This window comes from Streptomyces sp. NPDC001093 (genome assembly GCF_040298985.1).
Taxonomy (GTDB): Bacteria; Actinomycetota; Actinomycetes; order Streptomycetales; family Streptomycetaceae; genus Streptomyces.
Genome location: NZ_JBEPBF010000068.1, coordinates 1 through 52,869 on the forward strand (window position 1 = coordinate 1; position 52,869 = coordinate 52,869).

Here is a 52,869-nt window from a genome sequence, read left to right on the forward strand (position 1 = left end):
GTGGCGCTGATGTGCGCGGGCCGGGCCGCGCACCGGCACCCGGCGGTGCGCAGCGTGCTGCTCGCCACCGCCTCCGGCATAGCGTTCGGCATGTCGTCGGTGTTCACCAAGACCGTCGCCGTCGACTGGACGCACGGCATCGACCTGGAGGACCTGCCGGCCCTCGCGGTGATCGCCCTGTTCGCCGTCGCCGGTGTCCTGCTGTCCCAGGCCTCCTACCGGGGCGCCGGCCTCGCCGCGCCGCTGGCCACGCTCACCGTGGTCAATCCGGTGCTGGCGGCCGCCGTCGGCATCCTGATGTTCGGCGAGACGTTCCGCTACGGCGGCGCGGGCGCCGCGCTCGCCGTGAGCTGCGGGGTGGTCGCGGCGGGCGGTCTGGTCATGCTGACGACCGAGCGGATCGAGCGCGCCGAGCCGCCCGCCCTGCCGGACGCCGGCCCGGAACCGGTCTCCGCCGCGGAAACGTTCCCGGGCATGCCCCAGCAGCGAGGGGCGGCGGCACAGGCCGCGCCGGAGCGGGGCGGGCTTCCCGGGGCCGACGGCACGTCCGACGCGCCGCTGCTGCGGGAGGTGCTCGTGCAGGGACCGGGCGGCGGCCTGGTTCCGGGCCCGGGCGGCGGCCTGGTTCCGGGCGGCTGCGGGGAGAGCGCCGACCGCGGCGGACCGCCGGACCTGCGCTCGCTCCCCGCGTCGTACCTCGCGCTGCCCGCGTGCGTCGGGGCTCCGCTGCCGGTCCTGGACGCGCACGGTACGTGCCTCAGATCCTGACGCCGCCCGCCCGCAGATAGGCGAGCGGGTCGATGTCCGTACCGAAGCCTGGTCCGGTCCGCACCTCGAAGTGCAGGTGCGGGCCGGTGACGTTCCCGGTGGCTCCGGAACGGCCGATGCGCTGGCCCGTGCCGACGTTCTGCCCGATCCGCACCGAGATGGCCGACAGGTGGCCGTACTGGGTGTAGCGGCCGTCGGCGTGCCGGATCACCACCTGGTAGCCGTAGGCGCCGCCCCACCCCGCGGCCACCACCTGCCCGGCCTCCGCGGCCTTCACGGAGGTGCCGGTCGGCACGAGGAAGTCGACTCCGGTGTGGTAGCCCTTCGACCAGTGCGAGCCGGCCACGCGGTAGCCGGTGCCGATGGGCGCGTCGACCGGGGGGACGAGCGTACGGCCGGTGCTCTTGGTCCGGTGCGGTGCGGTCCTGTGCTCCGAAGGGTGCTTCTTCTCCGGGGACTTGGTGCCGGGGGCGGCCGTACCGCGCAGGCTGAGCCGCTGGCCCGGCAGGATCAGGTCGGGATCGGCGCCGATCGTCGTGCGGTTGCGGGCGTACAGCCCGCGCCAGCCGCCGCGGACGTGGTGCTCGTCGGCGATGCCCGAGAGGGTGTCGCCGTGCACCACCGTGTACATCTCGGCCCGGCCCGCGCGGGACTGCGGGGTGGTGTGCGCCTGCACGTCCTCCAGTGCGGCGCGCTGCGCCGGGCGCACGGTGGCGCTGTCGGTGTGCACGCCGGCGTCCGCGCCCCCGCGGGTCAGCCCGGCCCGCACCGAGCAGACCGGCCAGGCGCCGGGCCCCTGCCCGTCGAGGACCTTCTCGGCGACGGCGATCTGCTGGTCCCTGGTCGCGAGGTCGGCGCGCGGGGCGTACCGGGTGCCGCCGTACGCCTCCCAGGTGGACTGGGTGAACTGCAGCCCGCCGTAGTAGCCGTTGCCCGTGTTGATGCTCCAGTTTCCGCTGGACTCGCAGGCGGCGACCTTGTTCCAGGTGGAGGCGTCGGCCGCGTCGGCCGTGCCGGCGGCGACCAGCGGGATCGCGAGGCCGGCCCCGCCCGCCGTGACCGTGAGTGAGGCGCGGTTGATCCTGTTCGGCTGGTACCGGCGATGCCGGCCGCGTACGGCCATGTCCGAATTCCCCTCGGCATGCGTCAGGAGGGGGCAAAAGTAAGCGCCACGAACAGGCCATGACAAGACGGAAAACCGGCCTCCCGCACCGCCCAAGTGGCCGGGAACGGCCCCCGCTTGGCCCGGATCGCCGGAGACTGAGGCCGAGGGCGGCGTGCGTGCGTACAAAGGCATGGCGGGTCGGATGTGCGCTCGCCGTGGCGGCACGTCAGGATGGGCGAGGACCCGTACTGACGGAGCCGTAGTCACGAGGCAGCTAGGGAGCAGGCGGTATGAGCACTTCAGCGCAGATCGGTGTCACGGGCCTCGCGGTCATGGGCCGCAACCTCGCCCGTAACTTCGCCCGCAACGGCTACACGGTCGCCGTGCACAACCGTACGGCGTCGCGGATGAAGGCGCTGGTGGAGGAGTTCGGGCACGAGGGCGACTTCGTCGGGGCCGAGACCGCCGAGGAGTTCGTGGCGGCGCTGGAGCGCCCGCGCCGCCTGGTGATCATGGTGAAGGCGGGCGAGCCGACGGACGCGGTGATCCAGGAGTTCGCACCGCTCCTGGAGCCCGGTGACATGATCATCGACGGCGGCAACGCGCACTTCGCGGACACCCGGCGCCGGGAGCGGGAGCTGCGCGAACGCGGCATCCACTTCGTCGGCACGGGCATCTCCGGCGGCGAGGAGGGCGCGCTGCACGGGCCGAGCATCATGCCGGGCGGTTCGGTGGAGTCGTACGCGTCGCTGGGCCCGATGCTGGAGAAGATCTCCGCGAAGGCGAAGGACGGCGCGCCCTGCGTGACGCACTGCGGCCCCGACGGCGCCGGGCACTTCGTGAAGATGGTCCACAACGGCATCGAGTACGCCGACATGCAGCTGATCGGCGAGGCGTACCAGCTCCTGCGCGACGTCGCCGGGTACTCCCCCGCCGAGATCGCGGAGATCTTCCGTACGTGGAACACCGGCCGTCTCGACTCGTACCTGATCGAGATCACGGCGGAGGTCCTGTCGCACGTGGACGCGGCGACGGGCAAGCCGTTCGTGGACGTGGTGGTCGACCAGGCCGAGCAGAAGGGCACCGGCCGCTGGACCGTCCAGATCGCGCTGGACCTGGGCGTTCCGGTGTCCGGTATCGCCGAGGCCGTCTTCGCGCGCTCGCTGTCCGGTCACGCGAAGCTCCGCGAGGCCTCGCAGGGGCTGGCGGGCCCACGGGCGGCAGCGCTGAGCAAGGACGAGGCGGCCGCCTTCGCGGACCGGGTGGAGCAGGCGCTGTACGCGTCCAAGATCGTGTCGTACACGCAGGGCTTCCACGAGATCGCCGCGGGCAGCGAGGAGTACGGCTGGGACATCGACCTGGGTGCGGTGTCCTCGATCTGGCGGGGCGGCTGCATCATCCGCGCCGCCTTCCTGGACCGGATCCGCGCCGCGTACGACGCCCGCGCCGATCTGCCGAGCCTGCTGTCCGACGAGACCTTCGCGCGCGAGATCGCCGAGGCGCAGGACGACTGGCGTGAGGTGCTGATCGCAGCGACGCGGCAGGGCGTGCCGACGCCGGGCTTCGCGGCGGCGCTGGCGTACTACGACGCGCTGCGGGCGCGGCGGCTGCCGGCGGCCTTGACGCAGGGGCAGCGGGACTTCTTCGGGGCGCACACGTACCGGAGGGTGGACCGGGAGGGGTCGTTCCACACGCTGTGGGGTGGGGACCGGTCGGAGGTGTCTGCCTGAGGTGTCCGCCCAGGGGGCGGGGGGACGCGCGGCCGACGTGTCCGGGTGCGTCGTGGCTGGTCGCGCCCACGCGGCGGAGCCGCATAACGACAGGTCCCCGCGCCCCTTCGGGGAGGATGTGTGCCCGGCGTCGTCAGGTGAGGGGTGGGCCTGGCTCGGGGTTGGGTACGGGTTCCGGCCCCGGTGGGATCGGGGACGGTGACGGCTCCGGTGGGCCGGGGGCCGGAGGTGCCGGGGGTGGGGTCGGGTCGGGACCCGGCGGGGGTGGGGTCGGCTGGGGGCCCGGCTCGGGCGGGGGGACGGGGCTCGGGTAGGGGTCCGGTGTGGTGGGACCCGGACCCGGCGTCGGCCCCTGGGGGAGCGGGTCGAGGTGCGGGTTCGTCATGGCGTCCTCCGGGCAGTCGCTGAACGTCGCCTCTGGACTACTCCCCCGCCTACCCGACCCCCGCGCGGCCACTCACCCGACAGGCCGAGCCACCACCCGCCCGGAGCGCCTCGGTCAGGCCCGGACGGCCTGCGGGCTGCGCTGCTGGTCCGAGCCGGGCACCGGCTCGGACGGGTCGGCACCGAGGGAGACGATCCGGTTGCCGGCGTCGACATGCACGACGCGGGGCTTCAGCGCCCGTGCCTCGGCGTCGGTGACCTGGGCGTAGCTGATGATGATCACCAGGTCTCCGGGGTGCACGAGATGGGCGGCCGCCCCGTTGATCCCGATCACCCCGGACCCGCGCTCACCCTCGATGACGTAGGTCTCCAGCCGGGCACCGTTGGTGATGTCGACGATGTGCACCAGCTCGCCGGGCAGCAGATCGGCGGCGTCGAGCAGGTCGGCGTCGATGGTCACCGATCCCACGTAGTGCAGGTCGGCCTGGGTGACGGTGGCGCGGTGGATCTTGGACTTGAACATGGTACGAAGCACGGAGAATCTCCCGGTTTGTCTGCTCCCTGCCTGCTTTTTGCAGGTCAAGGGCGGTCTTCGGAGACTACAACGATTCGCATGTGTGGTCAGCTGTCGCCGGGTGTTCGAGGACACACACTGATCCGTTGCCGGCTTTTCTGAGGTGGATTCAGGTGGGGACATCCCGCAAACGCTTCTGTCGAGCTTGCCGCTCTTCGTCGACGGCTTGGCCGGCTACCAGGTGCGTGCTGCCATCCGCCGGATCGGCCGGTCTGGGCGTCGTCGGCGCAGAGTCCCGGCGGTCACCGGCGGGGGCATGGACGTCTTCGGCACCGACGACCGTCTCGCCGGCTGCGGGGCCGTCGCCCTCATGCCCCGCGACTCGGGCAAGGTCAGCGGCAGCGTGCGGTACCCGCAGATCCACCTGCCTGACATCCACGTCCAGCGGATCGTGGCGCTCACCCTCGAAGAGACCGACGACAAGCAGATCAAGATGAGGACGGTCCGTGAGTGGAAGCGCGAACGCCCCCAGAGGCCCCCAGCCATCTCTCACCGCAAAATGGAAATGAGCCGCTCCCGCTCCCAGCGGAGACGACACCGGCGATGCGGAGGCACAGGCGATGTCCACCAGCCCGAGCCGATGGATGACGATCGGCGACTTCCTGCTCCGGCGTCTGAAGGAGGCCGGCGTCGGCCACCTCTTCGGCGTCCCTGGTGACTTCAACCTCGAACTGCTGCAGCAGCTCCAGGACGCGGGCACGCTGCAATGGGTCGGCAACTGCAGTGAGCTGAACGCGTCCTACGCAGCCGACGGCTATGCCCGGCTGAACGGCATGGGCGCACTGCTCGTGACGAACGCCGTAGGCGCCCTGAGCGCGATCAACGGGGTCGCCGGCTCCTACAGCGAGCACGTGCCGGTGGTCTGTATCTGCGGGTCGATACCGCTGAAGTCCATCGATCGCGGCCTGGGGATGCACCACACGATGGCCGACGGCACATGGGACCGCTTCCTCGGCGCCTACGCGCAGGTGACCGCCGCGCAGGCGCGACTGACCCCGCACAACGCGGTCACCGAGATCGACAGACTGATCCTCACCGCGTGGCGCGAAAAGCTCCCGGTGTACATGGAGTTGCCCTCCGACATCGCCTATCTCGACATCGAGGTTCCCGAGGCCCCGCTGGTACTCGCACAACCGCCCAGCGACCCGGAACGGCTGCGGTCGTGCATCACCGCGATCGCGGGCCACCTGTCCGCCGCCGAGTCACCGGCGGTCCTGGTGGATCTGGACGCGGACCGGTTCGGCGTGGCAGCCGACCTCATGGGGCTGGCCGAGAAGATGCAGCTCCCCGTGGCAGTGATCAGCACAGCCAAAGCGGTCATCGACGAGACGTTCCCCTACTACGTCGGCATCTACAACGGCCAGGCAAGCGAGCCGCACACGCGCGCGGCGATCGAGTCCAGCGACTGCCTGCTCTCCATCGGCTACCGGCCGATCGAGGTGACCACGGGCGACTTCACCGCTTCGCTGCCCGCCGACACGATCCGCGCCCGCAGCCACTCGGTGGACATCGGCGATGACAACTACCAGGCAGTGACACTCCAGGAAGTCATCCGCGGCGTACGGGACGCCGTCCCGCACGTCACGAGCCGTGCTGCACCACAGCGGGGGGCTACAGCGGCGAAGACCCACGCAGTCGGCTCCACCAACCTGACCCAGGCCGCGTACTGGCAGGCGATCCAGGGCTATCTCCGGGCCGGGGACGTGCTCCTCCTCGACAACGGCACGTCGTACGCCCTCCTCGGCCTGCAGCTGCCACCGGACTGCACCTTCGTCGGATCGATCAACTGGGGCTCGATCGGCTACTCGGTCGCGGCCCTGCTCGGCACCCTGACCGCAGCACCGGACCGTCGCCACCTGCTGTTCCTGGGCGACGGCTCGTTCCAGCTGACCGCGCAGGAGCTGTCGACCATCCTGCGGCACGACCACAAGCCGGTGATCTTCCTGATCAACAACGGCGGATACACCATCGAACGCGGATACCTCGGCAGAACCGAGCAGTACAACGACATCGCGACCTGGGCCTACGCGGATCTGCCGAGAGTGCTCCGTCCGGACACCACGGCGCGCTCGTTCGTCGTCAGGACTCCCGCGGACCTGGCGGAGGCCCTCAGCGCGCCCAACGACACGCTGATCCTCATCGAAGCGGTCATGGATCCCTACGACGCTCCGGCCGCGGTCATGGCCAGCAGCAACACCGGCGCGGACATCGACTACGGGCCTCGCGGCCCGCAGCACCGCGCCAACGCCCAGCTCAGGCCGGCCACCTGACTCCCCCGCCGACGCGCAACGGCCGCCGATCCGGGTCCCGTCCTCCTCTACGGGCCCGGTTTGACGGTCTTCATCGTGAAGTGCGAGGTGACGTTCTTGATCCTGGGGATGGTCATGACCCGCTGACTGAGGAACGTCTCGTAGGCGGAGAGATCGGCGACGGCCACGCGGACGAAACAGTCCGGGCTCCCGAACAGCCTCCGCAGCTCCAGCACCTCTTCGGCCTGCGCCAGGGTCTCCTCGAACCGCTCGACCGTGGAGTGGCCGATGCAGAGCACCTTGCCCTGCCGCACCAGGGCGTCGAGCGCGGCCAGGGGTCTCCTCGACCGGCGTGGCCGGGTGCAAACGCGAGATCCTCCGCTCTCTCGCGGAACTCGCCCCGGCATCGCAGGAACCCGACCCGGATAAGGCTGCGGCGACTGTGCTGACGCTCGACGACGGAGCCGCCTGCGCCCGGGTGAGCCTCGGCGATCCCACCGCCGCCGGTCTCGCGCGGGAGGCGGCGTCGCGCCTGCGCTGGCACACGGCTGGCCCCGGACCGGATCAGTCCTCGGCGTACTGGATGTCGAGGACGCAGGCGGCAGCCTGCGGACCGCGGCCCGGTGCCCGGTGACGGCGGTCGCCTGCGTGGCGGCGAGACCCTGCGCGGCCACGCCGAGGGTGGCACCGCCCAGGGTGGCTGGGACGGACCTGCGGGTCGCACCTGCGGGAGCCCCCTACGACTCGAGGTCGCGCTGCGGTTCCGCAGTGTTGTGGTGGGGGATGTCAGCCTTGATGCGGGCATGACGCCGGTGACGACCCACGGGACGGGCCCGAGCACGCTGGTGCGAAGATCAGCGGTGGCGTGTCATCCGTCCGCTCTGGGTGCCCAGCCGGGCGGCCCGAACAGATACCCGACACGGTCGCGCCAACGCCGCGCCGCGCGGACGTCGCGCCAGGCGGCCGCGAACTCGTGGAAGGCCACCCGCACCGGGTTGTAGGTGTCGATGTTCTTCGTCAGGCCGTACACCACCCGCACGCCTTCCGGCTCGAACGTACCGAAGAGCCGGTCCCAGACGATGAGGATGCCGCCGTAGTTACGGTCCAGGTAGACCCTGTTGGAACCGTGGTGCACGCGGTGGTGGGAGGGCGTGTTGAAGAACCACTCCACCGGCCGCCACAGCTTGTCCACCCGCTCGGTGTGCAGGAAGAACTGGTAGACGAGGCTGAAGGCCTGCTGGAGCAGGATCATCCACGGCGGAATGCCGAACAGTGCCAGCGGCAGCCAGAAGGGCAGCCCCGTCATCGGCGTCCAGCTCTGACGCAGGGCGGTCGAGAGGTTGAAACGGACGCTGGAGTGGTGGACCACGTGGCTCGCCCACAGCACCCGCACCCGGTGGTGGGCGCGGTGGAACGCGTAGTACGCGAGGTCGTCGCCGAAGAACAGCAGCACCCACGTCCACGCGGAGGACGGCGACAGGTGCCAGGGGGCGACGGCGAAGACAGCCGCGTACAGCACGATCGTCACTGCCTTCCACGGCATCGCGACGACCTGGCTGCCGGCGCCCATGGACATGCTGGTGACAGTGTCCCGCAGCTCGTAGCCGCGTTCGTCGTCGTCCGGGAGGAAGCGGTAGGACAGTGCCTCGACGACGACCAGCAGCACGAACGCCGGTATCGCGTAGACCACGGCCGGGATCATGTCAGCGCACCGCCTTCCGCGCCGTCGCGGGCACACTGCGGGACAGCAGTTCGCGCGCCAGCCGTTCCGCCGCCTCGGCCTCGCGTGCCGCGATGTGTGCCGCCAGCCGCTGATGTGCTTCGACGTCGAGGAGTTCCGCGGTCCGCAGGTCGTCCGGCACGTCGGCCACCGGGAGTGTGCCGCCCACCAGGCTGTTGAAGGCCAGCAGGTAGGCGACGTTCCCGGAACCCTCCACGATCAGCCGCCACCAGGCGACGTCCGCATCACCGAGCTCGGTCAGATCGGGCCCGGTGCGCGCGTACCGGCCCGCGGCCTCGACGATCTGCCGGGCGGTGTCCTCGGAGCACCGGATCGCACACAGCCGGGCCGCGTCGGCGCCGATGCACGCCCGCATCTCCAGGGCGTCGCGGGCGAGGTCCTCCACCGAGGGCCCGGCGTCGGCGGCCGCGATGCCCATGGCGAGGTCGAGGCCGGCGGTGTGCCGCCAGTCCAGGACGAGCGTGCGGCCGCCGTGGCTGACCTCGACCAGCCGTGCCTGCTGAAGCCGCTTGACGGCCTCTCGGACGGCATGCCGGTTCACCCCGAACTCGGCTGCCAAATCCCGTTCGGCGGTGAGCGCGGAACCGGCCGGCAGTTCCCCACCGAGGATCCTGTCGCGCAACAGGGCGAAGAGCTGGTCGGAGACCGCCTCGCGCCGGATGAGTCCCTGATTCATGGCGATCAGGGTGAACGCGACCAAGTCTCTGGTCAACTGGTTGGACCAGTATTTCTGCGATGATTCCGCGCGCACCGGTCGCCACTCGCGGACCGGCCCATGGCCCCCGGGGGACGGTCACCAACTGGCTGTGCCACATGTTCGCCGGTGGCGGCCACGCCGCACTGACGCGTCTGGCGAGGGAGCCGGGACCGGGCGCGGGCGAGCGTACGACTACGATCCGCGCCTGCCCACCGCCCAACGACGCGGCCTCGCACAGCGACGGCGTCCGGCCGACCCCGACCATCCCTGCTCGGCACCCTGGTCGTATCCCAGCACACCCGCACGACTCCGACGACAGAAGGCGGGTCCGCTCCAGGAACCTGTTGAGCGACGTGTCGGCGGCGCTGCCCGGCGAGACGACCTCGGGACGAGTCCCGAGGACGCACGGATTCATGTCCAGCGGGCGTCCAACGCGTCGTCCGACAGATGACGATCAAGATGGACGACTGTTCACTCAGGCCGTTGGGCGTGTCACCCCTACGGCCGCCACCGGCCAGGCCCCTCCGGCGGGTCTGGGGCCGCCGTATTCGATTCGGCTTGCGTCGGAAATCGGCACGGGTGCAGAAAGGCCGTCCCTTCTCTCACGTCTGTCATGCGGGGTGCTCTGCGTGTTTCATAGAGGTGTGGTCTGCGGTGGGCCACCATACGGACGAGGTACAGCACATTTTCCAGCCGGTGAGCGCCATGGCGCGCTGATTGTGTGGGTCGACGTGCGCGAACTCGACACCAGCAAAGCCAACGACGTCAAGAGCGGCAGCCGACAGAAGGAACACCGAGACAGGAAGAAGGACGGGCATGTCCGGCAGCGAAAGCGAGAATCCAGCAATCCCTTCACCGACGCCCACGCCGATTCAGCGGCCGAGGACGAACCGGGACTGGTGGCCGAATCAGCTGGACCTTCAGGTTCTCCACCAGCACTCGCCCCGATCCAACCCGATGGACGAGGACTTCGACTACGCGGAAGAGTTCGCGGCCCTCGACGTCGACGCCCTGAAGCGTGACGTCTTCGAGGTGATGACGACATCCCAGGACTGGTGGCCTGCCGACTACGGTCACTACGGGCCGCTCTTCATCCGGATGAGCTGGCATGCCGCGGGAACGTACCGCATCGAGGACGGCCGCGGCGGTGGCGGCAGCGGCGCACAGCGCTTCGCCCCCCTCAACAGCTGGCCGGACAACGCGAGCCTGGACAAGGCGCGCCGTCTGCTGTGGCCGGTCAAACAGAAGTACGGCCGGAAAATCTCCTGGGCCGATCTTCTGGTCTTCGCCGGAAACTGTGCCATGGAATCCATGGGGTTCAAGACATTCGGGTTCGGTTTCGGACGAGAGGACATCTGGGAACCCGAGGAGATCTTCTGGGGGCCCGAGGACACATGGCTCGGAGACGAGCGCTACAGCGGCGACAGGGAACTCGCCGGTCCTTTCGCCGCCGTGCAGATGGGACTGATCTACGTCAATCCGGAGGGGCCCAACGGAAACCCGGACCCGATGGCTGCCGCCCGGGACGTTCGGGAGACATTCCGGCGCATGGCGATGAATGACGAGGAGACGGTCGCGCTCATCGTCGGCGGCCACACCTTCGGCAAGTGTCATGGCGCGGTCGAAGCCACTTATATCGGCCCGGAACCCGAGGCCGCCCCCATCGAGCAGCAGGGCCTCGGCTGGCGGAACACATACGACAGCGGCACGGGCCCCCACACGCTCACCAGCGGTCTGGAGGGCGCATGGACCACCGAGCCGACCCGGTGGGACAACGGATACCTGGACAATCTCTACGGGTACGAGTGGGAGCTGACGAGCAGCCCCGCCGGCGCCCACCAGTGGACTCCCTCGGACCCCGCGGCCAGGAACACCGTACGCGACGCCCATGATCCGTCGAAGCGCCACGCCCCCATGATGCTGACGACGGACCTCGCGCTGAAGGTGGACCCGGTCTACGGCCCGATCACGAAGAGGTTCCACGAGAACCCGGACGAACTCGCGGTGGCGTTCGCCAAGGCGTGGTACAAACTGCTGCACCGCGACATGGGACCCCGCTCGCGTTACCTCGGCCCCTGGATTCCCGAGCCGCAGCTGTGGCAGGACCCCGTTCCCGACGTCGATCACGAACTGGTCGGGGACGAGGACATCGCTGCCCTCAAGAGCAGGATCCTCGCCTCGGGTCTTTCCGTCGCCCAGCTGGTCACCACCGCCTGGGCGTCGGCGGCGAGCTTCCGCGGCACCGACAAGCGCGGCGGGGCGAACGGAGCACGAATCCGGCTCGCGCCGCAGAAGGACTGGGAGCTCAACGACCTCCCCGAGGTGACCGAGGTACTGCGCACGCTCGAGCGGATCCAGCAGGACTTCAACCTCTCCCAGACCGGCGGAACGCGGGTCTCCCTCGCCGACCTGATCGTCCTCGGCGGGTGCGCGGCCGTCGAGCAGGCCGCGAGGAATGCCGGGTACGACGTGACGGTTCCGTTCGCACCGGGGCGTACGGATGCCTCGCAGGAGCAGACCGACACGACGTCGTTCGCCGTGCTGGAGCCCAAAGCGGATGCCTTCCGCAACTACCTTCCGGCGGGCGAGAAGCTGTCTCCGGAGACGCTCATGCTGGACCGCGCCAACCTGCTGACGCTGACCGCTCCCGAGATGACGGTGCTGATCGGCGGCATGCGGGCCCTGAACACCGGCTTCAAGGGATCCCCCCATGGTGTCTTGACCCACCGGCCTGGAAACCTGACCAACGACTTCTTCGTCAACCTGCTCGACATGGGCACGGAGTGGAAGGCGTCGGCTACGGACGGGACCGTGTTCGAAGGCCGGGATCGCGCCACCGGCGAGGTCAAGTGGACCGCCACCGCCGTCGACCTGATCTTCGGTGCGAACTCCCAGCTCCGAGCCGTCTCGGAGGTCTACGCGTCCCAGGATGGGGGAGAGAAGTTCGTACATGACTTCGTGGCAGCGTGGAACAAGGTGATGAATCTCGACCGGTTCGACCTCGCCTGAGCCCGACGTCCCGGTCCGACCTCATTGTCGGCCCGGGACGCGGCGAAGTGCGGCACTCTGCGGTGCTGAGCCCGGTGCCTGCGTGAGCGGGCCGGCTCCACATCGTCGTCTGCCCCCGGGGTGGAAGCCGGTTCAACGGGACGATCGCACATTCGTGGTCACGTGCCCAGTGCGGCTCGGACTCCGGACTTTCACCCCACCATTCAGGCTGGTCGAAGTCGCACGGATGTGTACGACCGCCAGACGAAGAAACCTGCTGTCCGGCATGACCGAATCAAGCCGCTTCCCACAGCCCTGCGTCCGGAATGCGGGCCGCCTTTGTGATGCTGCCCGGCATCAGGTGCCGGTAAGTGCGACACGTCTCCTCCATGGACTTGCGATGCCCGCGTGGCACGCGATGTCACGGAGCGTCAGATAGCACACTTGGACCGACTGCGGACACCCCGGCCGGCGACGCCGACGGCAGTACCCGCACCCGCACCGGGGCTGTTCCGACAGGCGCCTTCACTGTCGTTCGGGGTGTCCGCCATCGGTACCGGGATCGCCTGCTCGGCCCAGATGAAGGGGGCGTCCCTCGACGTCCCCCGTGAGACCGAGCAGCCGCCGCGCCTCGTCGTTGACCACGGTGATCCGGCCTCGCGGGTCGAGGCCGACCACGCCCTCCCGGATGCCGTGCAGGGTGGCCTCCCGGTCCTGGAGCAGGCCCGCGATCTCCTCCAGCTCCGGTCCGAACGTGCTCCGCTTGAGCCGGGCGGCGAGCAGGAACGCGGCGGCCGCTCCGACCGCCAGGGCGATCCCGGCGTAGTGGCCGAAGGCGGGCAGCTCACGCACCAGCTCGCCGGACGCCTGGGCCTCCGGAATGCCGGCCGAGACCTCCCCCACCAGACGCCGACCGGTACCCGGCGCGTACAGCGGCACTATGCCGTTGGCCGAGCGGCCTGTCGCGCCCACATTGATCCTCGTGTGCGACTTTCCGTCCCGACGGCGCGGGCGGTGCCGGTACGGTTCGCCGCCGCAGCCGGCCGCCCGGCTGGTCGGCGTGCCCCGGGAACAGTCACGCCAGGCGAAGCGGCCGACACCCGACTCATCGCGCGCCTTGCGGACCCGCGTGACAGCCGCTATTGACAAGGCGAAGTCGCGCAAGTTGTCATGAACACATGATCCTGCCTCCCGGGGCCCGCTGCACTCGCCGTACCGATGGTTCCGCCCCCGGCGCCAGGTGTGCCCCCTCACTGGCGGGATCACGGACGAAAGCCACGGATGCCATGGACGCCATGGATGCCGTGGATGCCGTGGACGAGCTGCTGCAGTGGAAGCACGGTCACTGACCGGGCGCCACGAGTTGCTCGACGCCGCCCGGGTCGCACTGACGGCCCGTCCCGGAGTGCTCTTCCACGGCCCCCTGGGAATCGGCAAGTCCACGCTCGTGGCGGCCCTCACGGCGTCACTGACCGCGCGCGCCGCGTCGGCCGGCACCGTGCTGCGCTGCTCGCCCGCGGAGGAGGACGCCCGGCTCCCGTTCGTCGGGCTCATCGACCTGTTCGCACAGGTGCCGGAGGGGTGCCTGGAGCCCCTCGAGCCCGAACCCCGTGCGGCGCTGAGGGCAGCCCTGCTGCATGGCACGGAACCGACGGACGACCGCAGCCGTCTCGCTGTGCGCCTCGCGTTCCTCGAGGTGCTGCGCACGCTGGCCGCCGCCGGCCCCGTCCTGCTGGTCCTCGACGGCCTGCAGTGGCTCGATGAGCCCACCGCGGAGGTGCTGGCCTTCGCCGTACGCCGCCTCGACGGCCTGGACGTACGGGTGGTCGCCGCCGAGCGGGTGGCGGACGGTGAACAGCCCGAGCGACTGCGCTGCTGCCCGCCGGGCACCACCGAACTCCCTGTGCCGTCGCTGACGGACGACGAGGTGGCCCGCCTCGTGCGCGCCGGCACCGGCGCCGAGCTGCCACCCGATGTACTGCGGGCGATCCGGGACACCGCCGACGGAAACCCCTTGTACGCACTGGAGTTGGGGCGAGCAGTGGCCCTGCGCGGTCCAGTGCCCAGGACCTTCGGCCCGGCGTTGCCTGTGCCCCGAAGACTGCGCACCCGGGTTCTGGGCCGGGCGCGCACCCTGCCGGAGACGGCGCGGCGCACGCTCCTGGTCACGAGCGCCGCCGCCCGTCCCGACCTCACCCTGCTGCGTGCCGCCGGCCTCGCCGATCCCGCCGCGGACCTGGCGGAGGCCGAACGACTCGGTGTGACGGCGTCCGACGCCGACGGAACCATACGATTCCGGCATCCGCTGCTCCGGGCCGCCGTCTATGCCGACGCCCCGGAGCACGACCGCCGGCAGGCGCACACGCTGCTGGCCCGCGCGATCAACGAGCCCGTCGAACGGGCCCGCCATCTCGCTCACGCGTGCCCGCATCCGGATGAGGACACCGCCCGGACCCTGATGTCCGCGGCGGCGTCCGCGCGCCGCGACGGCGCGCTCGGCGCCGCCTGCGAACTGGCCCAGCTCGCCGCCCGCCGTACCCCCGGCGACCGGCCCGCGGACCGGGACGACCGGCTGCTGGCCGCGGCGGAGTACGCCTGCGACGCCGGACAGCCGGACGAGGCGGCCGAAGCCGCAGAGACGGTCCTCGCCGCATCGGGTTCGGCACGCCGCCGGGTGCGGGCCCGGCTGATCCTGCTGCGCAACGCCGGGCAGGCGCTGGAGGGTGCCCACGCGCTCATCCAGGAAGGCCTCCGGGACGCCGTCGGCGATCCGCAGGCCGAGGCCTGGCTGCACCACTGGGCGGCCGTACGCGGCCTGTTGTGCGGGGAGTTGGAGGAGGCGGCCGGGCATGCCCGGCGCGCTGCCCGGCAGGCGGCGGTGGCGGGCGACACGGAGACCCGCACCGGGGCGCTCGCCACGTACGCCCGGGTGCGGTCCCTGGCCGGCGAACCGGTCGCGGCGGACGCCGCGCTGGAGGAGGCGCTCGCCCTGGCCGGCGGCGCCGACGGAGGTCCGCAGAGTTGGCGACTGATCCGGATGCGGGCGATCCTCGCCCTGGACGCCGACAGGGTGGCCGAGGCAGGGGAGCAGGTCGCCGAACTCCTGTATCGCATAGAGGAGTTCGCGGGGGTCGAGGAGGTCATGGCGACACTGGTGTCGCTGACCCGGATCCAGGTGCGGGCCGGGCACTGCCGCGAGGCACTGCACACCGCCGCGCGCTGCTCGGGCGCCACGGCCCAGGCGGCTCCCGCGCTGTACGCGGCCGCGCTGGCGGCCACCGCGGGCGGCACCGCCGAAGAGGCCCGGCAGCTGGCCGAGCAGGCGGTACGCGCCTCGGAGGCCGACGGCGACCGGCTGTTCCTGCTGCGTGCGCTGGCCGTGCTCGGGCAGGCCGAACTGCTCGCCGGCGACCCGCAGGGGGCCGCCTCCGCGGTCGAGGCGCTGCAACGCGTGAGAGAACTCGGCAACGCCATGTGCGCCGCCGACCCGCCCCTGCTGCACTGGTACGGCGACCTGGCCGAAGCCCTGGTCCTCCTCGGCGAGACGGGCGAGGCCGAGGCCGTCGTCCGAGAGGCCTACGCACGGGTGACCGCTGATACGCCCGGCAGCGTGCTGGCGGCTCTCGAACGGGCGGAGGGACTGCGCGAGGCGGGGATCGGCCGGGCGAAGGAGGGGGCGGCGGGGCTGCGTGCCGTCGTGGGCCGGCTGCGTCGGCTGCCCCTGCCCGTCGAGCTGGTGCGCACACTGATCGCGCTCGGCGCGGTCGAGCACCGCTCGCGCCGCAGGAGCGCGGCCCGGGCGGTTCTCGGCGAGGCACTTCAGATCGCCACCCGGATCGGCGCCGCTCCGCTGGCGGCGCGAGCCAGGGAGGAGCTGTCACGGCTGGACGCCGCGGACCGGGGCGGTGAGGCGGGCGCGGGCGGACCCGGACTCGCCCCCGCCGAGGCCAGGATCGCCGAGCTGGTCGGGGGCGGGGCCACCAACCGGGAGGTCGCAGCCCAGCTGTTCATCAGCGTCAAGACGGTGGAGGGGACCCTGTCGCGGGTCTACCGCAAGGTCGGGGTCCGCTCGCGCACCGCGCTCGCCCACGCGATGGCCGTCGCAGTGCTCGCCTCCGGGGCGGCCGTCGACTCCGGCAACGGCGGCCGAGTGGATGTCCTGGCCGGCCGTGACGGTGAGTCGGCCCAGCCGTAGGCAGGCCCGTCGTGCTCCCGACACACGCCGTTGACGTGACATCGGTTGTTAACACATGAAGCAAGGGTTCCCCCGCTTATGGGGGTGGGGCCGGTGTTTCTACGGTGAAGTCGTTCCGCTTCCGGAACAACTCCCCCACTCCCCGGAGGACTTCAGTGAAGTCACGTCTGAAACTACTCGGTCTGGTCGCCGCGCCGGCCCTGGTCACCGCGGTCGTCCCCGCCGCCTACGCCGCGAACGGCGCGCAGCCCCACGCGAACCGTGCCGCCATCGCCGGAGACGTCCTGCCGGGCCTGAAGCAGAACGCCACCCGCACCGGGAAGGTCGCGGCCGGCACACGCATATCGGTGGCGATCAGCCTGACTCCCAGAGGTGGCGGGGCACTTGACTCGTTTGTCGCCAAGGTCAGTGACCCGCGATCGAGTTCGTACGGCCACTACCTGACGAAGCGGCAGTTCGCCGCCCGCTTCGGCCGGACCGACGCCGAGATCAAGCAGCTCAAGGACTACCTGCGCGCCCAGGGCCTGACCGTCGGCACCGTCCACGCGGGCAACCTGCTGGTCGACGCCAGTGGTACCGCCGCCCAGCTGGAGAACGCCTTCGGCGCCAAGTTGTCGACCTGGAAGGACACGAAGACGGGGCGTTCCTTCTACGCCAACGACAGCACGCCGACGCTGCCTGCCGCCATCGCCTCCCTCGTCAGCGACGTGGCGGGCCTCGACAACCGCGTCCAGCTGCACCACCAGGCGACGCCGCGCACCGTCAGCCCGCACAACGGCCCCGGCGGCGGCTACACCCCGGCCCAGCTCAAGGGCGGCTACAACGTCTCCGGCACGTACTCCGGCAGCGGCCAGAAGATCGCGCTGCTCGAGTTCGACGGCTTCCAGCAGTCCAACATCACCACGTACGACAACCACTACGGCCTGGGTTCGCCCGCCCCGACCGTGCAGAAGGTGGACGGCGGCTCCGGCACGCTCGGCGACGGCCAGGTCGAGGTCGAACTGGACATCGAGGTCCTGCACGCGATCGCCCCCAAGGCGAACGTCACCGTGTTCGAGGGCCCCAACTCCGACGCCGGCGAGGTCGACACCTACCAGGCCATCGTCGACAGCGGCATCCCGACCACCTCGATCAGCTGGGGCGCCGCCGAGAGCGCCCGCACCACCTCGGGCATCAACGCGGTCGACGCCGTCTTCAAGGCCGGCGCCGCCCAGGGCCTCGGCTTCTACGCGGCCTCCGGCGACAGCGGCTCCGACGACGCGGGCGACGGCGGCACCTCCGTGGACTACCCGGCCAGCGACCCGTACGTCACCGGCGTCGGCGGCACCAGGCTGACCGTCACCTCGTCCAACACCTGGAGCAAGGAGGTGGCCTGGTCCGGAGGCGGTGGCGGCAAGTCCTCCGTCTTCAAGATCCCCAGCTGGCAGACGGCGGTGCAGAAGAGCGCCGGCGGTGGCTACCGCCAGGTGCCGGACGTCTCGGCCCACGCCAACCCCAGCCCCGGCGTCTCCATCTACTCGCAGGGTTCCTGGAGCTCGGTCGGCGGCACCAGCGCCGCCGCACCCGAGTGGGCTGCGTTCGCCGCCCTGTACAACCAGCAGGCCGCGGCGGCCGGCAAGGCCGACCTCGGCTTCGCCGACCCCGCCCTCTACTCCGCGAGCGGCACCGGCTTCCACGACATCACCAGCGGCAGCAACGGCGCCTACTCCGCGGCCACCGGCTGGGACTTCACCACCGGCTGGGGCTCGTACAACGCCGCGACGCTGGCGAGCAAGCTGCTCGGCTGACGACCGGCGGCTGACGACCGACCGACAGAGCGCGGGCCGGCGGTGATCCCCGGCCCGCGCTGCGGCATGACGTCGAAACCCACGTGCGCCGAACAGCCGGCGGCCACCGGCGCTTCCCCGGCCTCGTGCGCCTGTCCATCGGCACAGAGGACCTCGCAGCCTCAAGGCCGGCCGGCCATCGCCGGTGGTACGAGCGTGAGGAGCCGCTGCCCTGGAGGCTGGTGGTGAACTGCCGGGCGTGCGGCCCGCGTTCGAGGTGTGAGGGTGGCTCGCGCTCGAGGCATGGGCAGCCGGCACTGGTCGTCGGCGGATCGATGGGCGGAATACGGGTGCTGGAACGGGCCGTGTGGCATCCGGAGCGGGCGCGGGGGCTCGCACGATGGGGGTGATGGCCAGGAACCTCGCGACGCTGCCCGCCGGAACTGCGGCAGCGTCATCGCGGGCTCCCGGCGTCGGCGATGGGCACGTGAACCGAGGCCGTTGCCTGGCGACCGTACGGGTGCCGCCACAGGCCCTGTGCCTGAAGCCTCGGCAGGACGCCCTCGCCGAACCAGTACGCCTCCTCCAAGTGCGGGTAACCGGAGAGGACGAACTCATCGATGCCCAAGGCGTGGTACTCCTGGATCCGCTCGGCCACCTCGGCGTGGCTGCTGACCAGCGCCGTGCCCGCACCGCCGCGTACCAGGCCGATGCCTGCCCACAGGTTGGGATGGATCTCAAGGGCATCGGGGCTGCCGCCGCCGTGCGGGGCGAGCATGCGCTGCTGGCCCTCGGACTCACTGCGGGCGGGGCCGGCCTGCACCGACCGCACCGTCTCCGGGTCGAAGCCGTCCAGGAGCCGGTTCGCCTCCGCCCACGCCTGCTCGGAGGTGTCGCGCGTAATGACGTGCATCCGGATTCCGAAGCGATGGGCACGGTTCTGCTCTGCGGCCAGCCCCTTGATCCAGGCGATCTTCTCGGCGACCTGGGCGGGCGGCTCCCCCAGGTGAGTTGGTGCCCTTGGTGACCGCCACCTCGGTGGTGCCGCCGTCGGAAGGGTTGCTGCAGGCGGCGAGGACGAGGGCGGAGGCGAGTCCGAGCGCGACTGCTGCGGAGCGGCGGACGAGGTGGATGGACACGGTCGTTCTGCTTGCGTGGGCGTGCGAAACGGGGTGAGGGGCGATCAGAGGACCTTGGAGAGGAAGGCGCGGGTGCGTTCCTGCTGGGGGTCGTCCAGGACGGCTGCGGGCGGTCCCTGCTCCACGACGACACCGCCGTCCATGAACACCACGGTGTCGGCGACCTCGCGGGCGAAGCCGATCTCGTGGGTCACGACGATCATGGTGGTTCCGGTACGGGCCAGGTCCTTGATGACGTCGAGGACTTCGCCGACCAGTTCCGGGTCGAGCGCCGAGGTGGGCTCGTCGAAGAGCAGCACCTTCGGTTCGAGGGCGAGCGCGCGGGCGATGGCCACACGCTGCTGCTGGCCGCCGGAGAGCTGCCGCGGGTAGGCGTCGGCCCTGTCGGCGAGGCCGACCCGCTCCAGCAGCCGGCGGGCCCTTTCCTCCGCCTCTCTGCGTGGGCGGCGCAGTGCGGAGACGGGGGCCTCGACGAGGTTGTCCAGCACGGTCAGGTGCGGGAAGAGATGGAAGTTCTGGAAGACGAACCCGATGCCGGTGCGCTGCTTCAGAACATCCTTCTCCTTCAGCTCGTACAGCTTGCTGCCCACGCGGCGGTAACCGATGAGCTCGCCGTCGATGCTGATCCAGCCGCGGTTGACCTTCTCCAGGTGATTGATGGTGCGCAGCAGCGTGGATTTCCCGGAGCCGGACGGGCCGATGATCACGGTGACCTCGCCGGTGCGGACCTTCAGATCGACGCCGCGGAGCACTTCCAGCGGGCCGAAGCTCTTGTGGACTCCGTGGACGTCCACCATGACCTCACTCATCGGCTGTCTCCCAGGGGTCCCAGGGCTTTCAGGGGTACGACGGGCCGGCTGCGCTGGGCCGCCGCGGCGCGCAGGTCGCGTACGAACCGGCGGGCACGCTGGATCGGGGTGGGCGGCGGGGTGCGTTGGGTGCCTCGGGCATAGCGGCGCTCGACGTAGTACTGGGCGACCGACAGCAGGGAGGTCAGCACCACGTACCAGGCGGTGGCGACCAGCAGCAGCGGGATCACCCGGCCGTTGCGGCCGTAGATCACCTGCACCTGGTGGAACAGCTCGCCGATGGACATCACGTAGACCACCGAGGTGCCCTGAGCAGGCCGATGATCTCGTTGCCGGCCGTGGGCAGAATGGCGCGCATGGCCTGTGGCAGCACGATCCGCCGGATCTGCCGCAGCCGGGGAATGCCCAGCGCGGCGGCGGCTTCCCGTTGTCCGTGGTCGAGGGAGATGACGCCGCCGCGGACGATCTCGGCGGCGTAGGCGGCCTGGTGCAGCGTCAGCCCGATCACCGCGGCCCCGATGGTGCCGATCAGGCTGTTGCTGTCGACGGACCAGAGCACCGGGCCGAAGGGGATGCCGACGCCCAACTCCTTGTACAGCGCGCCTAGGTTGAACCAGAACACCAGCTGGACGATCATCGGGATGGACCGGAAGATCCAGATATAGGTCCAGGCGACGGTCTGCAGCACCGGGCTGCGCGAGAGCCGCATGAAGGCCACGACGGTGCCGAGGAGGAAGCCCAGCACGGTGGCGTAGGCGGTGAGCTGGAGGGTCACCCACACCGCCTGAACGATCGTCTCGGACAGGACGTAGTCGCGGAAGACGCCCCACTCCCACACCGGGTTGGTGGCCAGACCGTGCACGAACTGGGCGACCAGCACGACCACGGCGACGGCCGCCGTCCAGCGGGCGTAGTGGCGGGCCGGGACGACCTTGAGGGTGGCCGGGTCGTCCGGAGCGGGCGGGGCGGCGGGGGCGGTGCCCGGGGAGGCCGTACCGGACGGGGCGGCGCCAGTGGTGGAGGGCATCGTGTTGTTCCTGCTCGACTCTTATGTGTGCTCGGGCGGGTTGATCCGCGATGTCTCGATCGCGGAGGCGGAGGTGCTCCATTTCTTGAGGATGCGGGCGTATGTGCCGTCCTCGATCAGCTCGTTGACGGCGGCCTGGAACGCCTTGGTGAGCGGGGAGCCCTTCTTGAAAGCGAAGCCCACGTCGAGGCGGTGGTACTCCCCGAGGAAGGTGGTCTGCGACGCGGGCTGTGCGGCCTGGTAGCGCAGACCGTTGATGGTCGACATGATCACGTCGATGCGACCCTGCTGGAGCGCGGTGAGGGTCGCCGCGTTCTCCGAGTAGATCTTCACGTCGTACGGCTTCTTGCCCGCCTTCGCGCACACGCCCTTCTGCGCGGTGAGGGTCGCCTCGAAGGTGGTGCCGGCCCCGGTGCCGATGGTCAGCCCGCACAGCTGGGTGAGGTCGGTGACCTTCGACCTGAGTGCGGTGCTGCCCTTCTTCACCGCGAAGCCCTGACCGTCATTGATGTAGGTGACGAAGTCAATGGTCTTCAGGCGTTCGGTGGTGACGCCGAAGTTGCCGGTGCCGAAGTCGTACTTACCGCTGCCCAGGGCCGGCAGGATCGTCTCGAAGGAGGCGTCCTGACGTTCCAGTCTGACGCCGAGGACCTTGGCCACCGCATCGGCGAGGTCGATGTCCTGGCCGGCGGGCGCCTTGTCCGGGCCGTTCGGGTAGTACGCGCCCGGCGGGAACCCGATCGAGCTGCCGACCCGCAGTGTGCCCGCATTGCGCACGCCGGCGGGCAGCAGGGCGGCTACGGAGTCCACCTTGTGTACCGCGGCGACCGGGTCGTCGGTCGGGGCCGGGGATGCCTGGGCGCCCGCTGCCGTGGTGCCGGGGGCGTCACCGGAGCCGCAGGCGGTCAGGGCCAGTACGGGCAGCAGCGCGATGCCGGCGGCGACGCGCAGACGGGTTCTGATCGCTCGGAGGTTCACCGGTCGGCTGCCTTTCCCGTGCGCGCTGCAGGTGCTTCGGCGGGCAGGTGCTTCTCGAAGGGCAGCGGGCCGGTGGATTCCGGGTCGGCCTCCGTGTCGAACAGCGGGGTGTAACCGGTGGCCAGGTGCAGGCCGCGGGCCTCGGGCCGGCGCGGCCCGGTGGTCAGGCGGATCCGCCGGTGGGCGGAGTGCGTCCAGATCCTCTTCAACTCGGCCGTGGTCGCGTCGTAGTGGCGGAACGCACCGCCCGCGACGGGCTCGCCGTGCTCCAGCAGCAGGAGCAGTCCTCCGTACGGCGGGGTGAACTCCTCGTCGGGGTAGCGGGCGATCTCGGCGTGGGCGTGCTTGCCGATGGGGGTCCCCCCTGCTGAAGAGAATGGTTGAGCTACTGAACTCATTCGCCCACCGCCGCAAGGGTCTGTGTCCCCCGTGCCGCCCGCTCCGCGTCGCGCTTGGCGACCTCCTCACGGACGATCGGGATCACGTACCGGCCGAAGTCGATCGCGTCGCCCAGCAGGTCGTAGCCCCGGGCGGAGAGGATGTCGACACCGAGGTCGTAGTAGTCCAGCAGGGCCTGGGCGACCGTCTCCGGGGTGCCGACCAGGGCGTTGGAGTTGCCTGCGCCGCCGGTGGCGGCGGCGGTCGGGGTCCACAGGGCCCGGTCGTAGCGCTCCCCCGCCTCGGCGATGGCGATCAGCCGCTGTGAGCCGACGTTTTGAGGAGTTGCAGCGTCCGGGGCGCCGCTGCGGTGGTGCCGTACAAGACCGGCCTCGCGCCGCTCCCGAATGGCACCGACCGTACGGTGGGCCTTCTCCCAGGCCAGTTCCTCGGTCGGGGCGATGATCGGGCGGAACGCCACCTGGATGCGCGGCACGTCGGTACGGCCCGCGGCCCTCGCGGCGGCCTTCACCTTCTCGATCTGCTCGGCGGTCTTCTCCAGCGGCTCTCCCCACAGGCAGTAGATGTCCGCCTCGGCGCCCCCCGCGGCGTACGCTGCGGGTGACGAACCGCCGAACGACACCTTCGGGCGGGGCTGTTGAACGGGGAAGACGTCACTGACGAAGTCGTGGAAGCGGTAGTGCTCGCCCTCGTGGTCGAAGGGCTCGTGGCTCGTCCAGATCTTCTTGACGATCCGGATGTACTCCCGGGTGCGGGTGTAGCGCTCGTCCTTGGTGAGCGTGTCGCCCTCGCGACCCTGCTCGTGGTCGTTGCCGCCGGTGATGAAGTGCACGGTCAGCCGGCCCTCGCTGATCTGGTCGAGGGTGGCGAAGGTCTTCGCGGCGAAGGTCGGGTACGAGACGTTCGGACGGTGGGCGAGCAGGATCTGGAGACGGTCCAGTCTGCTCGCGATGAACGCGGCGGCCGGCGCCGGATCCGGCGATCCGGAACCGTAGGCGAACAGCACCCGGTCCCACCCGTGCTCCTCGTGTGCCCGGGCGAGCCGGAGCGTGTACTCCTTGTCGAAGGCGGCGCCGGAGCGCGGGGTGGTTTCGGAGCCGTCGTTGGTGGCGGCGATGCCGAGGAACTCCACTGGCATGGGAGATGGCCTTTCCTCAAGTCTTCGGTGCCGTGCCCGGACAAGCAGGGCTGCTTGCGGGCACGGCGGAGCAGCCCTGCGGCCCGTGGGACGGAACGCCCCGGGGGCTGGGAGAGGGGTGAGCAAGTGTGACGACGCCGGGCAATGGACCTCGGCGAGGCAGGGGCAGGACGGTGGCAGCGCGTGTCCTACGTCTCGTAGGACCGTCCACGCGGGTTCAGCGCGTGTCAGAGCGGGCGTGCGACGGTGCTACGAAGGGAGGAGTTCGGCCCACGACGGGGTGGCCGAGGGAGGGAAGGGCCGATCAGACAGCCCGCTGCCGCTTCAGACGCAACACGCGGCGGACCACACCCGACCGAAGTCGATGTGGCCACGGGTGACCAGGCGCTGCTCGGCGTTCATGTGATTAATTGAGCAGTACATCTCGCGTCTCGTCAACTACGGCCCGGATGCCGGACGGGCGTTGAGCACATCCTGCGCGGTTGACACCTGCGCGCTGTGGCCCCATACGATCGAGGACGGCCCGGCTCCGCCACGTGTGGCGGCCGCACCGGCCGCGTTGAGGGGCGCGGCCGCCGTGATGACGCCGAAACCGGGCCGCATGCCCCGTACCCGCGCCGTCTCTGCGCGCATCCCGATGAACGTGTGGGCTCGTGTGGTCACCGGCGTCCGCGCCTCCCTCCCCTGGAGAGACTCCTGATGGTTTCAACGTCCGACACCACCGATTCCTCCCGCCTCCCGGCATCCGTCCCACCCGATGTACGCCTGGCAGCCCCCGGCCCGGTCCCCGCCGACGACCTGCCGCGCATCGTGCCGCGCCGGCACCTCGGCCGCCGGCTGACGGCCGGCGGGGCGCTGCTGGTCTTCGCAGTGGCGGTCAACTCCGTGGTCCGCAACCGCGCCTTCCAGTGGGATGTGGTCGGCCGGTACTTCACCACCGCCGCCGTGCTCGACGGGCTCCTGCTCACCCTCTGGCTGACCGGAGTGGTGATGGTGCTCGGCTTCCTGCTCGGCACTCCCTTGGCCGTGATGCGGCTGTCCGCCAATCCGGTTCTGCGTACGCTGAGTTGGGGCTATGTGTGGATCTTCCGGTCCACCCCGCTGCTGGTGCAGCTGCTGTTCTGGTTCAACATCGGCGCCCTCTACCCGACGCTCGGCCTCGGCATCCCCTTCGGGCATCAGTTCGTCACCGTCAAAACCGTCAACCTCCTGGGCCCCACCCTCACCGCCGTCATCGGGCTGACCCTGCACGAAGCCGCCTACGCCGCCGAGGTGGTACGCGGCGGCATCCTCTCGGTGGAAGCCGGCCAGACGGAGGCTTCCCAGGCTCTCGGCATCGGCAGACTGCGCACCCTGCGCCGGATCGTCATTCCGCAGGCGATGCGCTCCATCGTGCCGGCCGCCGGGAACATGCTGATCGGCACGCTGAAGGGCACCAGCATCGTCAGCGTGCTGGCCGTGCACGACCTGCTGTACTCCGTGCAACTGGTCTACAACCAGACCTACCAGGTCATCCCGCTGTTGATGGTCGCCACCCTCTGGTACCTCGCCGTCACGACCGTGCTCAGCGCGGGACAGTTCTACGTCGAGCGCCACTACGCGCGCGGCTCCGCCCGTAGCCTGCCCCCCACGCCTCTGCAAGGACTCAAGACGCGTGGGGTCGAACTTCGCGCCCGGTGGGAGAGGGCGACCGCACCCAAGGTCCGCCCGGCGGTGCACGGCGACCGGTGAGCCCGTCGACGGTGTGGCGTTCCCTACATTTCCTATCGGATTACTAGGGAAGCGTTGACGTCCCCCCAGCGCGGTGCGCAGGATGAGGCACATGTCCCCCGCGCAGCAACGACTCGTTCGTCGTCGGCATGTCGACTTTGGTCACGTCGTCAGCGCCGCCTGCTGTCGTGCGTAAGGCACACGGCTGACACGTAGCAGCCTGCCGCTCCGCTCCTCCCCGCCCGTCCCGGGCGATCAGGCGAGCCACGTCCGCCGCACCTGAGGTCCCGACGTACTTCCGAAGGACGACCGCCATGACCACGGCACTTCCAGCCCAGACCACCGCCTCCACCGAGCCTTTCGCGAAGGACGTGCACGGCCACGCACGCGAGCAGCTGACGGTCGGCACAGGGGGCTACGACCACATCGGTGACGGCCGCTCCGTGGATGTCCCTATCGCTCGCCTGCGCCACAGGCTGGGCGCAGCTCACCGGCACCGGATCGTCACGGTACGGCGCGTGGACTACAGGTACGTGCCTGCCCAGCACCCCAACACCCCTTCCTGCCACCGACCTTGAGGAGATCATCGCCATGGGCGTTGCCACTGCGCCGTCCGGCCCCGCTTCGGAGTCCGGCCGGAACGGGCCAGGCCGTGCGCACTGGCTGCGCGTGGCCCGCGAGACGGCGGACGACCTGGCCACGGACGCAGCGGCCCGGGAGCAGGCAGGCAAGGTCCCGTTCGACGAGGTGTTCCGCCTGCGCGAGGCGGGACTGCTGACGCTCCTCATACCGGCCGAGTCGGGGGGAGGCGGAGCGGACTGGCCCACGGCCTACGCCGTGGTCCGTGAGATCGCCGCAGCCGACGGCGCGATCGGTCAACTGCTCGGCTGTCACTACTTCCTGTCGTGGAGCGCCCGGTTTCTCACCGAGCCCTCCCGCGCCGCTCGGCTGGAGCGACAGTACGCGACGGAGCAGTGGTGGTGGGGTGGCGGTCTGGCCCGTCAGGAATCCCCTCTGACGTTGACCCGGGCTCGCGGCGGCCATGTTCTCAACGGTCGGCAGAGCTACTCCACCGGCGTCCTGGTCGCCGACCGCCTCGCCGTACGGGCCGTGCGGGCCGACACCGGCGAACCACTCGCCGTCGTCGTCGATCCCGCCCACCACGGGGTCGGCATAGATGGCGACGCCGATACCTTCGGCCAGCGCCTCGCGGCCGGCGGAAGCGTGGAGTTCGACGCCGTACCCGTTGCCGCCGACGACGTACTCGGTTCCCTGTCCGCGGACGAGGACATCCTGTCTCCCCTCGCTGCTCTGGCCTCTCCGGTCGGGCGTCTCCTCTCCGTCCAGCTCCGTCTCGGCATGGCCGAGGGAGTACTCGACGAAGCCCGGGAGTACAGCCGGGCGAGCCGCTCGTCCCGGCACCCGGCCTGGCCGGGCGACTCTCCCCAGGACCCGCAGGTGCTGGCCGCCTACGGGGAGCTCACCGTGCTCACCCGCTCCGCGTCCGCACTCGCCGATCAGGCGCTGGACGCCGTGCGCCGCGGGCTGACCCGCGGTGAAGACCTCACCTACGACGAGTACGCGGACATCTCCGTCCTCGTGGCCATGGCCGAAGCCGCCGCCTCCCGGGCCGCGCAGGAATCCACCGCCCGCGCTCTCGACATCGTCGGCGCCCGCTCCGCATCCTCGCGGCTGGGCTTCGACCGCTTCTGGCGCAACGCCCGGACCCACACCCTGTACGAGCCCGTCACTCCCCGGCTCCGGGATGTGGGGGACTACTTCCTCAACGGGGCGCATCCGCCGTTCGTCCTGCCTGTCTGACCGTCACCGGTCGCCGCCCCAGAGCGCCGGGGCCTGGCCCGCCCCGCCAACCGGCTGGTTGCGACAGACTCAGGAGCAAGGCAACGGGTGTGCGCGGACCGGAACCACCAGCGGCACCACCGCCTCGGCCAGATCATCAAGGGCGACGACGCCTGCCACTACACCCCCGTCCCCCAGCCTGCCCACAGCGGATGCCGGCCGAGGCCGTACGGGATAATGGGCGCATGCGGATCTCAGCCAGGGCGGACTACGCGGTGCGTGCCGCGCTGCAGCTCGCCGCGTCACGGGACGACGGGCCGATGAAGGCCGAGGCCATCGCCGACGCTCAGGACATCCCGCACAAGTTCCTCGAAAGCATCCTGAACGACATGCGCCGGGGCGGTCTCGTCCTCAGCCAGCGCGGCGGCAACGGCGGCTACCGTCTGGCCAGGCCCGCCGAGTCCATCAGCATCGCCGACGTCATCCGCGTCGTGGACGGACCGCTCGTCTCGGTGCGTGGGGTCCGCCCTCCGGAACTGTCCTACACCGGCCCGGCCGAGTCGCTGCTGCCCTTGTGGATCGCCTTGCGGTCCAACGTGCGCGAGATCCTCGATGGCGTGTCGCTGGCCGACGTCGCAGCCGCCCGACTGCCCGCTGAAGTATCGGCGTTGAGCGACGCGCCAGGAGCGTGGGTGAACCCCTGACACGCTGAGCCGTTTCGCCCTGTCTCAGAATGCAAGATATCGGCGTCCATCATGCGAATACCCTCTTGGGGTGGGCGCCGCCTTCTGCCACGATCCCTACCAGCCAAGTAGGAAAACTAGGGAATGCGGGGTGAGGTCATGCGATCACTGGACCGCGCACTCCTGCTGCTGCCCCTGCTGACCTCGCGTCGCCACATCGACTTCGGCCGCACGTCCAGCGCCATGTGTCGGCCTGTCTGAGCCTCCGCACAACCTGCGGGCACCGCACAGAAGACCCGGTGCTCCGCCACCGTCCCGCCGGCTTCGGCGGGCTGGTCACCGTCGCCCGACAGCACCGCCCGCATTCCCCAGCCGCATGCCCGAGGCGCGGCACGGCTGTGACGGAGGCGCAACACCGTCCCCCACGATTCTCTCGCCGACCCGAGACGGCATTCCGGCTGCTGCGGGTCGGCGAGCCGGGCAGAGGTGCCCGCCCGTAGCCCCCCGCCTCGCTGTGCCGTACCTCCCTGATCATCCCATCCCTGAGAGGACACCCACGTGTCTGCCGCAAGACCGCTCACCACCCTGCGCACGATCGCCGTCATAGCAGCACTCCCCGTCCTGCTGACCGCCTGCGGGTACGGTTCCAAGTCCACTGACGACGGGAAGAAGACCGCGGTCGCGGCGGGTGCCAAGAAGCTCTCCACCGACGAAGTGAAGATCGGCTACTTCCCCAATCTCACGCACGCCACCGCTCTCGTGGGCGTACAGGAGGGCTTCTTCCAGAAGGAGCTCGGCGGCACCACGGTCAAGACCGCCACCTTCAACGCCGGCCCCTCCGAGATCGAGGCGCTCAACGCCGGCTCCATCGACATCGGCTGGATCGGCCCCTCCCCCGCCATCAACGGCTACACGAAGTCCGGCGGCAAGAACCTGCGGATCATCGGCGGTTCCGCCTCCGGCGGCGTGAAGCTGGTCGTGAACCCGAAGAAGATCAAGTCCTTGAACGACGTCAAGGGCAAGAAGATCGCCACGCCGCAGCTCGGCAACACCCAGGACGTCGCGTTCCTCAACTGGATCGCCGGCCAGGGCTGGAAGGTCGACGCCCAGAGCGGCAAGGGCGACGTCTCCGTCGTCCGAACCGACAACAAGATCACTCCGGACGCCTACAAGTCCGGCTCCATCGACGGCGCCTGGGTGCCCGAGCCGACCGCCTCCAAGCTGGTCGCCGAGGGCGCGAAGGTGCTGCTCGACGAGTCGTCGCTGTGGCCCGCCAAGAAGTTCGTGATCACGAACATCGTGGTGCGGCAGGACTTCCTCAAGCAGCACCCGGACGTCGTCGAGGCCGTGCTGCGCGGTTCGGTGAAGACCAATGAGTGGATCAACGCCAATCCGGAGAAGGCGAAGGCGTCCGCCAACACGGCGCTGGAGAAGCTGTCGGGCAAGGCGCTGCCCGCGGACGTCATCGACCCGGCCTGGAAGTCCATCACCTTCCTCGACGACCCGCTGGCCTCGACTCTCAACACCGAGGCGGAGCACGCGGTGACGGCCGGCCTGCTGGACAAGCCCGACCTGAAGGGCATCTACGATCTCACGCTGCTCGACAAGGTCCTCAAGGCCGAGGGCAAGGACAAGGTCGACGACGCCGGTCTCGGCACCAAGTAGCGGCAGCCGGACCGATGAGTTCCCAGGAGGTGACGACCACGCTCGATGTCGCACCGGGCGAGTCCGTCACCCTCCTGGGAGCCTCCGGCTGCGGCAGGTCCACGCTGCTCAACCTGGCCCCAGGGCGCCACTGCGGGAGACCCTGATACGCAAAGTACCGCTTTCCTCAGGCTTCTCAGCGTTGATTCCGGCCGCATGCCAGGTTCTCTGATGGCGTGTCAGCCACTGAGAAGAGCTACCCGGGGTCGGTGCGCGCCACAGGCGGCCCGCGTCAGTCGTGTGTCACGGCCGGCCGTCGACCGCCCGGCCGATCATGTCCACCACTGACTCGACGAATCTCGTCCGGCAACCGCTGCTCACCGATCATCCGGAAGACCACGCTGAGCGGCCCGATCCGCGATTCGGCGGCGGCGATGACGAGGTCCTGCTCGGTGGGCCGGCGCCGGTACATCGCCGCGGTGACATGTTCCTGCCCCGGCCGTCCCGGTCCCCTCCTCGCCGGCTCCACCCGCTCCTGCGCCATGCCGCGGCCCTGGTCGACACATCTCGGCCACGTCGCAGACGGTGGACACGTGCGGCGGTGCTCAGGTGCCCCTCACCGCTCGGCCGGCTCGGCCCCGAGCACACGCCCGGTGATCTTCCCGGCGGGTGTACGCGGCAGCCGCCCATCGGGGTCTCCCCGCCGGCGCCTACTCCCGCGGACGGTCCTCGGCGCGCAGCTCGAACCACATGGTCTTGCCGGTGCCCGTCCGGGTGCTGCCCCAGGCATCCGCGAGCAGCTCGAGGAGTTCGATGCCACGGCCACCCTCCGCGTCCGCGTCGGGCACGTTGCGCGCAGGGCCGGCGGACTCGGTGTCCTCGACCTCGCACAGCAGGCGGGAGTGGCGCAGCCGCAGGTTGAGCCTGAGCGGGCCGCGGGTGTGACGCAGGGCGTTGGTGACCAGTTCGCTGACCAGCAGTTCGGCGGTGTCGGCCAGGTCGTCCAGGGCCCAGTCGCTCAGCTGCGCGGTCACCAGGTGCCGGGCCCGGCCCGCGGAGGTCAGCTCCCGCTGCAGGGGCCAGGAGGCGTCCCAGGCGGTGGCGCGGCCGCGCGGCGCGTCCAGCGGGCGCAGCGGGGCGAGCATGCGGGACCACAGAGCCCACTGCCTGGCGAGCCACGAGGGCATGGCGGTACGCGAGGACCGCTCCTCCCTGCGAAAGGCGATGGGGCAGCCGACGGCCTGGGCGGCCATGGGGATCAGTCCCTTCTGGGCCGGCGGCCGGACGGTCCGCCGGATGGATGTGCCCGGCAGGCGCCAGACCCTTACATGTAGCAGTCGCTACACCTCAAACATAGACGTAGCGGGCGCTACAGTAAATACCTCACCAAAAACAAATAAAAGGAAGGCCGGGAATCCCGCCCTCACGCCCCCAGGAGCCCCCATGCCTCGCCCGCCCGATCCGGCCAAGCGCCGCGACCTTCTCGACAAAGTCCGCGCGTACGTGCTGAGCCACGGCCTGGCGGACCTCTCGCTGCGCCCTCTGGCCCAGGCCCTGGGGACCAGCGACCGCATGCTCCTGTACTACTTCGGCACCAAGGAACGGATGGTCGCCGAGGCGCTCGCCCTCTACGAGCGCCGGCCCCTGCTGCGCACGCGCGACCTGCTGGAGACCGTCGGCTCGCCCACGGACGCCACGGGGCTGCGCCGCTTCATGGAGGAGGTGTGGCGCCAGTTCAGCGATCCCGACGTACGCGCCGCACTCCCTCTGTACCTCGAGATCATGAGTGCCAGCGTGCTTCACCCGGACCGCTACGGGCCCGTCATGCGCGACATCGTCACCGAGTGGACGGGCCTGCTCACCTCGGTCCTCCGTGACCTCGGCATGAGCCAGGACCGAGCCCGGACACAGGCCACCCTCCTGGCAGACGCCTCACTCGGCCTCCTGATCGCCCCTCTGGCGGACGGTCACTGGGATCGGGCCGGCAGGGCCTTCCACGCCCTCCTCGACAGCCTGGAACCGGGGTGGAACCGTTGAGCCCGCGTCGTCACTCCGGAGCGGTCGTCACTCCGGAGCGAAGGAGAAGCTGTGCCACAGGCCGGTGGCCCTGACGACCTGGTCCGCCGCTCCGATGTCCAGATAGACGCTCTGCCCACCCGCCGGTACGGTGCAGTCCGGTGTCGTGTACAGGAGCAAGCTGCTCTGCGTCTGATTGTTGACGTGGGTCACGCCCTCGGGGAAACGGTGACATCTGTCGATCGACGGGTTGGAGACCGTCTCCACGAGCCTGACTCCGTTTCGCGCCACCACCTGACCGGACGCCTGGTCCTGGCAGGCGCTGAGCGCGAGGCCGAACAACGTGACGCCGATGAGCGCGGCCAGTGAGCGTGAAGAAGGCATAGGGCCTCCCGAGGTACGGGTGTTGCCGGGGACGTCGCCCTTCCTTCACTATTCGCCAGGTCCGAGGGACCCGCACGGTGAGGACCGTCCCTGGACCGAACTCAGCGCTCGACGACGGCGACCGGCGCACAGCAAGCGCATCCCGGTCGACGAGCCCGAGCAGGACCCGCGCCTTAGGCTGATCGGGGGGTGCGTCCGGGTGAATCGCACACCGAAAGGGGCGCCCGGATGGTCGACTACCCACTGATCGAGAACCACGGTCTCATCGGCGATGTGCAGACCGCGGCGCTCGTCAGCACCGACCGCGTGGTCGACTGGTTCTGCTCCCCTGCCCGCTTCGAATCGCCGAATGCCTTCGGGGCACTGCACGGTCCGGCCGGCGCACCGGACCCATGCGACCAAGCAGTTGTACCTGCCCGACACGGCGGTCCTGGTGACCCGGTTCATGACCGAGGCGGGTGCCGGCGAGGTGCTCGACTTCATGCCCGTGACCGGTACGACGACCACCTCCCGCCACCGGCTGGTGCGTCTGGTCCGCTGTGTGCGCGGCAGCATGACGTTCCAGGTGGAGACCGCCCCGCAGTTCGACTACGGGCGCACGAAGCACGAGTTGCACATCACTCCGAACGGAGCGGCCTTCGCCGCGGAGGACGGCACGGAGCTCAACTGGGCAACTTCCCCCAGGCGTTCACGCATCTCGCCCTCATCGACGCGGCCCTCACCCTCAACGCGTCGCTCGACGGGCGGTAGTCCGGGCCCGGTTCACCCCGCCGGCGGTGCGGGGCCGAGGAGCACGGGCGGGAGAAGGCGGGGCCCAGGAGGTTTCCGGAACGGACGACGTCGGTCGGGCCGGTGCCCAGCAGGATGTCGTCCTCGCTCACCGGTGCTCCGCTGTGGGGGCGGCGCCCACCGCAGGTGCGCCCGGACATGCGCCGGCCGCGAGGTCAGCCCTGGTCACCGGCGCCGCCGCGCCGCAGGTCGGCGTCGGTGAGGCCCTCCAGCTCGCCATGGGTGTCCACCCAGTACAGCAGGGCGACCGCGGGGATGACGAGCTCACGAACATCGCCACGACGAAATGCCATTACTGCGGGCCGAACATGGGGGTGAAGACCGCCTGCCAGATCTTCACGTCGACCGGGTTGCCCGCGGCGTCGAGGGTGAAGCCCCGCGGGGTGTTCATCCACGAGTTGGCGGCCAGGATGCCGAAGGCGCCGAGCAGGGCCGTGAAAGGCAGGGGCAGTCCGAGCAGGAATTGGGCCCGGGAGGGGAGCCTTCGCCAGCCGTAGAGGTAGATCGCGATGAGCACGGCCTCCAGGAAGAACGCCCATGCCTCGACACCGAACCCGATGCCGAAGACGTCGCCCCACCGGCCCATCATGCCCGGCCACAGCAGCCCGAACTCGAAGGACAGCACGGTGCCGGTGACCACGCCGATCGCGAACTGGACCGCCATGACGGCCGACCACCGCCGGGCCAGCAGCAGGGCGGTGGCGTCGTCACGGCGCAGACCGTAGCCGTGCATGACGAGCGTGATCAGCGGCAGCGCCACGCCCAGGGGCACCAGGATGATGTGGGAGGCCAGGGTGAAGGCCATCATCGATCTGGCCGGCAGCGTCTGCGACGGTACGTCCGCCAGCAGCAGGACCGTGTGCATGGGATGTCTCTCCGGGGGCCGACACGGGTGGGGTGGTCAGCCGCCGGTGGCGAAGCCGGGGAAGAGGGTCATCCCGCCGTCGACGTACAGGGTCGTGCCGACGACGTAGTCCATGAGGTCGGAAGCGAGGGCGACGACGGCGTGGGCGATGTCCTCGGGGTCGCCGATGCGCTTGTACGGGATCAGCCGCAGGAGATCCTGCTGGGCCTCGGCCGTCTCCCAGGCGTTGCGGTTGATGGGCGTCTTGATGGCTCCGGGGGCGACCGCGTTCACCCGGATGCGCTGGGGGGCGAGTTCCTGGGCGAGCGTCGTCATCAGCATCTGCACGCCGCCCTTGGACGAGGCGTAGTTGACGTGACCGGACCAGGGGATGATCTGGTGGACCGAGCTCATGCAGATGATCTTCCCGGCGGAGCAGGAAACCTCCGGGACGACACCGCGCCGCAGGAACTCCTTGGTCGCCTCACGCGCGCACAGGAACTGCCCGGTGAGGTTGACGTCCAGGACCTTCTGCCACTGGGCGAGGGTCATGTCCGTGACCGACGCGTCCCGCTGCAGTCCCGCGTTGGCGACCAGGATGTCGATCGTGCCGAACTCCTGGACCATCCGGTCCGTCATGGCGCGGACCTGCTGCTCGTCGGACACGTCCGCCTCGTAGGCGGCCGCCCGGACCCCGAATCGGGTGATCTCCTCGACCACCTTCTCGGCGTCCTCGCGGCCGGCCACGTAGTTGACCACGACATCGGCGCCCGCGCGGCCCAGGGCGACGGCCGTCGCCCTGCCGATTCCGGAGTTCGCGCCGGTCACCAGTGCCTTCTGGCCCTTCAGCAGGTGGGCGGGGATCACGACCTGGGGCGCCCCCTCGGTGGAACTCACGATGTCCTGCTCCTCCACTGCGTGCCCGCATCCGCCGGGCCCGTCGCCCAGAGGTCCAGGCATCAGGCAAGCACCGGTGCGGGACGGCGGCATCCGGGGGCGGACCGCGTTGCGCTGCCCGGCTGAGGAGCTTCGCCCGGTCGTCGGAGTCCGGGCGGCGTCACCGGGGCGGCGGAGTCCGGACGGCGGTGGTCAGCCCAGCCGTTCCGTCAGGTGGTCGCCCACGCGGAGGGCGTTGGCGATGGCCGTCAGGGACGGATTCACCGCGCCGATGCTCGGGAAGAAGCTGGTGTCGACGACGTAGAGGTTGTCCAGGTCGTGGGCCTTGCAGTTGACGTCCAGGGCCGAGGACGCCGGGTCGGTGCCGAAGCGCACCGTGCCGGCCTGGTGCGCGGTGGCGCCGATCGGCATGCCCTTGTGCAGGTAGATGCTGTGGGACAGCAGCCGGTGCTCGTGCATGCCCAGATGGCCGAGCATGTGCTGCAGTTTGTGCCGCAGTCGCCTCAGGCCGGCGATGTTGTTGCCCTCGTCGAGGGTGAGCCGGATCCGGCCGTCGGCTTCCAGGGTCACCCGGTTGTCCGGCTGCGGCAGGTCCTCCCCGCACAGCCAGAAGTCGACGGCGTGATGGGCGAGGACCTCGAACGGCATGTCCGGCGCCACCGCTCCGGCCCAGCGCGGGGCCTCGCCGTGGATCTGCTCGGCGTCCGACTTGCCGAGCATCTGGATCCCGCCGAGCGGGTACTCCCAGTCGTCCGCGCCCAGGTACCAGTCGTGCAGGGCCAGGGTCTTCTGGAACTGGGTGTCGTTGGGTTCCTTCGAAACGGCCATCAGCGCGAGGTTGTTGTGGCGCATGTAGTGCCGGCCGACGACGTCCGAGCCGTTCGCCAGCCCGCGCGGATGCCGGTCGTTGGCCGAAGCGAGCAGCAGGGCGGCGGAGTTGACGGCCCCGCAGGCCACGACCACGATGTCCGCCGAGAACCGGGCCTCCTCCTCGTCGGAGAGCCGGGCCACGACAGTGGTCACGCTGCGCCCGGTGGCATCGGTCTCCAGCCGCGTCACCCGCGCGTTGGTGATCATCTCCACGTTGGGGTGCTCCAGTGCCGGCTCCACACAGATCACCTGGGCGTCGGACTTGGCGCGCACCAGACACGGGAAGCCGTCCACCCGGTTGCAGCGGATGCAGACGCTGGAGTGGGTGGCCCGGCCGAGCGCGTCCTGGGTGAGGTTGACCCCGATCGGCAGGTGGAAGGGGTGCAGCCCCCGCTTCTCCAGGTCGGTGCTCAACTGCTGGATGCGCGGCTCGTGTTCGACCGGCGGGTAGGCGTACTGCGCACTGTACGGCCCTTCCCGGGGATCCTCACCGTGCCGGCCGTGCACCAGGTAGAGGTGCTCCGCCTGGGTGTAGTACGGCTCCAGGTCGTCGTAACCGAGGGGCCAGGCCGGCGAGATGCCGTCGTGGTGGCGCAGTTCCCCGAAGTCCTCAGGGCGCAGCCGGAACAGCGCCGCGCCGTAGAACTTGGTGTTTCCGCCGACGTAGTAGTTCACTTCGGGCGGGAACTCGTTGCCGTGCCTGTCGAGCCAGAACTCCGGGGCCCGGTACTTGGCCTTGACGAACACGGCGGTGGAGTCCCAGTTGTCGCGTTCGCGCCGCAGGTAGTCGCCGCGTTCGAGGACGAGCACGCGTTTGCCGGACGGGGCGAGGCGGTGGGTCAGGGTGCCGCCTCCGGCCCCGGTACCGATCACGATGACGTCGTACGAAGGCAGGGCGTCCACGGCAACCACCGTCCTTGCTCGTGCTCGCGTGGTCTGCGGGGCCGTTGCGGCTCTTGCCCCCTTCGAACGTACGCGTCGTGCAGGGCTACGGCACTCGGAGGGGGCCGCACACCGGCACGGTCACAGAACGGCGATCGGGTTCACCGGAGAGCCGGTCGCCGCCGGGAGCCGCAGCGGGGCGACCACGCACAGGAAGTGCCGGCGCCCCTGCTCCTCGCACACCCCCACCAGTTCCTCGAGGTCCAGGTAGTCCAGCAGGTGCAGCCCCAGGGCGTTGACCGCCAGCACGTGCACGGGGAACGCGACCTCGGCGACCGCACTCGGTGCGGCGTCGCTGTTGCCGTCCGATCCCAGGACGGACACCCGCCGGTCGGCCACGAAGTGCATCGCCGTCGGATGCAGGCCCGCCCGCGCCCGCGTCACGTCCCACGGCCCGAGGTCACGGCGCCGCAGGCGGTGTCCTACGCGCACGAACAGCAGGTCACCCGGGCCGACCGTGGTCCGCTGGGCGGTCTCGGCCGCGACGAGGTCCTCGGCGGTCACCTGGGCGCCGGGTTCGAGCCAGGGCACCCCGCGCAGGCGCGGGATGTCCAGCAGGACGCCCCGGCCGACGATGCCGTCTCGCACCAGATCGAGGGTGAGCGCTCCGGCCCCGTCCGGTGTCACGGTGCTCGACGGGACGCCGCCGTACAGTTCGCCGTCGAAGATCACGTGGCACAGCGCGTCGAGGTGGCTGTCGACATCACCGTGCACGTTCATGGCGAACCGGTCACGGGCGAAAGCGAGCCCGGGTTCGGCGGGCTCCCGGTGTGTGGGAGCCGTCATCCGGTGGGACGCGGGCTCCGGGCTGTCCGGACCGGAGCGCGTCTCGACGGGCGCGGACAACGACACGGTGCGCCCGCACCGGACCTCGGCGGCGGCCGCCACCACGCGCTCGGGCGTCAGCCGGTCCAGCGCGCCGCGCCGTTGCCCGCCGCCGTCCAGGGCCTGGTCCCGCAGCCGGCGGTACAGGTCGCGGAAGGCGGCTTCGGACAGCGACTGCGGTGCCGTGGGAGGCGCGGGTAAGGGCTGCTGGTGCGAGGTCATCGGGAGCTCCTCCTCATCCGCCTCGGCCGTCCCGCAGAGCTGTCGTCCCGAGTGGCGGCCGGCCGGTGCGGCCGGGGCACGGGCCAGGTCGCTGAAGGACGGTCGGTCCCCCGGGACGTGGCCCCGCATGGACCGGGACCGGCGGCTCGGCCCGCAGCACGTGTTCCCTCGCGGGAGATGGATCCGACCGCGGCACGGCGACCGAGCTCATGCTCACGCCTCCCGCCATTGCACCACTCGGCCACAGGCCGCGCACGTCCGAGCAGTTCGGCTGTACGGCGCTTCCGGTCGGCGTGGCTCGGTGCGGGCGGGCCGGGCGGGATCATGGGGCGCATGGCGCAGCTCGCAACCGGCTCCGGGGTACTCGGAGCCGGTTCCGATCCGCCACGGGAAGGGAGGCGGGGGCCGTGATGCTTTCCCACTCGCTTCGGCACGAGGTGCTCGTCATCACGGTGCACGACAACCCCGGCACCGGCGGGCGGTCCACCCTGCTCACGAGCATCAGCGACCTGCTGCAAAGTTACCGGCCGGCCTCCCCTGATCGTCCTCGACGAGCCGGCGGCAGCCGATCCCGTGGTCGGCGTCGTGCTGCTGGCCGACCGTGTGTGCCATCGCCTCGGACTTCTGCTGTCCGTCGCCACCCACAGCGCCCCCGGGCGACGCCTTCTCGAGTCCGGCGCCGCCGCCGTCGCGGTGGCCACGTGAGGGTCCTCGATGATGTCCTGGTCGGCCGCGCCCCCGCCGCCCGGCCCCGGGCCGTGACCCATGGCCGTGACCGTGTACCACTCGTACCCGTGGGCATGAGCCGGCGGACAGGGGACCTCGCTGTCGGGGAGGTGGGTGGAGCAGCCGGCGGAGATGGCGACGAGCGCGCGGATCCGGTCCGGGAACAGCGCCCCGACGACGGCACCTGGTGCGAGGCGTGGACGGTGCGTGACGTCCTTGTCCACCAGACGGGCAACGCCGAGGAACTGGCCCGGGTGCTGCAGGCGTTCCTCGACCGGTCGCCCGTGGAGACCAGGGGCTTCGACCGTGAGGAACCGTTCCGGCGCCTGTCCGACGCCGAGCTCTGGGTGACGTTCCTGAACCGCTGCGAACGGCTCACCGAGGTGGCCGCGGCCGCCGCACAGGACCTCTCCCCGGACACGGAGGTGATGTGGACGGGCCGGTCCGTTCAAGGCGCCGTTCTTCGCGGAACACATGCGTGAGGAGCTCATCCCGCATCGCTGGGACCTCACCGGCGACGACCGGACGGCCGTACAGGCGCTGAACGAGCACTGGATGACGGAACACAGTGTGGTCTCGGTCGGCCGCCCGCTGCTGAAAAAGGGCCACGCCAGGCTGGACCTGGGACCCGGCGACCGGGTCGAGGGCCGGCTGCGCACGCCGGGCACCGACGACATCGTCGTGACCTCCGACGCCGACGGCAGCAGCATCCGGCTCGCCGCCCCGAGGGCCCCGCCACGATCGAGAGCGACGCGGCCGTACGCGTCCTGCTGCTGTGAGGACGCCGCCCCGCCGACCCGACCCGCTGGCACAGCGACGCCGGACCGGAGACGCTGCGCAGGGTGCGCAGCCTCCTGGGCAGCTACTGACGCCGCGCCGGCCGCCCGGCCGCCCGTCGGGGGCGACCGAGAACATGCAGGCCCGATTCGAGGGATGAAATCCTTTTCAGCCGCAGGGTAGGGTGGTCCTACACACGGCTGAAAGGATGCGCACTCAGGTGGTGACGATCCATGACGTGGCGCGAGCCGCCGGGGTGTCCCCGGCGACGGTCTCGCGTGTCTTCAACGGCGGCAAGGTCACGCCGGAACGCGCCCTCTCCGTCCAGCAGGCCGCCGCGGCTCTCGGCTTCGCGCCGAACCGGGTGGCCCGGTCGCTGCGCATGCAGCGCTCCAGCGTGATCGCCCTGATCATCCCGGACATCGAGAACCCCTTCTTCACCTCGCTCGCCCGCGGGGTCGAGGACGCGGCGCAGCGCACCAGCCTCTCGGTCGTCCTGTGCAACTCCGACGAGGACACCGACAAGGAACGCCGCTATCTCGAGGTCGCCCTCGGCGAGCAGATGGCCGGTGTGATCGTGGCCGCCGCCTCGCAGGACGAGACGGACCTGGCGCCGCTGATCGCCCGGGGCGTGCCCGTGGTCGCCGTGGACCGGCGGCCGCACGCGGCCGAGGTGGACGCGGTGCAGGTGGACAACCAGCACGGCGGCGAGGTGGCCACCCGCCATCTGCTGGAGGCCGGTTACCGCCGGATCGCCTGCATCACCGGCCCCCGGGGCGCCTCCACCTCCGAGGAGCGCCTCGCCGGGTACCGCATGGCGATGTACTCCGCGGGCGACGCCGCCCCGCCCGGCGACGCCTACGTACGGCACGCGGACTTCCGGGTCGAGGGCGGCCGGGCCGCGATGCGCGAGCTGCTGGCGCTGCCCGAGCCACCGGACGCCGTGTTCGTCGCCAACAACCTCATGACGATCGGTGTCCTGGACGCGCTGCGCGAGGTCGGGCGCACTCCCCCGGCCATCGGTGTGCTGTCCTTCGGCGACGTGCCCTGGGCGTCGCTGCTGCGGCCGTCCCTGACCGCGGTGGAGCTGCCCTCGTACGAGCTGGGCCGTACCGCCGCCGATCTGCTGCTGCAGCGCATCGACGGCAAGCCGTCGCCGCTGCAGACCGTGGTGCTGCGCACCAGGCTCCAGGTGCGGGAGAGCACCGCCGGGCCGTGAGCCGGCCCAGCACGCGAAGGGCGCGGTACCGGTCGGGTGACCGGTACCGCGCCCCCTTTGCGGGCCCTGCGCCGCCGCACGCCCGGGCCCGGCGCAGGGCCCGGGGCTACTTCAGTCCGGACGTCTTGATCGACTCCACGATCTGCCGCTGGAAGACGAAGAACAGCACCAGCATGGGCAGTGCCGCGACCGTGGCCGCCGCCAGGATGTAGTTCCAGTTGGAGGTGTACTGGTTCTGGAACGAGGCGATGCCGAGCTGGACCACCGTCAGGGACTGGTCGTTGGTGGCGACCAGCGGCCAGACGAAGGCGTTCCAGTTGGCGAGGAAGAAGAAGATCGCCAGGGCCGAGAGGATGGGCCGGGACATCGGCAGGACGATGTTCCAGTACACCCGCCAGTGGCCGCAGCCGTCGACGATCGCCGCCTCCTCCAGTTCCCTGGGCAGCCCCAGGTAGAACTGGCGCAGCAGGAAGATGCCGAAGGCGTTGAAGATGGCCGGGATGATCAGGCCGGCGTAGCTGTTGAGCAGGCCCAGCTCGCGGGCGACCAGGAACAGCGGGATCAGCACGACCGGGGCCGTGACCAGCAGGGTGGCGAAGATCGCGCCGAAGAGCTTCTCGCGGCCCGGGAAGCGCAGCCGGGCGAGCGCGTAGGCGGCCATGGAGTGGAAGAACAGCGCCACCACGGTGATCACCGCGGAGATGAAGAAGCTGTTCCAGAGGTAGCGGCCGAAGGGGACCTCGGTGAAGACGTAGACGAAGTTGTCGAAGGTGAAGTCCTTCGGGATCAGGTTGCCGTCGGTGACGGTGGCCCGGGTCTTGAAGGACGACGTGACCATCCACAGCACCGGGACGATGCTGATCAGCGACAGGACGACGGCCAGGGCCGTGAGTCCCGTGCGTGAGGAGCGAAGCCGGCGCCCACCCGCCCGGCTCGTCAGGGCGTCACTCGCCATCGTCGAACCTCCCGCCTGAAGTGAACTTGAAGATCACGGCGGAGATCACGACCATGATCAGCACCAGGAACGAGCCCATGGCCGACGCGTAGCCGAACTCGCCGAAGCCGAAGGCCTGCTGGTAGATGTAGAAGATCGCCAGTGAAGTGCCGTTCGCGGGGCCGCCGTTGGTCAGAACGAAGATCAGGTCGAGGCCTCCGGTGATGGCGGCGACCGTCGACATCAGCAGGACGAAGAAGCTGGTGGGGCGCAGCAGCGGCCAGGTGATGGTGCGGAAGGTGGTCCACGGTCCCGCGCCGTCCAGCTTCGCGGCCTCGTAGAACTCCTTGGGGATCTCCTGCAGGCCCGCCAGGAAGATGATCATGTAGTAGCCCATCATCACCCAGACCATGATGGCGATGACACAGCCGAGGGCCAGGGAGGGGCTGCCGAGCCAGGACCTGCCGTCGAAACCGGCGGCCCGCATGGCACGGTTGACCGCGCCCGTCTGGTCGTCGAGCAGGAACTTCCACAGCACGCCGACCACCACGAGGCTGATCACGTACGGCAGGAAGAGCGCGGTGCGGTAGACGCCGACGCCGGGCAGCTTCTGCTTCACCAGCAGGCCGAGGCCGAGGCTCACGCAGAACAGGACGGGGACGAGGGTCACGACGTACTCGCCGGTGATCTTCATGGAGTCCCAGAACAGCGGGTCGTGCATCATCCGCCGGTAGTTGCCGAGCCCGATCCACTTGTACGAGCCGAAGCCGCTGACCTGGAAGAAGCTCAGGGCGATGGAGAGCACCATCGGGATCGCGACGAAGACGAGGAGCCCGAGGACGTCGGGGGCGAGGAACAGGCCCGCGGCCAGCCATTCGCGGTGCTTGCGGCCGAGTCTCGGTGTGTCCGCGGAGGCGGGTGCCTGCGCCGGGGCCGCGGCCCGCCGGCGCTGTTGTGCGGCGACGCTGCTCATATCAGGCTCGCCCCCTTGTAGCTCTTGGTGTACGCAGCGATGGACTGGGCGGCTCTCTCCGCCTCACCGGCCACCCCGCGGCCGGCGAGCATGGTGCCCTGGATGGCGTCGGAGATCGCCTTGTAGACGACCGGGGGATAGCGCGGCTCGGCGCGTCCGCCGGGGAAGATCTCGTCCTTGAACTTCTTCATGATCTCGGAGTCGTAGCCGCCCTTCGCGGCGCCCCGCTCCAGGGCGCTGGCGCGCGGGGCCACGTCGGACTTGGCGCCCACGCACCAGTCGACCATCCGGTTGATCGAGTCGTCCTTCATGGAGCCGAGCGCCCAGACGCAGAACTCGGCCGCCGCCTCGGGGTTGCGGCCCTGGGCGTTGGCGCAGAAGGACCAGCCGCCGAGCGTGGTGACGTACTTGCCGCCCGGCGGGACGGGGAGCTTGAAGACGCCGTAGCGGTACTGGGGGGCGAACGCCTTGAAGCTGGACACGTTCCAGATGCCCTGCTGCCACAGGGCGACGTTGCCGCCCTTGAAGCCGCCGATCACGTCGTCGGCGGCGGGCACGGTGCGCGGGGCGATGCCGTGGCGTACGGCGTCCTGCCACAGCGCGAGGGCCTGGCGGGTGGCCTGGGAGTCGAAGACCACCTTGCCCTGGTGGTCCAGGACGTCGCCGCCGCCCTGCCACATCCACGGGTACCAGGTGAAGTTCTGGTAGTAGCCGGGCTGGGTCTCGAAGACGAGGCCCGCCCGGGTCTTCGTACGCAGCTTGTCGCCGATGTCGAGCATCTGGTCCCAGGTGGTGGGGATGTCGGCCTCGGACAGGCCGGCCTTCTCCCACACGTCCTGGGCGTAGAACATGGCCAGCGGCTCGATCTCCATGGGGAGGGCGTAGACCTTGCCGTCGACCTTGCGGCTGTCGAGCGCGGAGCCGTAGTCGTCGATGGCGGCCTTGTCCATGTGCGGGGTGAGGTCCGCGAGGACACCGCCGTTGTAGTAGCGCAGGAAGTCGCCGGGCGAGAGCAGGAAGATGTCCGGGCCCTCGCCGGTGGCGAAGGCGGACGGCAGCTTGAAGCCGTTGAGGTAGGTGGGCTGGGGCAGATAGACGAGGTCGATCTGCTGCTTGTGGGTGCGGTTCCAGGTGGCGACCATGTCCACGAACCACTTGGACTGGGCGTTGATCGCTGGGTCGGGTGAGCGCTGGGGTCCGTAGAAGTTCCAGAACTGGAGGTTGCCCCCCTTCGCCTGTGCCGTGCCGCAACCGGTGAGCAGGGCCGGGGCGGCGAGAGCCGCGCCGGCGCCCGCCGCCGCGGTGAGGACACGCCGGCGTGACGTGGTGGCCGGGCGCCCGGCGTCGTTGCCGTGCTGGAGCATGTGTGCGCTCCTGTCGGAGTGGGATGGGGCCGGATGAAGGAAGAAAAAGGGGGGTGGCGGACGGAGAACGGGGCTTGCGGTCAGTCGACTTCGAGGGTCAGCAGGTCGGGCGTGACCGGACGGGAGGCCGAGCTGGGGGCGTCCAGGTAGAAGAGCGAGGTGCTGGCGATGTCGTCGCTGGTGTGCCGGTACCGGTGCGGCAGGCCGTTGCCCTGGCCGGGGCCGATGCCGAGGCTCTGCACGGTGACGCGCAGGTCCTGGGAGAAGCGGACGGGATCGAGGACGTGCCAGCGGTACATCCCGAACCGCTGCTGGCTGCGGTAGAGCCCGTCGGAGGGCAGGATCTGGTTCAGGCCGAGGTAGGGCGTGGTGTAGGCGGTGTAGCCCTGGCCGGGGACGTCGAAGTTCCAGGCGCCGCCGAAGTAGTCCTCGGTGCCGGTGCCGCAGATCGTCGGGAACTCGTCGTCGCCGTCGAGGTAGAACTTGAACTCGCCCTCGCCCCACCAGCCGGGGCTGTTGACGCCCCAGGCGAGGTAGGTGCCGACATAGCTGCCGGCGCCGGTGACCCCGTCGAGCAGGGTGTGCACCTCGCCGTACGGCACGGGGTGGCTGCGCCGCCACTGCGCGTGGAAGTAGGAGGCGTCCTCGCCCACCTCGTCCAGTTCGTAGTCGACCTGGTAGTAGAGGGTGACCTTCTCGGCGGTCAGGTTCTCCAGGGTGACGCGTGCGCGGCGGCGGAACGGCATGGGCCAGTACGCGTTGAAGCCGCCGTTGGGGTTGGCGGCGACGGGCACGGACGAGACCTGGCTGAAGGTGTTCCAGCCGTTGCAGAAGAAGTCGCCGAGCGGGACCTCCACGGCCGGGGTCTCCTCCCCCTCCCAGTACATCCGCAGCAGGGTGCCGCGCCAGGCCGTGTGCGGGTCGGTGGTGCACCACAGGTGCCGGACGGTGCCCGGCCCCTCGATGTCGGCGAGCACCGCGGTCTCGCCGGCGGCGATGTCGATGCTCGGGGAGATCTTCCAGCCCGGCCCCAGCCTGCTCGCCGCGACCGCTCCGGTGCCCTCGGTCGCCCGGCCGCCGCCGGACTTGGCGCCGGTGAAGTTCTCGGCGCTGATGGAACGGCTCACGGCACGGGTCCTGCGGGCGATGCCGTCGAGTCCAAAGGTCGTCATCGTGTTCTGTGCCTTCATGGGTGGGGTGCGGGGCGGGCCCGGAGCCGGGCCGCGCAACCCTGTGAAATCCATTTCAGCGAAAAGTAGGGCCGGTGTCAGAGGGTGTCAAGGGGTGAGATCCAAGCGCACGCCGACGACTTCATCCCACCCGAATTGCGTAATTTATTCGGCTTGTTACGGCTCTTCTCGGCCACAAGGCTCGACTCTGCGCGGCATCTTGACGCTGAAATCGATTTCTGCGAGCGTGCACGTCATGCCTCGCAAGTCTCCCAACGCAGTCATCGGTGTGGACATCGGCACATCGAGCAGCAAGGGCGTCCTCGTCGGCCTCGACGGCACCCTGATTCGCTCGGCCGTGCGGGAGCACACCCCCTCACGGCCGGGTCCCGGCCGCTTCGAGATGGACGCCTCCGTGTGGTGGCACGAGTTCGCCGACATCGCCCGCGAGCTGACCGGCCCGGACGACACCAGCGTGCTCGCCGTCGGGGTCAGCGGCATGGGCCCCTGCGTCCTGCTCACCGACGAGCACGACACCCCGCTGCGTCCCGCGATCCTCTACGGCGTCGACACCCGCTCGGTCCGGCAGATCCGCCGGATCGAGGAACAGCTCGGCGCCGAGGAGATCATCCGCCGGTGCGGCTCCGCGCTCACCACCCAGGCCGCCGGGCCGAAGATCGCCTGGGTCGCCGAGGAGGAGCCCGAGCCGTACGCGCGCGTCCGCCGCCTGTACATGCCCAGCTCCTGGCTGGTCCGCAAGCTCACCGGGACTTATGTGCTGGACCACCACTCGGCGAGCCAGTGCACCCCGCTCTACGACACGCTCGCGGGCGAGTGGTACGGCCCCTGGGTCGCCGAGGTGGCCCCCGGTATCGAGCTTCCGCCGCTGCGCTGGTCCGGCGAGGCGGCCGGCACCGTCACCGCCGAGGCCGCCGCGGCGACGGGCCTGCCGGCCGGCATCCCCGTCACCACCGGCACCATCGACGCCTGGGCCGAGGCCCTCAGCGTGGGTGCTCAGCACACCGGTGACCTGATGCTGATGTATGGCACGACCATGTTCCTGATCCACACCGTGCCGAAGCCGCTCACCAGCCCGTCGCTGTGGGGCACCGTCGGCGCCCTGCCCGGCACCCGCAACCTGGCCGGCGGCATGGCCACCTCGGGCGCCGTCACCAACTGGCTGCGCGATCTGTTCGCCGCCGGCGACCACGCCGAACTGACCCGCCTGGCCGCCGAGTCGGGGCCCGGCGCGGGCGGGCTGCTGATGCTCCCGTACTTCTCCGGCGAGCGTACTCCGATCATGGACCCGGACGCCCGCGGGGTGATCGCCGGACTCACCCTGTCCCACACCCGCGGCGACCTCTACCGGGCCGCGCTGGAGGCCACCGGCTTCGGGGTACGCCACAACATCGAGGTCATCGAGGAGGCGGGCGGCGACATCCGCCGCGTGGTCGCCGTCGGCGGCGGCACCCAGGGCGCCCTGTGGACTCAGATCGTCTCCGACATCACCGGCCGGCCGCAGGAGCTGCGCAGCACGACGATCGGCGCGAGCTACGGCGGTGCCCTGCTCGCGGCACAGCTCGTCGGGGACGCCGGGATCGACGACTGGAACCCGGTGCGGGAGACGGTGACGCCGTGTGCGGAGCGGCGGCGGCGGTACGACGAGCTGTACGGCCTGTACCGGCGGCTGTACCGGGAGACTTCGGCGACCGTGCATGCCCTGGCCCCGCTGCAGGAGCGCTGAGCCCTTCCGAGTCCCAGGCCAAGGGGCTCCGCCCCTTGAACCCCGCCAGGGGTCTCCGCCCCCTGGCCCCCCGGCCTATGCCCACCCACCACCCGTCTCGGTCGGCTGGAAAGGCACCGAACCCGACTCGGTCGGTTGGAAGGGCGCCCGACCCTACTCGCCCGACTCGGTCGGCCGGAAAGCCACCGGGCCCCCAACTCACCCCATCCGCACGACCGGAAAGGCACCGGCCCCCCAACTCGCCCCACCCGGAGGGCGGGAAAGCCACCGGCCTCCCAACTTGCCCCACCCGGACGCCGGAAAGGCACCGGACCCCGACTCGCCCCACCCGGACGGCCGGAAAGCCACCGGACCCCGACTCGCCCCACCCGGACGGCCGGGGGTGGCCCCGCCCCCCATACGCACACCCAACGGAGATCGCATGACCACGTACGCCCTGCCCGTCCCGAGCCGGCCCGTTGCCGCCGAGCCGCGGACCGTCTACACCGTGGCCAGCGGTGACCTGCGCCCCGCCGCCAACGTCACCTGCTGGCCGACCCAGGAGAAGCTGGAGAAGGACCTCGCCGCGGCGCTGACCGACCTCGGGTGGCAGGTCCGCCGTGGGCATGCCTTCGACGCGGCCAAGGGGCACGGCTTCATCGACAGCCAGCGCGCGGGCATCGAGGTGTTCAGGACACTGCCGAAGGACGCGCCGCTGATCGTCGTGGAAGGTGTCTGGCAGTACAGCCACCACGTCCTGGCCGGGCTGCGCGACCACCGGGGACCGATCCTGGTCGTCGCCAACTGGAGCGGCGAATTCCCGGGCCTGGTGGGCCTGTTGAACCTCGCGGGCAGCCTCACCAAGGCCGGGCGCGCGTACTCCGTGCTGTGGAGCCCGGACTTCACCGACGACTGGGCTCGCGACGGCCTGCGTACCTGGCTGGAGACCGGCACCCTCACCCACGACACCAGCCATGTCCGGCCGTTGCCGCCGCTGCCCGAGGACCCAGAGACCGAACTCGGCGTGGCCCTGGCCCGGCAGCTGCGCGAGGAGAAGGCGATCATCGGTGTCTTCGACGAGGGCTGCATGGGCATGTACAACGCCATCATCGACGACGAGTTCCTCAACCCGCTCGGCATCTACAAGGAGCGGCTGTCGCAAAGTGCCCTGGTCGCCGAGATGAACAAGGTCTCCGACGAGGAGGCGCAGGTGGTCCGCGCCTGGCTGGACCACGCCGGCATGACCTTCCACACCGGTACGGACGAGGCCACCGAGCTCACCGACGCCCAGTTGCTCAGCCAGTTCAAGATGTACATAGCCGCGCTGCGCATCGCCGACGACTTCGGGCTCGACGCGGTCGGCATCCAGTACCAGCAGGGCCTGAAGGACACCGTCCCGGCGAGCGACCTCGCCGAGGGTCTGCTCAACAACGTCCAGCGCCCGCCGGTGTTCAGCCGCGACGGGGCCCGTGAGCTGTACGCCGGCGCGCCGCTGCCGCACTTCAACGAGGTGGACGAGGGTGTCGCCGTCGACTCCCTGGTCACCAACCGGATCTGGACGGCGATGGGCCTGGACCCGGCCACCACGCTGCACGACATCCGCTGGGGCGAGGAGTACGACGGCCGGTTCGTGTGGGTCTTCGAGATCTCCGGCTCGGTGCCCGCCTCCCACAACGGCGGCTACCACAAGTCGTACAGCATGCGGCAGCCCCCGATGTACTTCCCGCTCGGGGGCGGCACGCTCAGCGGGGTCTCCAGGCCGGGTGAGGTCGTCTGGTCCCGGGTGTTCCTGATGGACGGCCGGCTGCATGTCGACCTCGGCCGGGCCACCGCGATCGAGCTGCCGGCGGAGGAGACCCGGCGCCGCCTCGAGGCCACCACCCCGCAGTGGCCGATCATGCACGCGGTGCTGCACGGTGTCAGCCGCGACCAGTTCATGGCCCGCCACCGCGCCAACCACCTGAACGTGGCCTACGCCCCCGACGCGGAGACGGCCGACAGGGCGCTGCGCGCCAAGGCCGCCCTCTTCGCGGAGCTGGGCGTCGAGGTCCACCTGTGCGGAGACGTGGCGCTGTAGCGGACCGGCGGGCGGCCGTCTGTCCGACGAGCGCGCCCGCCCAGGACTTCGCGGTGTTCCGCCCGGCCCCCGTACGGGCGGAGCACCGCGAACCAGAGGAGGGGGCCGACGGTGCGGGTGAGCCGGGAGGGTGTGTGGACCGATGTCACCGGTCTGCGGGTGACGCCGTCCTGTCCGATGCCTTCGGCCGCCGGTACGAACCCGACGTACGTCTTCGGCTTGGAGGCCTGTTTCCGCTGAACCGCGGACTCCTGCCCGGCAGGAGGGCGCGCGGCGTGGACCGCTACAGCCCCTTGACGGTCTCCTGGATGAGGTCGTGGCCGAGATCGAGGCGGACGCCGTCGGGATTCCTCAGCCCTGCGTCGGAGTACCAGGAGGCATCCGCCTCCGGGTGCGGCCCGACGACTCCGACCCGCCCCTTGCCGTACGGCGCGACGACAGCGGCGGCCGTGCCGTTGTCGTACCTGGCGAGTACGGACACGTCCGCACCGCCGGCCGGCACGAAGTACGGCCCGTCCTGGAAGTACATGTGACGCCGCTTGCCCTTCCAGGTCACCGGCACGAGCGTGTCCGTCGCGTCATGGACCGAGGCGCGCGGTGAGGTGATGTACTGGTCGGTGTCGCCGGGCAGCAGGCCGAACCCCGGGTCCTTGTCGGCCAGATAGCCGCCCATGCAGAATCCGAGGTAGCGGCCGCCGGCCCGCGTCCAGTCACGGATCGCCCCGGCGGCGCCCCTCAGCTTCGTCCAGGTGCCGCCGAGATCGTCGTTGCCGCCGGGCTGTGCGTAGACGTCGGCGTCCGCCAGACCGGCCGCGGTCAGGGGGACGTCCTCGTCGGGGCCGACGTAGGCGACCGTGAACGGACGCGGGGCCTTCTTCAGCACCGCGGCGACCGCCTCGGCGCATCCGTCACAGGCCGCGGGCCCTCGGTAGACCAACGCCAGCAGCGGCTCGGCCGCCCGCGGGGAGGAACCCGTCCCGGCACAGGCGGCGGCCGTCCCGGTGAGCAGGGTCGCGGCCGCGGCGGGAAGGACCCGGCCGAGCAGCCGGCGCCGGTCGATGGAGGGAACGGGAGGTATCACGTGCCGCCGCCTGTTCTTCCGGAGGAACCGAGCCACCCCATGATCGCCAGTCCGTGCGGTGCGCCGCAAACCCCCGGCCGGCCCGGTCGTCGGCCGGGCCTTGTGTGCCGTGCGCGGATGCTGGTACCTCTGAACCACGTGACCAGCCGAGTCCTTCTCCTCTCCCCCGCCATGAGCGCGTCGCTGCGCCAGGCCCGCTTCGACGACGGCGGCTCGATCGACGGCAGCGGAGCGGCACGTGCCCGCTCGGCGGCCGGAACCCTGCCCTCCGCGGTCCGTGTCCTCACCTCCCCCGGCGTGCGCTGCCGGGAGACGGCCGCGGCGCTGGGCCTCGACGGCCTGCAGGTACCGGAGTTGGCGGGTCTCGACGTGGGCCGCTGGCGCGGGCGCACCCTGGAGGAGGTGGGGGCCGCCGAGCCGGAGGCGGTGGACCGCTGGCTCACCGACCCCGAGTGCGCACCGCACGGGGGTGAGTCCGTGCGGGATCTGTGCGGACGGGTCGCGCGCTGGCTGGCCGAGGCGCAGGAGTGGGAGGGCCGTACGGTCGCCGTGGTCGAGCCGGAGGTGGTGCGGGGGGCCGTCGTCCATGCGCTCGGCATGCCCGCGGCCGTCTTCTGGCGCCTCGACGTGCCGCCGCTGACCGTGACGGAGCTCAGCGGCCGGGCCGGGCGCTGGAATCTGCGGCTGGGGTGTCCGCTTGCCGCGGCGGAGGCCGATTAGGCGGAACGGCACAGGGCTCGGCGGGCGGTTCCGCCGGGCCCTGTGCCGTACGCGGGGAGTCAGTGCGCGGCGGGAACCGCTCGCCGGTTCGCGGCCGTAACCGGCTTGGGGTTCAGCAGCCGTTCGGCCAACTCGCCGAAGGCGAGGCCGAATCCGGCCCACAGAGCGGTCTGGATCGCCAGTGCCGAGAGCCGGAACCGCCACAGCAGGGTGGCGGGGAAGCCCTTGGGCACCTCGTTGACGGCGGGCAGGAACTGGTAGGCCAGGCCGATCACGACGGTGAACGCGATCACTGCGGCCACCGTGGCCCACCAGGTGCCCAGGCGCGGGGCGAGCCGCTTGCCCAGGATGGTGGCGGCGACCGCCAGCAGGACGCTGAGCAGCATCATCAGGAAGTACAGGGTGGTCCGCTTGCCGATGGTGTCGGGGTTGCCGACCGACGGCGGGTTGGCCGGGTACTTCAGGAACGGGACGACGTACACGGCGAGCAGCGCGCAACCCGACAGCAGCAGTGCCGTGGCGCGCGGGCCGAAGCGGCCCACGCGGCCGAGGGCGAAGCAGAAGGCGAGCGCGGCGATGCCGCCGAAGGCGACGCCGTAGACGAGGACACCGGTGGCGAGGCCGGCGGTCGACTGCAGGGAGCGGGAGACGACCTCCATCTCGTGCTCGTGGGAGTGAGCCTGCTCGAAGCTGATGGCCTTGTCGACGTTCGGCTCACCGAGCACGTAGGCCACGACCAGGGCGAGCACACCGGCCGCGAGACCGGCGAGCATGCCCCGGACGAGAAGGTTCCGTACGGTTGCGGAGTTCATGGGCGCGGTGTTCGTCGCGTCAGTGGCAGGGGAAGCCCAGCAGGTGGCGGGCGTCGTGCACCCACTCGTGGACGTCCGTGCCGTTGAACACGGAGGTGGCGCCCTGCTCGGCGCCGACGAAGTAGAGCAGGATCAGCATGAGGATGCCGAAGAAGACCGCCCAGGGAGCAATCGCCTTCAGCGGCAGCTGGGCGGGAACGACGGGGGTGGTGGCTGTCGGCTGGGCGACGGTCTGCGCCATGGCAGGACCCTCCTCTGGGAGTTCGCGTCCCATCTCGGTGGTGCACAGGACGACGACCACGGGTCTGACTCACGAGCCCCTGGGGGTCCCGCATACAGTGGCGCGACCGTGCCGGATTCCCACCGGCTTCCGTTTCGCCGTCATCGATATCGGATCGACCGTACCGCGTGACGCGCGCATGACCAAGACCGCCTCTCTCCCAAGTGATCTTCCTCTCCCACCTGGTGGGACGGTACGGGACCGGTGGGTCAGCGGGAATCCGTGCGGCGCCGCGGCGGGGTGAAGGCGTACAGGCCGAGGATGTCCGGTAGGGGGGCCACTCCGGGGCCGCCGGAGCGGACCCAGGTGACGATGTCCTCGGTCGCGTCGGGGTCGTTGACGAGCCCGAGCCACACCGGCCGCGCGCCGGCGGCCCGGCCCGCGGCGGACGGCTGTACGACGACGACGTTGGCTTGGTCGCACACATCGAGGCAGTCGGAGATGCGCACCGGCACCTCCGCCCGCAGACGCGCGGTCTGCGCCGCGTGATCGACCCCGGTCACCTTGGGACTGCCGCAGCAGCAGTCCCGGCACACGACGACCCGGCACGGTGCCGCGCCGCTCCCCGCCACGGCGTCGTCCGACGCCTCTTCCGCCGGCCTCTCGGGCACGCCGCGTCACTCCCCGCCGTCGCCTTGTGTCGCCGGTCATCATTCCACGGCGGAGAACACCCGGTTGCGGAGGGCGTGTTCGGCCGTGCACGTGGCGGGAAAAAGGGTTGGGCGGGTTGATCATCGATCTGTTAGCTTGCAGTTGACCGTGTACCAGCCGAGGAGGTGAGACCCATGAACGCTGCATTCGTGTGGGTGCTCCCCCTCGTCGTCACGGTCGGGCGATCGACGTAGGTGTCGCCGGGAGCGCCTCGACAACAAGGCACTCCCGAAAGGCAACACGCCATGAAATCTCTGCAGTTCATCTCCGAGTCTTCCGCCGACGGCGTGATCGAACGCGACTTCACCCTGGGCGAGGTCCCCGGTGTCCTCTGGTCGCCCGCATCCGGCGCGGACCGTGCGCCCCTGGTCCTGATGGGCCACGGCGGCGGCAACCACAAGAAGCATCCTGCGATGGCGGGTCGTGCGCAGCTCCTGGTGAGCGGCTGCGGCTTCCACGTCTCCTGTATCGACGCGCCCGGTCACGGCGACCGGCCGCGCACGGCACACGACGAGCAGGAGATCGCCGAGCTGTTCCGGGCGAGGGCGGCGGGCGAGCCGGAAGGCCCGGTCGTCGTGCGCTACAACGCCCACCTGGCGGAGCTCGCCGTACCCGAATGGCAGGCGACCCTGGACGCCCTCCAGGAGCTTCCGGAAATCGGCGCCGATGGGCCGGTCGGCTACTTCGGCATCAACATGGGCACCGCGATCGGCGTGCCGCTGGTGGCGATCGAGCCCAGGATCACGGCCGCGGTCTTCGGTCAGCACTGGCCCGACGTCCTGGCGGAGAAGGCGAAGCAGATCACCGTCCCGATCGAGTACGACATGCAGTGGGACGACGAGCACATCCCGCGCGAGGCCAGTCTGGCGCTGTTCGACGCCTTCGCCTCGAAGGAGAAGTCGCTGCACGCCAACGCGGGCAGGCACAAGGAGCTCCCCCGGTTCGAGGCCGCCAGCGCGGTCCGGTTCTTCGCCCGGCATCTCGGCCGAACGGCCACCGTGCCTGCGTGACATGAGCGGTGGCGGCGCCCGGCCTGCCGGTCGGGCGCCG

The 52,869-nt window shown here is 70.6% G+C and carries 44 protein-coding genes, 4 pseudogenes and 1 riboswitch; of the genes and pseudogenes, 21 read left to right on the plus strand and 27 right to left on the minus strand.

From position 1 onward, the window contains the following. Positions 1–768: DMT family transporter (locus tag ABT288_RS28800; protein WP_351613585.1), on the plus strand; the 768-nt coding region annotated here is incomplete at its 5' end. On the opposite strand, the gene ABT288_RS28805 is transcribed toward ABT288_RS28800, so the two are convergent. Beyond that, a complete protein-coding gene (locus tag ABT288_RS28805) occupies positions 758–1,891 on the minus strand; it encodes a transglycosylase family protein (protein WP_351613588.1) in 1,134 nt (377 codons plus the stop codon). The genes ABT288_RS28800 and ABT288_RS28805 overlap by 11 nt on opposite strands. Positions 1,892–2,163: 272 nt before the next feature. Here ABT288_RS28805 and gnd point away from each other — a divergent pair, with 272 nt between their 5' ends. Next, positions 2,164–3,603 carry an NADP-dependent phosphogluconate dehydrogenase gene (gene gnd, locus ABT288_RS28810; protein ID WP_351613591.1) on the plus strand — a complete coding sequence of 480 codons (1,440 nt, stop codon included), beginning with the start codon at positions 2,164–2,166 and terminating at the stop codon, positions 3,601–3,603. 499 nt (positions 3,604–4,102) lie between these two features. Here the strand turns inward: gnd and panD are convergent, their stop codons facing one another. Continuing rightward, a complete protein-coding gene (gene panD / locus ABT288_RS28815; RefSeq protein WP_351613594.1) occupies positions 4,103–4,522 on the minus strand; it encodes an aspartate 1-decarboxylase in 420 nt (139 codons plus the stop codon). Positions 4,523–5,121: 599 nt separating this feature from the next. Between panD and ABT288_RS28820 the strand changes: the two genes are divergently transcribed. Continuing rightward, positions 5,122–6,831 carry an alpha-keto acid decarboxylase family protein gene (locus ABT288_RS28820; protein ID WP_351613600.1) on the plus strand — a complete coding sequence of 570 codons (1,710 nt, stop codon included), beginning with the start codon at positions 5,122–5,124 and terminating at the stop codon, positions 6,829–6,831. Between the two features lie 47 nt (positions 6,832–6,878). Here the strand turns inward: ABT288_RS28820 and ABT288_RS28825 are convergent, their stop codons facing one another. From ABT288_RS28825 to ABT288_RS28835, 3 genes are all read right to left on the minus strand, one after another. Further along, the gene (locus tag ABT288_RS28825; RefSeq protein ID WP_351613603.1) at positions 6,879–7,124 is read right to left on the minus strand and encodes an Lrp/AsnC ligand binding domain-containing protein; all 246 of its coding nucleotides are present in this window, start codon (positions 7,122–7,124) and stop codon (positions 6,879–6,881) included. A gap of 554 nt (positions 7,125–7,678) precedes the next feature. After that, complete coding sequence (locus ABT288_RS28830) at positions 7,679–8,512, minus strand: sterol desaturase family protein (protein ID WP_351613606.1); 834 nt, start codon at positions 8,510–8,512, stop codon at positions 7,679–7,681. Between the two features lies 1 nt (position 8,513). Next, complete coding sequence (locus tag ABT288_RS28835; RefSeq protein WP_351613609.1) at positions 8,514–9,227, minus strand: FadR/GntR family transcriptional regulator; 714 nt, start codon at positions 9,225–9,227, stop codon at positions 8,514–8,516. An 837-nt stretch (positions 9,228–10,064) separates the two neighbouring features. On the opposite strand from ABT288_RS28835, the gene katG reads away from it, so the two are divergent. Further along, the gene (gene katG, locus ABT288_RS28840) at positions 10,065–12,257 is read left to right on the plus strand and encodes a catalase/peroxidase HPI (RefSeq protein WP_351613610.1); all 2,193 of its coding nucleotides are present in this window, start codon (positions 10,065–10,067) and stop codon (positions 12,255–12,257) included. 504 nt (positions 12,258–12,761) lie between these two features. Here the strand turns inward: katG and ABT288_RS28845 are convergent. Next, entirely contained in the window at positions 12,762–13,208 is a 447-nt protein-coding gene (locus tag ABT288_RS28845) for a PAS domain-containing protein (protein ID WP_351613612.1), read from the minus strand. Between the two features lie 358 nt (positions 13,209–13,566). Between ABT288_RS28845 and ABT288_RS28850 the strand changes: the two genes are divergently transcribed. After that, on the plus strand, positions 13,567–16,431 hold the full coding sequence (locus ABT288_RS28850; RefSeq protein ID WP_351613614.1) for a helix-turn-helix transcriptional regulator: 2,865 nt from the start codon (positions 13,567–13,569) through the stop codon (positions 16,429–16,431). Between the two features lie 155 nt (positions 16,432–16,586). Further along, a complete protein-coding gene (locus tag ABT288_RS28855) occupies positions 16,587–18,218 on the plus strand; it encodes a S53 family peptidase (protein WP_351613617.1) in 1,632 nt (543 codons plus the stop codon). 433 nt (positions 18,219–18,651) lie between these two features. On the opposite strand, the pseudogene ABT288_RS28860 reads toward ABT288_RS28855, so the two are convergent. The 6 genes and pseudogenes from ABT288_RS28860 to ABT288_RS28885 form a co-directional block, all read right to left on the minus strand. Beyond that, a pseudogene (locus ABT288_RS28860) lies at positions 18,652–19,200 on the minus strand (LLM class flavin-dependent oxidoreductase); the annotation flags it as partial. Between the two features lie 180 nt (positions 19,201–19,380). Continuing rightward, entirely contained in the window at positions 19,381–20,145 is a 765-nt protein-coding gene (locus ABT288_RS28865; RefSeq protein WP_351613620.1) for an amino acid ABC transporter ATP-binding protein, read from the minus strand. Then, positions 20,142–21,172: pseudogene (locus tag ABT288_RS28870) on the minus strand (amino acid ABC transporter permease). Before ABT288_RS28870 ends, ABT288_RS28865 begins: the two are co-directional and overlap by 4 nt. A gap of 21 nt (positions 21,173–21,193) precedes the next feature. Then, complete coding sequence (locus ABT288_RS28875) at positions 21,194–22,150, minus strand: ABC transporter substrate-binding protein (protein ID WP_351613622.1); 957 nt, start codon at positions 22,148–22,150, stop codon at positions 21,194–21,196. After that, positions 22,147–22,548, minus strand: coding sequence for a GNAT family N-acetyltransferase (locus ABT288_RS28880; RefSeq protein WP_351613625.1), 402 nt, complete (start codon positions 22,546–22,548; stop codon positions 22,147–22,149). Before ABT288_RS28880 ends, ABT288_RS28875 begins: the two co-directional genes overlap by 4 nt. Continuing rightward, positions 22,545–23,687 carry an LLM class flavin-dependent oxidoreductase gene (locus tag ABT288_RS28885; protein WP_351613627.1) on the minus strand — a complete coding sequence of 381 codons (1,143 nt, stop codon included), beginning with the start codon at positions 23,685–23,687 and terminating at the stop codon, positions 22,545–22,547. The genes ABT288_RS28880 and ABT288_RS28885 overlap by 4 nt, the downstream gene beginning before the upstream one ends. 699 nt (positions 23,688–24,386) lie before the next feature. Here ABT288_RS28885 and ABT288_RS28890 point away from each other — a divergent pair. The 7 genes and pseudogenes from ABT288_RS28890 to ABT288_RS28920 form a co-directional block, all read left to right on the plus strand. Then, positions 24,387–25,418 (plus strand): amino acid ABC transporter permease, encoded by a 1,032-nt coding sequence (locus tag ABT288_RS28890; protein ID WP_351613629.1) that lies wholly within the window; start codon positions 24,387–24,389, stop codon positions 25,416–25,418. Positions 25,419–25,711: 293 nt separating this feature from the next. Next, entirely contained in the window at positions 25,712–25,975 is a 264-nt protein-coding gene (locus ABT288_RS28895; RefSeq protein WP_502972848.1) for a winged helix-turn-helix domain-containing protein, read from the plus strand. 13 nt (positions 25,976–25,988) lie between these two features. Continuing rightward, positions 25,989–27,218 (plus strand): acyl-CoA dehydrogenase family protein, encoded by a 1,230-nt coding sequence (locus tag ABT288_RS28900; RefSeq protein WP_351613631.1) that lies wholly within the window; start codon positions 25,989–25,991, stop codon positions 27,216–27,218. A gap of 224 nt (positions 27,219–27,442) precedes the next feature. Then, positions 27,443–27,901 carry an RrF2 family transcriptional regulator gene (locus tag ABT288_RS28905; protein ID WP_351613634.1) on the plus strand — a complete coding sequence of 153 codons (459 nt, stop codon included), beginning with the start codon at positions 27,443–27,445 and terminating at the stop codon, positions 27,899–27,901. 138 nt (positions 27,902–28,039) lie between these two features. After that, complete coding sequence (locus ABT288_RS28910) at positions 28,040–28,141, plus strand: putative leader peptide (protein WP_351613636.1); 102 nt, start codon at positions 28,040–28,042, stop codon at positions 28,139–28,141. Between the two features lie 297 nt (positions 28,142–28,438). Further along, positions 28,439–29,545: an aliphatic sulfonate ABC transporter substrate-binding protein gene (locus tag ABT288_RS28915; protein WP_351613639.1), complete on the plus strand. Its 1,107-nt coding sequence runs from the start codon at positions 28,439–28,441 to the stop codon at positions 29,543–29,545. 5 nt (positions 29,546–29,550) lie between these two features. Beyond that, a pseudogene (locus tag ABT288_RS28920) lies at positions 29,551–29,670 on the plus strand (ATP-binding cassette domain-containing protein); the annotation flags it as partial. A 564-nt stretch (positions 29,671–30,234) separates the two neighbouring features. Here ABT288_RS28920 and ABT288_RS28925 read toward each other — a convergent pair. After that, on the minus strand, positions 30,235–30,777 hold the full coding sequence (locus ABT288_RS28925) for an ATP-binding protein (RefSeq protein ID WP_351613641.1): 543 nt from the start codon (positions 30,775–30,777) through the stop codon (positions 30,235–30,237). Positions 30,778–30,967: 190 nt separating this feature from the next. Between ABT288_RS28925 and ABT288_RS28930 the strand changes: the two genes are divergently transcribed. Further along, positions 30,968–31,561: a TetR/AcrR family transcriptional regulator gene (locus ABT288_RS28930; RefSeq protein WP_351613643.1), complete on the plus strand. Its 594-nt coding sequence runs from the start codon at positions 30,968–30,970 to the stop codon at positions 31,559–31,561. Positions 31,562–31,588: 27 nt separating this feature from the next. Here ABT288_RS28930 and ABT288_RS28935 read toward each other — a convergent pair whose 3' ends face one another. Continuing rightward, positions 31,589–31,924, minus strand: coding sequence for a hypothetical protein (locus ABT288_RS28935; protein ID WP_351613645.1), 336 nt, complete (start codon positions 31,922–31,924; stop codon positions 31,589–31,591). Positions 31,925–32,273: 349 nt separating this feature from the next. Between ABT288_RS28935 and ABT288_RS28940 the strand changes: the two genes are divergently transcribed. Beyond that, on the plus strand, positions 32,274–32,915 hold the full coding sequence (locus ABT288_RS28940; RefSeq protein ID WP_351613647.1) for a trehalase-like domain-containing protein: 642 nt from the start codon (positions 32,274–32,276) through the stop codon (positions 32,913–32,915). On the opposite strand, the gene ABT288_RS28945 is transcribed toward ABT288_RS28940, so the two are convergent. The 5 genes and pseudogenes from ABT288_RS28945 to ABT288_RS28965 all read right to left on the minus strand — a co-directional run bounded on the left by ABT288_RS28945 (position 32,869) and on the right by ABT288_RS28965 (position 37,313). Continuing rightward, positions 32,869–33,006 (minus strand): hypothetical protein, encoded by a 138-nt coding sequence (locus ABT288_RS28945; protein ID WP_351613649.1) that lies wholly within the window; start codon positions 33,004–33,006, stop codon positions 32,869–32,871. The two genes, ABT288_RS28940 and ABT288_RS28945, sit on opposite strands and share 47 nt — an antisense overlap. A gap of 2 nt (positions 33,007–33,008) precedes the next feature. Further along, positions 33,009–33,578: pseudogene (locus ABT288_RS28950) on the minus strand (cytochrome ubiquinol oxidase subunit I); the annotation flags it as partial. Positions 33,579–33,614: 36 nt separating this feature from the next. Continuing rightward, positions 33,615–34,454 carry an SDR family oxidoreductase gene (locus tag ABT288_RS28955; RefSeq protein WP_351613651.1) on the minus strand — a complete coding sequence of 280 codons (840 nt, stop codon included), beginning with the start codon at positions 34,452–34,454 and terminating at the stop codon, positions 33,615–33,617. Between the two features lie 192 nt (positions 34,455–34,646). Continuing rightward, a complete protein-coding gene (locus ABT288_RS28960) occupies positions 34,647–36,236 on the minus strand; it encodes a GMC oxidoreductase (protein WP_351613654.1) in 1,590 nt (529 codons plus the stop codon). A gap of 111 nt (positions 36,237–36,347) precedes the next feature. Beyond that, positions 36,348–37,313 (minus strand): cyclase family protein, encoded by a 966-nt coding sequence (locus ABT288_RS28965; RefSeq protein ID WP_351613656.1) that lies wholly within the window; start codon positions 37,311–37,313, stop codon positions 36,348–36,350. An 836-nt stretch (positions 37,314–38,149) separates the two neighbouring features. Between ABT288_RS28965 and ABT288_RS28970 the strand changes: the two genes are divergently transcribed. Continuing rightward, positions 38,150–38,521, plus strand: coding sequence for a maleylpyruvate isomerase N-terminal domain-containing protein (locus tag ABT288_RS28970; protein ID WP_351613659.1), 372 nt, complete (start codon positions 38,150–38,152; stop codon positions 38,519–38,521). Positions 38,522–39,024: 503 nt separating this feature from the next. Further along, entirely contained in the window at positions 39,025–40,035 is a 1,011-nt protein-coding gene (locus ABT288_RS28975) for a LacI family DNA-binding transcriptional regulator (protein WP_351613662.1), read from the plus strand. Positions 40,036–40,141: 106 nt separating this feature from the next. Here ABT288_RS28975 and ABT288_RS28980 read toward each other — a convergent pair whose 3' ends face one another. The 4 genes from ABT288_RS28980 to ABT288_RS28995 form a co-directional block, all read right to left on the minus strand. Continuing rightward, a complete protein-coding gene (locus ABT288_RS28980; protein WP_351613665.1) occupies positions 40,142–40,990 on the minus strand; it encodes a carbohydrate ABC transporter permease in 849 nt (282 codons plus the stop codon). Next, the gene (locus tag ABT288_RS28985) at positions 40,980–41,942 is read right to left on the minus strand and encodes a carbohydrate ABC transporter permease (protein ID WP_351613668.1); all 963 of its coding nucleotides are present in this window, start codon (positions 41,940–41,942) and stop codon (positions 40,980–40,982) included. Before ABT288_RS28985 ends, ABT288_RS28980 begins: the two co-directional genes overlap by 11 nt. Beyond that, entirely contained in the window at positions 41,939–43,306 is a 1,368-nt protein-coding gene (locus ABT288_RS28990; protein WP_351613671.1) for an ABC transporter substrate-binding protein, read from the minus strand. Before ABT288_RS28990 ends, ABT288_RS28985 begins: the two co-directional genes overlap by 4 nt. Positions 43,307–43,386: 80 nt before the next feature. Further along, on the minus strand, positions 43,387–44,478 hold the full coding sequence (locus ABT288_RS28995; protein ID WP_351613674.1) for a glycoside hydrolase family 172 protein: 1,092 nt from the start codon (positions 44,476–44,478) through the stop codon (positions 43,387–43,389). Positions 44,479–44,731: 253 nt separating this feature from the next. On the opposite strand from ABT288_RS28995, the gene ABT288_RS29000 reads away from it, so the two are divergent. Both ABT288_RS29000 and ABT288_RS29005 read left to right on the plus strand, forming a co-directional pair. Continuing rightward, a complete protein-coding gene (locus ABT288_RS29000) occupies positions 44,732–46,219 on the plus strand; it encodes an FGGY-family carbohydrate kinase (RefSeq protein ID WP_351613677.1) in 1,488 nt (495 codons plus the stop codon). Positions 46,220–46,640: 421 nt separating this feature from the next. Beyond that, positions 46,641–48,275 (plus strand): fucose isomerase, encoded by a 1,635-nt coding sequence (locus ABT288_RS29005; protein WP_351613680.1) that lies wholly within the window; start codon positions 46,641–46,643, stop codon positions 48,273–48,275. A 283-nt stretch (positions 48,276–48,558) separates the two neighbouring features. Here the strand turns inward: ABT288_RS29005 and ABT288_RS29010 are convergent, their stop codons facing one another. Further along, positions 48,559–49,356 carry a BPL-N domain-containing protein gene (locus ABT288_RS29010; RefSeq protein ID WP_351613683.1) on the minus strand — a complete coding sequence of 266 codons (798 nt, stop codon included), beginning with the start codon at positions 49,354–49,356 and terminating at the stop codon, positions 48,559–48,561. A 138-nt stretch (positions 49,357–49,494) separates the two neighbouring features. Here ABT288_RS29010 and ABT288_RS29015 point away from each other — a divergent pair, with 138 nt between their 5' ends. Then, positions 49,495–50,076, plus strand: a complete 582-nt coding sequence (locus tag ABT288_RS29015) for a histidine phosphatase family protein (protein ID WP_351613691.1) — start codon at positions 49,495–49,497, stop codon at positions 50,074–50,076. A 59-nt stretch (positions 50,077–50,135) separates the two neighbouring features. Here ABT288_RS29015 and ABT288_RS29020 read toward each other — a convergent pair whose 3' ends face one another. From ABT288_RS29020 to ABT288_RS29030, 3 genes are all read right to left on the minus strand, one after another. After that, on the minus strand, positions 50,136–50,888 hold the full coding sequence (locus ABT288_RS29020) for a CbtA family protein (protein WP_351613685.1): 753 nt from the start codon (positions 50,886–50,888) through the stop codon (positions 50,136–50,138). A 19-nt stretch (positions 50,889–50,907) separates the two neighbouring features. Beyond that, positions 50,908–51,129 (minus strand): CbtB domain-containing protein, encoded by a 222-nt coding sequence (locus ABT288_RS29025; protein WP_351613687.1) that lies wholly within the window; start codon positions 51,127–51,129, stop codon positions 50,908–50,910. 37 nt (positions 51,130–51,166) lie between these two features. Then, positions 51,167–51,304: riboswitch (cobalamin riboswitch) on the minus strand. Positions 51,305–51,377: 73 nt separating this feature from the next. Continuing rightward, positions 51,378–51,740: a hypothetical protein gene (locus tag ABT288_RS29030; RefSeq protein ID WP_351613694.1), complete on the minus strand. Its 363-nt coding sequence runs from the start codon at positions 51,738–51,740 to the stop codon at positions 51,378–51,380. 324 nt (positions 51,741–52,064) lie between these two features. On the opposite strand from ABT288_RS29030, the gene ABT288_RS29035 reads away from it, so the two are divergent. Beyond that, a complete protein-coding gene (locus ABT288_RS29035) occupies positions 52,065–52,829 on the plus strand; it encodes an alpha/beta hydrolase family protein (RefSeq protein ID WP_351613689.1) in 765 nt (254 codons plus the stop codon). Positions 52,830–52,869 lie beyond the last annotated feature (40 nt).

Excerpts from the sequence above, each read along its gene's own strand:
- ABT288_RS28805 (WP_351613588.1), bottom strand. The coding sequence starts at position 1,891 with ATGGCCGTACGCGGCCGGCATCGCCGGTACCAGCCGAACAGGATCAAC.
- gnd (WP_351613591.1), top strand. The coding sequence starts at position 2,164 with ATGAGCACTTCAGCGCAGATCGGTGTCACGGGCCTCGCGGTCATGGGC.
- ABT288_RS28820 (WP_351613600.1), top strand. The coding sequence starts at position 5,122 with ATGTCCACCAGCCCGAGCCGATGGATGACGATCGGCGACTTCCTGCTC.
- ABT288_RS28830 (WP_351613606.1), bottom strand. The coding sequence starts at position 8,512 with ATGATCCCGGCCGTGGTCTACGCGATACCGGCGTTCGTGCTGCTGGTC.
- ABT288_RS28835 (WP_351613609.1), bottom strand. The coding sequence starts at position 9,227 with ATGAATCAGGGACTCATCCGGCGCGAGGCGGTCTCCGACCAGCTCTTC.
- katG (WP_351613610.1), top strand. The coding sequence starts at position 10,065 with ATGTCCGGCAGCGAAAGCGAGAATCCAGCAATCCCTTCACCGACGCCC.
- ABT288_RS28865 (WP_351613620.1), bottom strand. The coding sequence starts at position 20,145 with ATGAGTGAGGTCATGGTGGACGTCCACGGAGTCCACAAGAGCTTCGGC.
- ABT288_RS28880 (WP_351613625.1), bottom strand. The coding sequence starts at position 22,548 with ATGAGTTCAGTAGCTCAACCATTCTCTTCAGCAGGGGGGACCCCCATC.
- ABT288_RS28885 (WP_351613627.1), bottom strand. The coding sequence starts at position 23,687 with ATGCCAGTGGAGTTCCTCGGCATCGCCGCCACCAACGACGGCTCCGAA.
- ABT288_RS28890 (WP_351613629.1), top strand. The coding sequence starts at position 24,387 with ATGGTTTCAACGTCCGACACCACCGATTCCTCCCGCCTCCCGGCATCC.
- ABT288_RS28895 (WP_502972848.1), top strand. The coding sequence starts at position 25,712 with ATGACCACGGCACTTCCAGCCCAGACCACCGCCTCCACCGAGCCTTTC.
- ABT288_RS28900 (WP_351613631.1), top strand. The coding sequence starts at position 25,989 with ATGGGCGTTGCCACTGCGCCGTCCGGCCCCGCTTCGGAGTCCGGCCGG.
- ABT288_RS28905 (WP_351613634.1), top strand. The coding sequence starts at position 27,443 with ATGCGGATCTCAGCCAGGGCGGACTACGCGGTGCGTGCCGCGCTGCAG.
- ABT288_RS28910 (WP_351613636.1), top strand. The coding sequence starts at position 28,040 with ATGCGATCACTGGACCGCGCACTCCTGCTGCTGCCCCTGCTGACCTCG.
- ABT288_RS28925 (WP_351613641.1), bottom strand. The coding sequence starts at position 30,777 with ATGGCCGCCCAGGCCGTCGGCTGCCCCATCGCCTTTCGCAGGGAGGAG.
- ABT288_RS28930 (WP_351613643.1), top strand. The coding sequence starts at position 30,968 with ATGCCTCGCCCGCCCGATCCGGCCAAGCGCCGCGACCTTCTCGACAAA.
- ABT288_RS28935 (WP_351613645.1), bottom strand. The coding sequence starts at position 31,924 with ATGCCTTCTTCACGCTCACTGGCCGCGCTCATCGGCGTCACGTTGTTC.
- ABT288_RS28940 (WP_351613647.1), top strand. The coding sequence starts at position 32,274 with ATGCCTTCGGGGCACTGCACGGTCCGGCCGGCGCACCGGACCCATGCG.
- ABT288_RS28945 (WP_351613649.1), bottom strand. The coding sequence starts at position 33,006 with ATGGCATTTCGTCGTGGCGATGTTCGTGAGCTCGTCATCCCCGCGGTC.
- ABT288_RS28965 (WP_351613656.1), bottom strand. The coding sequence starts at position 37,313 with ATGACCTCGCACCAGCAGCCCTTACCCGCGCCTCCCACGGCACCGCAG.
- ABT288_RS28975 (WP_351613662.1), top strand. The coding sequence starts at position 39,025 with ATGCGCACTCAGGTGGTGACGATCCATGACGTGGCGCGAGCCGCCGGG.
- ABT288_RS28980 (WP_351613665.1), bottom strand. The coding sequence starts at position 40,990 with ATGGCGAGTGACGCCCTGACGAGCCGGGCGGGTGGGCGCCGGCTTCGC.
- ABT288_RS28985 (WP_351613668.1), bottom strand. The coding sequence starts at position 41,942 with ATGAGCAGCGTCGCCGCACAACAGCGCCGGCGGGCCGCGGCCCCGGCG.
- ABT288_RS28990 (WP_351613671.1), bottom strand. The coding sequence starts at position 43,306 with ATGCTCCAGCACGGCAACGACGCCGGGCGCCCGGCCACCACGTCACGC.
- ABT288_RS28995 (WP_351613674.1), bottom strand. The coding sequence starts at position 44,478 with ATGACGACCTTTGGACTCGACGGCATCGCCCGCAGGACCCGTGCCGTG.
- ABT288_RS29000 (WP_351613677.1), top strand. The coding sequence starts at position 44,732 with ATGCCTCGCAAGTCTCCCAACGCAGTCATCGGTGTGGACATCGGCACA.
- ABT288_RS29005 (WP_351613680.1), top strand. The coding sequence starts at position 46,641 with ATGACCACGTACGCCCTGCCCGTCCCGAGCCGGCCCGTTGCCGCCGAG.
- ABT288_RS29020 (WP_351613685.1), bottom strand. The coding sequence starts at position 50,888 with ATGAACTCCGCAACCGTACGGAACCTTCTCGTCCGGGGCATGCTCGCC.
- ABT288_RS29025 (WP_351613687.1), bottom strand. The coding sequence starts at position 51,129 with ATGGCGCAGACCGTCGCCCAGCCGACAGCCACCACCCCCGTCGTTCCC.
- ABT288_RS29035 (WP_351613689.1), top strand. The coding sequence starts at position 52,065 with ATGAAATCTCTGCAGTTCATCTCCGAGTCTTCCGCCGACGGCGTGATC.